The organism is Sphingomonas sp. URJC2, assembly GCF_059803575.1.
Genome location: NZ_JAPFGX010000021.1, coordinates 1 through 53245, shown reverse-complemented (window position 1 = coordinate 53245; position 53245 = coordinate 1). Strand labels below are relative to the sequence as shown.

45 protein-coding genes and 1 tRNA gene are annotated in these 53245 nt (G+C 69.0%); 28 read left to right on the top strand and 18 right to left on the bottom strand.

Annotated elements, in window-relative coordinates:
• Positions 1-29: 29 nt before the first annotated feature.
• Both OPU66_RS09455 and OPU66_RS09450 read right to left on the bottom strand, forming a co-directional pair.
• On the bottom strand, positions 30-2549 hold the full coding sequence (locus tag OPU66_RS09455; RefSeq protein WP_498553376.1) for a TonB-dependent receptor domain-containing protein: 2520 nt from the start codon (positions 2547-2549) through the stop codon (positions 30-32).
• Between the two features lie 531 nt (positions 2550-3080).
• Entirely contained in the window at positions 3081-3839 is a 759-nt protein-coding gene (locus tag OPU66_RS09450; RefSeq protein ID WP_498553375.1) for a hypothetical protein, read from the bottom strand.
• A 104-nt stretch (positions 3840-3943) separates the two neighbouring features.
• On the opposite strand from OPU66_RS09450, the gene OPU66_RS09445 reads away from it, so the two are divergent.
• The 6 genes from OPU66_RS09445 to OPU66_RS09420 all read left to right on the top strand — a co-directional run bounded on the left by OPU66_RS09445 (position 3944) and on the right by OPU66_RS09420 (position 11303).
• Positions 3944-5065, top strand: a complete 1122-nt coding sequence (locus OPU66_RS09445; RefSeq protein WP_498553374.1) for a YeiH family protein — start codon at positions 3944-3946, stop codon at positions 5063-5065.
• Positions 5066-5131: 66 nt separating this feature from the next.
• Complete coding sequence (locus tag OPU66_RS09440; protein WP_498553373.1) at positions 5132-5584, top strand: MaoC family dehydratase; 453 nt, start codon at positions 5132-5134, stop codon at positions 5582-5584.
• Positions 5581-6414: an HpcH/HpaI aldolase/citrate lyase family protein gene (locus OPU66_RS09435; protein WP_498553372.1), complete on the top strand. Its 834-nt coding sequence runs from the start codon at positions 5581-5583 to the stop codon at positions 6412-6414. The genes OPU66_RS09440 and OPU66_RS09435 overlap by 4 nt, the downstream gene beginning before the upstream one ends.
• Entirely contained in the window at positions 6415-7584 is a 1170-nt protein-coding gene (locus tag OPU66_RS09430) for an isovaleryl-CoA dehydrogenase (protein ID WP_498553371.1), read from the top strand.
• Between the two features lie 176 nt (positions 7585-7760).
• Positions 7761-9362, top strand: a complete 1602-nt coding sequence (locus OPU66_RS09425) for a carboxyl transferase domain-containing protein (RefSeq protein WP_498553370.1) — start codon at positions 7761-7763, stop codon at positions 9360-9362.
• Positions 9363-9446: 84 nt separating this feature from the next.
• Complete coding sequence (locus tag OPU66_RS09420; RefSeq protein WP_498553369.1) at positions 9447-11303, top strand: acetyl/propionyl/methylcrotonyl-CoA carboxylase subunit alpha; 1857 nt, start codon at positions 9447-9449, stop codon at positions 11301-11303.
• 51 nt (positions 11304-11354) lie between these two features.
• Here OPU66_RS09420 and OPU66_RS09415 read toward each other — a convergent pair whose 3' ends face one another.
• A complete protein-coding gene (locus OPU66_RS09415) occupies positions 11355-12197 on the bottom strand; it encodes an HpcH/HpaI aldolase/citrate lyase family protein (protein ID WP_498553368.1) in 843 nt (280 codons plus the stop codon).
• Positions 12198-12247: 50 nt separating this feature from the next.
• Between OPU66_RS09415 and OPU66_RS09410 the strand changes: the two genes are divergently transcribed.
• The 3 genes from OPU66_RS09410 to dmeF are packed head-to-tail and all read left to right on the top strand — an operon-like array spanning position 12248 to position 14507.
• Positions 12248-12850: an NADPH-dependent FMN reductase gene (locus tag OPU66_RS09410; protein ID WP_498553367.1), complete on the top strand. Its 603-nt coding sequence runs from the start codon at positions 12248-12250 to the stop codon at positions 12848-12850.
• Positions 12847-13584 (top strand): 3'(2'),5'-bisphosphate nucleotidase CysQ, encoded by a 738-nt coding sequence (locus OPU66_RS09405; protein ID WP_498553366.1) that lies wholly within the window; start codon positions 12847-12849, stop codon positions 13582-13584. The genes OPU66_RS09410 and OPU66_RS09405 overlap by 4 nt, the downstream gene beginning before the upstream one ends.
• Positions 13581-14507, top strand: a complete 927-nt coding sequence (gene dmeF, locus OPU66_RS09400) for a CDF family Co(II)/Ni(II) efflux transporter DmeF (protein WP_498553365.1) — start codon at positions 13581-13583, stop codon at positions 14505-14507. Before OPU66_RS09405 ends, dmeF begins: the two co-directional genes overlap by 4 nt.
• On the opposite strand, the gene OPU66_RS09395 is transcribed toward dmeF, so the two are convergent.
• From OPU66_RS09395 to folK, 3 genes are all read right to left on the bottom strand, one after another.
• Positions 14493-15773: an oxidoreductase gene (locus tag OPU66_RS09395; protein ID WP_498553364.1), complete on the bottom strand. Its 1281-nt coding sequence runs from the start codon at positions 15771-15773 to the stop codon at positions 14493-14495. The genes dmeF and OPU66_RS09395 overlap by 15 nt on opposite strands.
• Before the next feature lie 184 nt (positions 15774-15957).
• Positions 15958-16033, bottom strand: a tRNA-Lys gene (locus OPU66_RS09390).
• Between the two features lie 46 nt (positions 16034-16079).
• Entirely contained in the window at positions 16080-16631 is a 552-nt protein-coding gene (gene folK / locus OPU66_RS09385; protein ID WP_498553363.1) for a 2-amino-4-hydroxy-6-hydroxymethyldihydropteridine diphosphokinase, read from the bottom strand.
• 29 nt (positions 16632-16660) lie between these two features.
• On the opposite strand from folK, the gene OPU66_RS09380 reads away from it, so the two are divergent.
• The gene (locus tag OPU66_RS09380) at positions 16661-17362 is read left to right on the top strand and encodes a uracil-DNA glycosylase (RefSeq protein ID WP_498553362.1); all 702 of its coding nucleotides are present in this window, start codon (positions 16661-16663) and stop codon (positions 17360-17362) included.
• Between the two features lie 37 nt (positions 17363-17399).
• Here OPU66_RS09380 and OPU66_RS09375 read toward each other — a convergent pair whose 3' ends face one another.
• From OPU66_RS09375 to OPU66_RS09345, 7 genes are read right to left on the bottom strand one after another with little or no spacing between them, the layout of a single operon-like run.
• Positions 17400-18152, bottom strand: a complete 753-nt coding sequence (locus OPU66_RS09375; RefSeq protein ID WP_498553361.1) for a phosphoadenylyl-sulfate reductase — start codon at positions 18150-18152, stop codon at positions 17400-17402.
• Positions 18145-18573, bottom strand: a complete 429-nt coding sequence (locus OPU66_RS09370; protein WP_498553360.1) for a DUF934 domain-containing protein — start codon at positions 18571-18573, stop codon at positions 18145-18147. Before OPU66_RS09370 ends, OPU66_RS09375 begins: the two co-directional genes overlap by 8 nt.
• Positions 18566-20215: a nitrite/sulfite reductase gene (locus OPU66_RS09365; protein ID WP_498553359.1), complete on the bottom strand. Its 1650-nt coding sequence runs from the start codon at positions 20213-20215 to the stop codon at positions 18566-18568. The genes OPU66_RS09370 and OPU66_RS09365 overlap by 8 nt, the downstream gene beginning before the upstream one ends.
• Before the next feature lie 40 nt (positions 20216-20255).
• Positions 20256-20552: a DUF2849 domain-containing protein gene (locus tag OPU66_RS09360; protein WP_498553358.1), complete on the bottom strand. Its 297-nt coding sequence runs from the start codon at positions 20550-20552 to the stop codon at positions 20256-20258.
• Positions 20549-21349 (bottom strand): uroporphyrinogen-III C-methyltransferase, encoded by an 801-nt coding sequence (gene cobA, locus OPU66_RS09355; protein WP_498553357.1) that lies wholly within the window; start codon positions 21347-21349, stop codon positions 20549-20551. The genes OPU66_RS09360 and cobA overlap by 4 nt, the downstream gene beginning before the upstream one ends.
• A gap of 57 nt (positions 21350-21406) precedes the next feature.
• Positions 21407-22837: a succinylglutamate-semialdehyde dehydrogenase gene (astD, locus tag OPU66_RS09350; RefSeq protein WP_498553356.1), complete on the bottom strand. Its 1431-nt coding sequence runs from the start codon at positions 22835-22837 to the stop codon at positions 21407-21409.
• Between the two features lie 33 nt (positions 22838-22870).
• Positions 22871-24256 carry a protein adenylyltransferase SelO family protein gene (locus tag OPU66_RS09345; RefSeq protein WP_498553355.1) on the bottom strand — a complete coding sequence of 462 codons (1386 nt, stop codon included), beginning with the start codon at positions 24254-24256 and terminating at the stop codon, positions 22871-22873.
• A gap of 37 nt (positions 24257-24293) precedes the next feature.
• Between OPU66_RS09345 and OPU66_RS09340 the strand changes: the two genes are divergently transcribed.
• Together OPU66_RS09340 and OPU66_RS09335 are read left to right on the top strand one after the other, a co-directional pair.
• A complete protein-coding gene (locus OPU66_RS09340) occupies positions 24294-25169 on the top strand; it encodes an alpha/beta fold hydrolase (protein ID WP_498553354.1) in 876 nt (291 codons plus the stop codon).
• Positions 25170-25246: 77 nt separating this feature from the next.
• Complete coding sequence (locus OPU66_RS09335) at positions 25247-26653, top strand: NAD(P)H-dependent flavin oxidoreductase (protein WP_498553378.1); 1407 nt, start codon at positions 25247-25249, stop codon at positions 26651-26653.
• A gap of 72 nt (positions 26654-26725) precedes the next feature.
• On the opposite strand, the gene OPU66_RS09330 is transcribed toward OPU66_RS09335, so the two are convergent.
• Complete coding sequence (locus OPU66_RS09330) at positions 26726-27715, bottom strand: 2-hydroxyacid dehydrogenase (protein WP_498553353.1); 990 nt, start codon at positions 27713-27715, stop codon at positions 26726-26728.
• A gap of 86 nt (positions 27716-27801) precedes the next feature.
• Here OPU66_RS09330 and OPU66_RS09325 point away from each other — a divergent pair, with 86 nt between their 5' ends.
• On the top strand, positions 27802-28293 hold the full coding sequence (locus tag OPU66_RS09325) for an SH3 domain-containing protein (protein WP_498553352.1): 492 nt from the start codon (positions 27802-27804) through the stop codon (positions 28291-28293).
• 14 nt (positions 28294-28307) lie between these two features.
• Here OPU66_RS09325 and OPU66_RS09320 read toward each other — a convergent pair whose 3' ends face one another.
• Positions 28308-29069: a hypothetical protein gene (locus tag OPU66_RS09320; protein WP_498553351.1), complete on the bottom strand. Its 762-nt coding sequence runs from the start codon at positions 29067-29069 to the stop codon at positions 28308-28310.
• A 212-nt stretch (positions 29070-29281) separates the two neighbouring features.
• Between OPU66_RS09320 and OPU66_RS09315 the strand changes: the two genes are divergently transcribed.
• The 5 genes from OPU66_RS09315 (at position 29282) to OPU66_RS09295 (ending at position 34898) form a co-directional block, all read left to right on the top strand.
• Positions 29282-29761, top strand: a complete 480-nt coding sequence (locus OPU66_RS09315; RefSeq protein ID WP_498553350.1) for a hypothetical protein — start codon at positions 29282-29284, stop codon at positions 29759-29761.
• Positions 29762-29794: 33 nt separating this feature from the next.
• Positions 29795-31117 (top strand): terminase large subunit domain-containing protein, encoded by a 1323-nt coding sequence (locus OPU66_RS09310; RefSeq protein ID WP_498553349.1) that lies wholly within the window; start codon positions 29795-29797, stop codon positions 31115-31117.
• 59 nt (positions 31118-31176) lie between these two features.
• The gene (locus OPU66_RS09305; protein ID WP_498553348.1) at positions 31177-33354 is read left to right on the top strand and encodes a TonB-dependent hemoglobin/transferrin/lactoferrin family receptor; all 2178 of its coding nucleotides are present in this window, start codon (positions 31177-31179) and stop codon (positions 33352-33354) included.
• Between the two features lie 49 nt (positions 33355-33403).
• Positions 33404-34411 carry a DUF6607 family protein gene (locus OPU66_RS09300; protein WP_498553347.1) on the top strand — a complete coding sequence of 336 codons (1008 nt, stop codon included), beginning with the start codon at positions 33404-33406 and terminating at the stop codon, positions 34409-34411.
• Between the two features lie 172 nt (positions 34412-34583).
• Entirely contained in the window at positions 34584-34898 is a 315-nt protein-coding gene (locus tag OPU66_RS09295) for a hypothetical protein (protein ID WP_498553346.1), read from the top strand.
• Positions 34899-34929: 31 nt separating this feature from the next.
• Here OPU66_RS09295 and OPU66_RS09290 read toward each other — a convergent pair whose 3' ends face one another.
• Positions 34930-35895 (bottom strand): DMT family transporter, encoded by a 966-nt coding sequence (locus OPU66_RS09290; protein WP_498553345.1) that lies wholly within the window; start codon positions 35893-35895, stop codon positions 34930-34932.
• Positions 35896-36089: 194 nt separating this feature from the next.
• Between OPU66_RS09290 and OPU66_RS09285 the strand changes: the two genes are divergently transcribed.
• From OPU66_RS09285 to proS, 6 genes are all read left to right on the top strand, one after another.
• Entirely contained in the window at positions 36090-37583 is a 1494-nt protein-coding gene (locus tag OPU66_RS09285) for a CoA-acylating methylmalonate-semialdehyde dehydrogenase (protein ID WP_498553344.1), read from the top strand.
• Positions 37584-37587: 4 nt separating this feature from the next.
• On the top strand, positions 37588-38733 hold the full coding sequence (locus OPU66_RS09280; RefSeq protein WP_498553343.1) for an acyl-CoA dehydrogenase family protein: 1146 nt from the start codon (positions 37588-37590) through the stop codon (positions 38731-38733).
• Positions 38730-39794, top strand: a complete 1065-nt coding sequence (locus OPU66_RS09275; protein ID WP_498553342.1) for an enoyl-CoA hydratase/isomerase family protein — start codon at positions 38730-38732, stop codon at positions 39792-39794. The genes OPU66_RS09280 and OPU66_RS09275 overlap by 4 nt, the downstream gene beginning before the upstream one ends.
• Positions 39795-39818: 24 nt before the next feature.
• Positions 39819-40592, top strand: a complete 774-nt coding sequence (locus OPU66_RS09270) for an enoyl-CoA hydratase (protein WP_498553377.1) — start codon at positions 39819-39821, stop codon at positions 40590-40592.
• A gap of 57 nt (positions 40593-40649) precedes the next feature.
• Positions 40650-41525, top strand: coding sequence for a 3-hydroxyisobutyrate dehydrogenase (mmsB, locus tag OPU66_RS09265; protein ID WP_498553341.1), 876 nt, complete (start codon positions 40650-40652; stop codon positions 41523-41525).
• A 202-nt stretch (positions 41526-41727) separates the two neighbouring features.
• Positions 41728-43263: a proline--tRNA ligase gene (gene proS, locus OPU66_RS09260; RefSeq protein WP_498553340.1), complete on the top strand. Its 1536-nt coding sequence runs from the start codon at positions 41728-41730 to the stop codon at positions 43261-43263.
• A 49-nt stretch (positions 43264-43312) separates the two neighbouring features.
• Here the strand turns inward: proS and glpD are convergent, their stop codons facing one another.
• Entirely contained in the window at positions 43313-44770 is a 1458-nt protein-coding gene (gene glpD / locus OPU66_RS09255) for a glycerol-3-phosphate dehydrogenase (protein ID WP_498553339.1), read from the bottom strand.
• A gap of 205 nt (positions 44771-44975) precedes the next feature.
• Between glpD and rnr the strand changes: the two genes are divergently transcribed.
• The 3 genes from rnr to OPU66_RS09240 all read left to right on the top strand — a co-directional run bounded on the left by rnr (position 44976) and on the right by OPU66_RS09240 (position 49472).
• Positions 44976-47270 carry a ribonuclease R gene (rnr, locus tag OPU66_RS09250; RefSeq protein ID WP_498553338.1) on the top strand — a complete coding sequence of 765 codons (2295 nt, stop codon included), beginning with the start codon at positions 44976-44978 and terminating at the stop codon, positions 47268-47270.
• Between the two features lie 85 nt (positions 47271-47355).
• Positions 47356-47754, top strand: coding sequence for a tetratricopeptide repeat protein (locus OPU66_RS09245; protein WP_498553337.1), 399 nt, complete (start codon positions 47356-47358; stop codon positions 47752-47754).
• Between the two features lie 293 nt (positions 47755-48047).
• The gene (locus OPU66_RS09240) at positions 48048-49472 is read left to right on the top strand and encodes an aldehyde dehydrogenase family protein (RefSeq protein WP_498553336.1); all 1425 of its coding nucleotides are present in this window, start codon (positions 48048-48050) and stop codon (positions 49470-49472) included.
• 476 nt (positions 49473-49948) lie between these two features.
• Here OPU66_RS09240 and OPU66_RS09235 read toward each other — a convergent pair whose 3' ends face one another.
• Complete coding sequence (locus OPU66_RS09235; RefSeq protein ID WP_498553335.1) at positions 49949-50878, bottom strand: DUF481 domain-containing protein; 930 nt, start codon at positions 50876-50878, stop codon at positions 49949-49951.
• A 111-nt stretch (positions 50879-50989) separates the two neighbouring features.
• Between OPU66_RS09235 and topA the strand changes: the two genes are divergently transcribed.
• A partial coding sequence (gene topA, locus OPU66_RS09230; RefSeq protein WP_498553334.1) for a type I DNA topoisomerase occupies positions 50990-53245 on the top strand: 2256 nt, incomplete at its 3' end.

The following is a 53245-nucleotide window of genomic DNA, read 5'->3' as shown; positions in this document are numbered from 1 at the left end:
GCGGGGTGCCCCGGCCGGAACGGCGTTCCTCAGAAGTTGAAGCGGACCGCCGCCGAGACGGTGCGCGGGTTGATCGTCCGCCCGGTCACGACGCCGTTGGCCGGCAGCGCGCCCTGCGAGATTTCGACGATGCCCATGGTGTCGAACACATTGTTGACGTTGAGCATCACCGTCACCCGGTCGGTCGGGCGGACCTGCAGGAACGGGCTGACTATGGTGAAGCCCGGCAGACGCAGCTGGTTCTGGTCCTGCGTGTAGCTGTCGGTATGGCCCACCACATTGACGCCGACCGTGAACAGATCGGTGCTATACTGCGGCGTCGCCTGGAAGATCAGGTTCGGCTGACGGCGCGGGGTGTTGCCGACAAACTGCGGCTGGGTGGCGTCGGCGGTAATTTCCGCCTTGGTGTAGGTCGCCCCGGCCGACAGGCTGAAGTTGCCGAACGTCACCGCGCCCTCCAACTCGACGCCATAGGCGCGATAGTCGCGCTCGATCAGGAAGGCGACGGTTTCGCCGGCCGCGTTCGACGTCACCTGGCGGTTGACTTCGCCGGTGTTGGCAAGGAAGCCGGTCACGTTCAGGGTGACGTTGGACTGACGGAACTTCAGGCCCAGTTCGGTCTGGGTGACGACGTCATAGCCCCGGAAGCCCGGCGCGAGCCGGCCGGTGACCGGATCGATGCTCGGGGTGAGCAGGATACGGTCGGCCGCGGCACGGCCGCCCCGGCTGTAGCGGGCAAAGGCTGCCAGCGAGTCCGACGCGCGGTAGTTCACGCTGCCCGAATAGCTGACATAGTTGTAGTTATAATCAACCAGCGCCGGGGCGTTGAAATCGAACACCGCGGTGCGCGTTTCGGCCGGCGAGATGGTGCCGTCGCGATTGATGTCGACCGGGCGGGTCGGGTAGTTGGTCGCGCCGATGGTGTAACCAAAGGCCTGGCCCTCGACATTGCCGCGATCGAAGCGGATGCTGCCACCGAACGAGAATTTGCCGATCTTGTAGTTGACCGAGCCATAGGGCGCGAGGACCTGATAGTCCGCGTCCAGGCTGGCCGCGACCGACCCGTTGAAGTTGAAGAAGCCGCCCTGGGTCTGGGCAACGCCGGCGGTGTTGAGCACGTCGACAAACGCCGTGTTGCCGCCGCTGCGCACGTCGGTGATGATGCTCGAACCAAGGAAGTCGTTGAACACCGACTGACGCGAGGCATAGAGACCGACGGTGGTCGTCAGCTCACCGGCACCTGCCTTCCATACGCGGCTGGCGCGCAGGTCGTTGGTGATGTTGTCCATGTTCTTCATCTGCGGATTGTAGAACAGGCCGTTCGCCAGCAGGCCGTTGCCGTTGAGCGTCGCGGTCGCAGCGTTGCCCACCAGCTGGCCGGCACGGTCGCCATTGACGTAGCGCAGCGAGCCGCCCGGGGCGCCGACGGCGCCAAGGATCGTGGCCGCCGGCGCGATGCGCAGCGGCAGGATCAGCTGCACGCTGCCGCCGATGTCGGAATAGCGGAAGCGCTCGGTGATGGTCCAGTCGCCGACATCGAACTGCGCCTCAAGGCCGATCGACTTGACGGTCGGGTTGATGCCCTGGCGCGCGTCGAAGCGGGTCAGGTTGTTCTGGCCGTTGGGGATCACATAGTTGCTGATGTTGCGGCCCTGCAGCACGTCGCGCGACGCATCAAAGCCCGGCACGTTCGAATAATTCGGATTCTCGTTGGTGCCGGTCACCGCGATCGGCACGCCCTGATAGAGCGGGGTGCGGTCGCTCAGATACTTGCCGTAGAGGCGGATATAGCCGGTCGGCAGATCCTTGGTGATGTTGAACTTGATCTGGCCGCCGCGATAGGCGGTGAAGCCATTGTCACGCGGGCCTTCGCCCTCGCGGTAATAGCCGCCGACATGGAAGCGGACGGTTTCGCTCAGACGCGCGCCATAGGAGAAGTCGACGCGGTAATCCTGATAGTCGATGCCGGTCGAGGCCTGAAGCGCGCCGCCTTCGACATCGCCGGTCTTGGAGATCAGGTTGATCACCCCGCCCGGCGAGTTGGACGCGAAGGTCGAGGCCGAGCCGCCACGGATGGTTTCGATCTGGCCGACATTGAGGTCGAAGCGCATCAGCGAGTCGGGCGTCAGATAGTTGATGTCGCCAAACTCGACGACGGGCAGGCCGTCTTCCTGGAAGTTCAGCCACTTCGAGCCGTTGGCCGCGAGCGGCAGGCCGCGGATGGTGTAGCTGCCAAGGCCTTCACCGATCGCTTCGGCGCGGATGCCGGGGATGTTGCGGAACACTTCGGCGAGCGAGCGGGCGCCGAATTTCTCGATCTCGGTCGCGCGCAGCGAGCTGGTCGAGGTGGCGCTGTCCAGACGGTCGCGGCCCTTGGCCACGCCGGTCGAAAACACTTCGGCCGGCGGCGCGGCCTTGCCCGCCTGCGGCTCCGCAGCTTCGGAGGCTTCAACGGCATCGGCGATCGCGCCGGCCATGGTGGTTTCCGCCAGCGCGGGCGTCGCAATCGCGAACGGCGCGACGGTGAGGAGAAGGAAGGTCTTGGTCATCTAGTCCGCTTTCTTCTGTGATGCCGGGTGTGAAAACGCAGAAAAACAACTCAATAAATGGTTAAACCTGACGATATTCGACGTTCTGGGTTAACTAAAAGCGTGGAATTCGATTTCATCAGGTCATTGGGTGGCGCTATATGACAGCGATTTCAGAGTGGTTTCGGCCTGAGTAAGTAGAAATGCTGATAGGGTTTGCTAGAATTTAACAAACAGGGTTGCCGGCGAAATCCGCGCTCCTGCCTTTGCTCATGCCCAACCGTTTTTCTCCGCAATGCTGTGGGTTCAGCTATCGCAGTCATTATAGACGGGGGTGGGCGATCCGGGTGCGAACCGGACAGAATCTGGCCATGACCGGACAGAAACGGCAGCAATCCGCAGCCCCGGCGGGGCGCGCATGGTCATGCTGCGCCTGCGAAGGAGAAGGCCGGATGCCGTAACGTCACCCGTGCGGCCGGAACCGTCGGGCCGGTCGTCGCGCCGCCTCAGTCCGGTGGGTGTTCAGCTATGTTTGCGGTGTCAGTCTGCGGATCAGCCCGTGGCGTCTGCGACGCCATAACGCTGGCTGCAGGCATCGAGCACGGCGGTCACCGGTCCGGCCTCCAGCGCGCGGGCAAGGCCGCGCTTGACGTCCTGCAGCAACAGCTCCGGCGCGGTCGTGCCGGCTGCCCGCGCATCGGCGGCGACCCGTTCGTCCAGCGCCGCCGTCATCTTCAGATACCCGGTCAGCCGGGCGTCGCGCGCCACATCGGGCGAGTTGCCGGCAATCTGGGCGATGGCAAAGCCGAGGCCATAGCATTGCTGCCGCGCGCCCGGCGTGTCGGCGGGCAGGGCGACGAACGCGCCGGGGCGGGTGGCGGCAAAGGCCTGCTGGCACTGGCGCAGCAGGCTGTCCGCCTGGCCGCTGGCGCGGATGCGGTCGACCAGCGCCAGCCCTTCGTCGCGCAGCGCGTTGGCCCGGTTCGGCTCGGTGATGCCGGCTTCGGTCGCGCCGAGCAGCAGATATTGCGCGGCCTCGCTGACCTCCTCGACGGTCAGCTGCTTGCCGCCCGTGGCATCGGTGCGCGCCAGCCGCGCCGCATAACAGGCCGCCGACTGCGCCGCCCGGTTGGACGGGAAAACGATCGGCCGGGCCGCAGCCGCGCTGTCATTGCCGTCACCAGAGGTGCCGCAGCCGGCGGCGGCGAGCGCAGCGCACAGCGCCAGCGCGGTTCGCGCCCGGCGGGCAGCGGCGGCGCGGAACGCGGGGGACGGAAGACGGGGGGCGGCAGCGGCCGGCAGGATCGACATGGCGCCATCCTGTCCGTCCCGGGGGCCAAGAGCAAGCGCCGCCGCGCGCCACCCGGGACAAGCCCCGATGCGCGAGCCCCTTTTCCGGCGGACGGCTTTGCGCCATGAGCAGCGCCATGGCGCATGATCCCGACCCCCAGCCCCTGCATCGCCCCGGCTCGACCGCGCGGCCCATGCCCGCTGCCGCCGATCTGTTCGGCGATCTGCTGGAGGTCGAGGCGCGCCCGGCAGGCGGCGCCGCCCGGTTGCGCCCGGCGCTGTTCGTGCTGTTGCCGGGCCTGGGTGTGACAGCGCTGGCAGGGGCTGCGGCGGCCTGGCTTGCCGACCATTATGCTGCGCCGCTGATGCTGATGGGGCTGCTGATCGGCCTCGCCTTCAACTTTCTGAACGCCGACCAGCGGCTGCACGAAGGGCTGGGCTTTGCCTCCAAGACGCTGCTGCGCTGGGGCATCGTGCTCGTCGGCTTTCAGGTGACCTTGTGGGAAATCGCCGATCTCGGCTGGCCGAGCTTTGTCGCCATCGCGCTGATCATCCTGCTGGTGATGGCGGCGGGCACGCTGGTCGCCCGCGCGCTTGGCCTCGGTCTCGCCTTTGGGTTGCTGGCCGGCGGGTCGGTGGCGATCTGCGGGGCATCGGCGGCGCTGGCGCTCGCCACGGCGCTGGGGGAAAAGCGGGTCAATCAGGCGCAGTTGACTTTGGTGCTCGTCACCGTCTCGGCGGCGAGCGCGCTCGCCATGTCGCTTTACCCGATCCTTGCCACCAGCCTCGGGCTTGGCCGCGAGGCGGCGGGGTTTCTGATCGGCGCGTCGATCCATGACGTCGCCCAGGCGCTCGGTGCCGGCTATTCGCTGGGCGAGGTCGAGGGGCAGACGGCGGCGATCGTCAAGCTGACCCGGGTGGCGCTGCTCGCGCCCACGCTGCTGCTTGTCACGCTCGCCGTGCCGCGGGAGCCGGGCGGGGCGGGCGGGGCGGCCCCGGTGCCGTGGTTCATCGCTGCGTTTCTGGGGCTGACCGCGCTCAACTCGGCCATCGCCCTGCCGCCCGAAGTGGCGATCATCGCCAAGCGCGCGACGACCATCCTGCTGCTGCTGGCGGTGGTCGCAACCGGCATCCGCTCGCCGATGCACCTGCTGCTGCAACAGGGCTGGCGCGCGTCGATGCCGGTGGTGGCGGCGACGGCGGTGAGTTTCCTGCTCGCGCTCGCGGCAGCCCAAATGCTGTTTTGAGGGCTGCCGCGCGATTTTACCCGGCCGGAAAATGCTCTAGAGGCGCGCGGGCAGGAGAGATTCACGATGCCCGGACGTTATTTCGACGAATGGACGGTGGGCGACACCATCGCCCATGACATTCGCCGCACCGTCACCGAGACGGACAATCTGATGATTTCGGCGCTCACCCACAATCCGCAGCCGCTGCACCTCGATGCCGAGGCGGCGCGGGCGAGCGAGTTCGGCCAGATCCTCGTCAACGGCACCTTCACCTTCGCGCTGATGGTGGGCGTGTCGGTGGGCGACACCACGCTTGGCACGCTGATCGCCAATCTGGGCTATGACAAGGTGGTGATGCCCGCCCCGGTGTTCATCGGCGACACGCTGCGCGCCGAAACCGCGGTTGCCGAGCTGCGCGCCAGCGGATCGCGCCCCGATGCCGGGATCGTGACCTTCGAACACCGGATGTTCAACCAGCGCGACCAGCTGGTCTGCCGCTGCCTGCGGATGGCGCTGGTCCGGCGGCGGCCCGCATGAGGAGCTGGCTGTTCGTGCCGGGCGACCGGCCGGAGCGGATGGACAAGGCGCTGGGCCTTGGCGCGGATGCGCTGATCCTCGACCTTGAGGATTCGGTCGCCCCCGATGCGCGGCCGGAGGCGCGGGCGGCGATTGCCGGTTTCCTTGGCCGTGCGGGCCGGGACGGGCCGCGCCTGTTCGTGCGCGTCAATCCGCTCGGCACCGCCGATCATGCGGCCGATCTTGCCGCCGTGCTGCCGGCGCGGCCCGACGGGCTGGTGCTGCCCAAGGCGGAAGGGGCGGCGAGCATCGCCGCGCTGGCCGCCGCCGCGCCCGGCCTGCCGATCCTGCCGATCGCGACCGAAACGCCGCGCGCGCTGTTCCGGCTGGGCGAATATGAACAGGTGGCGGGCGATCTGGCCGGCGTCACCTGGGGTGCCGAAGATCTGCCCGCCGCCATCGGCGCGGTGTCGGCGCGCGAGGCCGATGGCAGCTATACGCCGCCTTATGAGGTTGCGCGCGCGCTGACCCTGTTCGCCGCCGCCGCCGCCGGGGTCGCGCCGGTCGAGACCGTCTATCCCGACATCCGCGATCTGGAGGGGCTGGCCGCCTATGCCGGCCGTGCCGCGCGCGACGGGTTTCAGGGCATGATGGCGATCCATCCCGCCCAGATCGCGGTGATCAACGCCGCCTTCACCCCGAGTGCCGAGGCCATCGCCCATGCGCGGGCGGTGATCGAGGCCTTTGCCGCCAATCCCGGTGCCGGCGTCCTCAAGGTCGGCGGCAAGATGGTTGACGCGCCGCACGTGAAACAGGCACGGCGGCTGCTGGAGAGAGCAGGAACACGATAAATGACTGTCGCAACGCCCGAGTTTGATTTCGCGCTTGGCGAAAATGCCGAGATGATCCGTGAGACGACGCGCCGGTTCGCCGACGAACGCATCGCGCCGCTTGCTGCCCGCATCGATGCCGAGGACTGGTTCCCCCGCGACGAGCTGTGGCCGGCGATGGGCGCGCTCGGCCTGCACGGCATCACCGTGGCCGAGGCCGATGGCGGGCTGGGGCTGGGCTATCTGGAGCATGTGATCGCCTGTGAGGAAATCGCGCGCGCTTCGGGTTCGATCGGCCTGTCCTATGGCGCCCATTCCAATCTGTGCGTCAACCAGATCGCCCGCTGGGGCAATGCCGAGCAGAAGGCGAAATATCTGCCCAGGCTGATTTCGGGCGAGCATGTCGGCAGCCTTGCCATGTCCGAGGCGGGGGCCGGGTCCGACGTCGTGTCGATGAAGCTCCGTGCCGAGCGGGTGCAGGGTGGCTGGGTGCTCAACGGCACCAAATTCTGGATCACCAACTCGGCCTATGCCGACACGCTGGTCGTCTATGCCAAGACCGCGCCCGAAGCCGGGTCGCGCGGCATCACCACCTTCCTCATCGAAAAGGACATGCCCGGTTTCAGCATCGGGCAGAAGATCGACAAGATGGGGATGCGCGGCTCGCCGACCGCAGAGCTGGTGTTCACCGACTGCGAGGTGCCCGAGGAAAATGTGATGGGCCCGGAAAATGGCGGCGTCGGCGTGCTGATGTCGGGGCTGGATTATGAGCGCGCGGTGCTTGCCGGCATCCAGCTGGGCATCATGCAGGCCTGTCTCGACACGGTCATCCCCTATGTCCGCGAACGCCAGCAATTCGGCAAGCCGATCGGCGCGTTCCAGCTCATCCAGGCCAAGGTTGCCGACATGTATGTCGCGCTCAACTCGGCGCGCGCCTATGTCTATGCGGTCGCGCGCGCCTGCGATGCCGGGCGCACGACGCGCTTCGATGCGGCCGGGGCGATCTTGCTGGCGTCCGAAAACGCCTTCCGCGTCGCCGGCGAGGCGGTGCAGGCGCTGGGCGGGGCGGGCTATACGCGCGACTGGCCGGTCGAACGCTTCCTGCGCGATGCCAAGCTGCTCGATATCGGCGCGGGCACCAACGAGATCCGGCGGATGCTGATCGGGCGCGAGCTGATCGGCGCAGCCTGAGGCGCCACAGGCGGCAGATATTCAGGTGGCAGATATTCAGGTGGCGGGGCGGGGCGTGGTCCGGCCCGGCCGCCACGACACAGGGCGATGGTGATGATGGCAGCAGGCGGCCCCTTCCGGGTGGGCAAGATTGGCATTGCGGGCGGGACGGCCGCGACGGCAGGGGCGGAACGGCGATGAGCGCGCCCGTTCTGCAGACCGCCATCCAGCCCGACAGCCCGGCCGTGCAGGCGCGGGCGGCGCACAACCGCGCTTTGGCCGAGGCGCTGGCCGCGCGCGTTGGCGAGGCCGCGCTGGGCGGGCCGGCGCAGGCGCGCGACCGCCATGTCGCGCGCGGCAAGCTGCTGCCGCGCGAACGGGTCGAACGGCTGCTCGATCCGGGATCGCCGTTTCTGGAAATCGGCCAGCTGGCCGCCGATGGCGTTTATGGCGAGGATGTGCCGGGTGCCGGGCTGATCGCGGGCATTGGCCGCGTGTCCGACCGGCAGGTGATGATCGTGTGCAACGACGCCACCGTCAAAGGCGGCACCTATTATCCGCTCACCGTCAAAAAGCATCTGCGCGCGCAGGAAATCGCCCGGCAGAACCGGCTGCCCTGCATCTATCTGGTCGATTCAGGCGGGGCCAATCTGCCGCATCAGGCCGAGGTGTTTCCCGACCGCGATCATTTCGGCCGCATCTTCTTCAATCAGGCCAATATGTCGGCCGAGGGGATTGCGCAGATCGCCTGTGTGATGGGCAGTTGCACGGCGGGCGGTGCCTATGTTCCCGCCATGTCGGACGAGACGGTGATCGTCCGCAATCAGGGCACGATCTTTCTGGGCGGCCCGCCGCTGGTCAAGGCGGCGACCGGCGAGGTGATTTCGGCCGAGGATCTGGGCGGCGGCGACCTGCATGGCCGCCGGTCGGGCGTGGTCGATCATGTCGCGGAAAATGACGATCATGCGCTCACCATCGTGCGCGACATCGTGGCGACGCTGCCGCCGCCCGCCGAGGCGGTGGTCAATCGCCGCGCGCCGCGCCCGCCGGTGCATGATCCGGCCGGGCTTTACGGCGTCATCCCCGAAGATGTGCGCGCGCCTTATGACGTGCATGAGGTGATCGCCCGCATCGTCGACGGGTCCGAGTTTCACGCATTCAAGCCGCTTTACGGCACCACTCTGGTGTGCGGGTTCGCGCATATCTGGGGGATGCCGGTGGCGATCCTCGCCAATAACGGGATCCTGTTCTCCGAAAGCGCGGTCAAGGGCGCGCATTTCATCGAACTGGCGTGCCAGCGCCGGGTGCCGCTGCTGTTCCTGCAGAACATTTCCGGCTTCATGGTCGGCGGCAAATATGAGGCCGAAGGCATTGCCAAACATGGCGCAAAGCTCGTCACCGCCGTCGCCACCGCGAATGTGCCCAAGCTGACCGTGCTGATCGGCGGCAGCTTCGGGGCGGGCAATTACGGCATGTGCGGCCGCGCCTATTCACCGCGTTTCCTGTTCAGCTGGCCCAATGCGCGGATCAGCGTGATGGGCGGCGAACAGGCGGCAAGCGTGCTGGCGACCGTTCACCGCGATGCCGAACGCTGGAAGCCCGAAGAGGCCGAGGCGTTCAAGGCCCCGATCCGGCAGAAATATGAGGATGAGGGCAATCCCTATTACGCGACCGCGCGGCTGTGGGACGATGGGGTGATCGACCCGGCCCAGACGCGCGACGTGCTGGGGCTGGCACTTGCCGCCAGCCTGAATGCGCCGGTCGACGACACGCCGCGCTTCGGCGTGTTCCGCATGTGACCTGTCCGGGTTTTTGAGTTGCCGCATGTTGCGGGCCGCCGGGCGATGACGCCCGGTACCGGACATGCTCTGAGGACCGACGAGATGATCCCTTCGCTTCTGATCGCCAATCGCGGCGAGATTGCCTGCCGCATCATCCGCACAGCGCGGCAGCTGGGCGTGCGCACCATCGCCGTCTATTCGGACGCCGATGCCGGGGCGCTGCATGTGCGCGAGGCCGATGAGGCCGTGCATATCGGCCCGCCGCCCGCGCGCGAAAGCTATTTGCTGGGCGACCGGATCATCGCCGCCGCGCGCGCGACCGGGGCGGCCGCCATCCATCCGGGCTATGGCTTTTTGTCGGAAAATGCCGATTTCGCGCAGGCGGTGATCGATGCCGGGCTGATCTGGGTGGGGCCGAAGCCGCACGCGATCCGCGCCATGGGGCTGAAGGATGCGGCGAAAAAGCTGATGGCTGAAGCCGGCGTGCCCGTGACCCCCGGCTATCTGGGCGAGGACCAGTCGCCCGACCGGCTGGCGGCGGAGGCGGCGGCGATCGGCTGGCCGGTGCTGATCAAGGCGGTGGCCGGCGGCGGCGGCAAGGGGATGCGCCGCGTCGACAGTGCGGCCGAGTTTGCCGACGCGCTGGCCAGCTGCAAGCGCGAGGCGGCGGCAAGCTTTGGCGACGACCGGGTGCTGATCGAGAAATACATTCTCGCCCCCCGGCATATCGAGGTGCAGGTGTTCGGCGACAGCCATGGCGGCGTCGTCCATCTGTTCGAGCGCGACTGTTCGCTGCAGCGCCGCCACCAGAAGGTAATCGAGGAAGCGCCCGCGCCGGGCATGGACGCGGCCACCCGCGAAGCCGTGTGCGCCGCCGCCGTCCGCGCCGCCCGCGCGGTCGATTACGAAGGCGCAGGGACGATCGAGTTCATCGCCGACGCCTCTGAAGGGCTGCGTGCCGACCGCATCTGGTTCATGGAAATGAACACCAGGCTTCAGGTCGAGCATCCGGTGACCGAGGAGATTACCGGCGTCGATCTGGTCGAATGGCAGCTGCGCGTCGCGGCGGGCGAGCCTTTGCCGCTCGGGCAGGACGAGCTGTCGATCAATGGCTGGGCGATGGAGGCGCGGCTTTATGCCGAGGATCCGGCCAAGGGGTTCCTGCCGTCGATCGGCCGGCTGGAGGCGTTCGAGCTGGGCGACGATGTCCGCATCGACACCGGGGTCGAGGAAGGTGGCGAGGTCACGCCCTTTTACGATCCGATGATCGCCAAGCTGATCGCCTGGGGCGAGGACCGCGAGGCGGCGCGTCTCGCGCTGGCCGAGGCGCTGACCGACACCGTGGTCTGGCCGGTCCGCGCCAATGCCGGGTTTCTGGTCAAGGCGCTCGCCCATCCCGATTTCGTCGCCGGGACGCTCGACACCGGGCTGATCGCGCGCGCGGGCGAGGCGCTGATGCCCGATGCGCTGCCCTCGGGCGCTGCGCTGGCCGAGGCGGCGGCGATGTTCTCCGCCCGGCCGCTCGCGGGCTTCCGGCTCAACCGCGCGCCGGAGCGGCGGGTCGCCCTGTCGGTCGATGGCGCGCTCCAGCTGGTCGAGGCCGAGGGTGCGCCGGGCGGCACCGGCCCGCTTGATGCCGCCGGGCCAGAGCGCGAGGCGCTGGTGCTGAGCGAGGCCGGGCAGAGCTGGGCGGTCGCGCCCTGGCGCGCGGCGGGCGGCGCGGGCGGCGGCGGCGGCGACGGGGCGATCCTGTCACCGATGCCGGGCCGCATTATCGCCGTCGACGTGGCCGAAGGCGCGCGCGTCGCCAAGGGGGACAAGCTCGTCACGCTCGAGGCGATGAAGATGGAGCATACGCTGACCGCGCCGTTCGACGGCCATGTCGCCGAACTGCGCGCCGAGGCGGGGGCGCAGGTGAGCGAGGGGACGCTGCTCGTCCGGGTCGAGGCCAAAGGCTGATTCCGGCCTGCTGATTCCGGTCCGCTGACGCCGGCCTGTTAAAGGCCGCGCTTACCCGGCGGCGGCGACGGCCTCGGCCAGCGCGACCAGCGCCTCGGCCTGGTCGACATGCAGTTGTTCGACCATCTGGCCGTCGATCCGCGCGACGCCCTTGCCGGCGGCGCGCGCCTCGGCCCAGGCGGCGATGATCCGCCGGGCCTGCGCGACCTCGTCCGCATCCGGGCCGAACACCCGGTTGGCAATGGCGATTCCGGCGGGATGGACAAGCGTCTTGCCGTCAAACCCCAGGTCGCGGCCCTGCCGGCAGGCGGCCTCCAGCCCGGCCATGTCGTCCAGCCCCAGATGCACGCCGTCGATCGCGGCAAGGCCATGCGCGCGCGCGGCGAGCAGGATCAGCGACAGCGCGGTCAGGATCGGCGTGCGGTCGGGCACATGGCGTGCGCGCAGATCCTTGACCAGATCGTTGCTGCCGACGACGAACCCGGCCAGCCGGTCGCTCGCCCCGGCAATCTGCGCCGCCCGCAGCACGCCCAGCGGCGTTTCGATCATGCACCAGAGCGGGTGGCGCGTCCGGGCGGCCGCCGCCGCAACCGTCTCGGCATGTTCGACCTTGGGCAGCAGCACGCCGTCCAGCGCCAGCCGCCCGGCGAGGTCGAAATCGGCCGCGCAATCGGCGGCGCTGACGCGCAGGATCAGCTCGCGCCCGCCCCAGTCGGCGGCGAGTGCGGCGGCGATGCCGACGCGCGCCGCCTCCTTCGCTTCGGGCGCGACCGCGTCTTCAAGGTCGAAGATCACGCCATCGACCGGCAGGGTCCGCGCCTTTTCGAGCGCGCGGGGCTTGTCGCCGGGCACATAGAGCATCGACCGGCGGGGGCGGATATGCTTTTGGGTCATCCACGAGTCTGTGCGGGGGCTGGCCCCGCGATGCAAGCGGGAGGGTGCGGGTGAACCGGGAATTGTCGATTGTCGGGATCGGGGGCACCACCCAGCCGGGGTCGTCGACCGAACAGGCGCTGCGCCTCGCGCTCGCGGCAGCAGCCGCCGAAGGTGCGACGGTGACGCTGTTCGACGGCCCGACGCTTGCCGCGCTGCCGCATTACGCGCCCGGCGTGCTGGACCGGTCGGCCGAGGGGCTGAGGCTGGTGGAGGCGGTGCGCGGCGCGCATGGCCTGATCCTGGCCAGCCCCGGCTATCACGGGTCGATTTCGGGCCTCGTCAAGAATGCGATCGATTATATCGAGGAGACGTCGCGCGATGCGCGCGTCTATCTGGACGGGCTGCCCGTCGGGCTGATCGCCACCGCTTATGGCTGGCAGGCGACCGGATCGACGCTCGCCACGCTGCGCGCCATCGTCCATGCGCTGCGCGGCTGGCCGACGCCTTTGGGCGCGGGCATCCGCAGCGTGTCGGGCATGTTCCGCGACGGTGTCTGCCATGACGAGGCGGCGGCCGGGCAGCTCGATCTGGTCGGCAAGCAGGTGGTGGAGTTTGCCCGGCTGCGCCAGCGCATCCCCGATGCGACCAGCACCGGCCCGGTCGAGCAATGACCGATGGCGAGCTGGCCGCGCGGCTGGCCGATGCCGCCGGGCGGCTGGCGCTGACGCTGCGCGATACCGGGCTGGTGACCGGGCGGGCGCTGGGCGATGCCGGCGATCAGGCGGTCAATGTGCTGCTGATGCATGCGCTTGCCGAGGCGCGGCCCGCCGACGCCGTGCTGTCGGAAGAAACGACCGACAGCCTTGACCGGCTGGGCAAGGCGCGGGTGTGGATCATCGATCCGCTCGACGGCACGCGCGAATATGCCGAGGGCCGGGACGATTGGGCCGTGCATGTCGCGCTGGCCGTCGATGGCGTGGCGACGGTCGGTGCGGTGGCGCTGCCGGCGCGCGGGCTGGTGTTCCGTTCGGATGCGCCGCCGCCGCCGGTGACGCGCCCGGCGCGCCCGCGCCTGCTGGTCAGCCGCTCGCGCCCGCCCGAGGCCGCGACCCGGCTGGCCGAGGCGCTGGATGCCGAAATGGTGCCGATGGGATCGGCCGGGGCCAAGGCGATGGCGGTGCTGATGGGCGAGGGGGACATTTATTTCCACACCGGCGGCCAGCATCAATGGGACAATGCCGCGCCGGTCGCGGTCGCCCGGGCGGCGGGCATGGTCACGACCCGCGCCGATGGCAGCCCGTGCATCTATAATGGCGCGGACACGCTGCTGCCCGATCTGCTGATCTGCACGCCCGAACTGGCCCCGCGCGTGCGCGCCGCGCTGGACGGGATCGACCTGTCATGAGCGCGGGGACCGAGCACGGGCCGGTCGCGGCGCTGGGTGCTGGCCATCACGCCCATGAACGCCGCACGCTGTGGGTGGTCGCGCTGACCGCGGTCACGATGCTGGTCGAGGTTGCAGCGGGGCTGGCGACCGGGTCGATGGCGCTGCTGGCCGATGGCATCCATATGGCCACCCATGTCGGCGCACTCGGGCTGGCGGCGTTCGCCTATCGCTATGCGCGCCGCCATGCCGCCGATCCGCGCTTCGTGTTCGGGACCGGCAAGGTGGGCGATCTGGCGGGCTTTGCCAGCGCCCTGCTGCTCGGCGTGTTTGCGGTCGGCATTGCGGTCGAATCGGTCGACCGGCTGCTGTCGCCCGGCGCGATTGCCTATGGCGAGGCGCTGTGGGTGGCGGGGCTGGGGCTGGCCGTCAATCTGGCGAGCGCGCTGCTGCTGGCGCACGACCATCATCACGATCACGACCATGACCATGGCGCGCAGGGCCATCATCATGACCATAATCTGCGTTCGGCCTATTTCCATGTGCTGGCCGATGCGCTGACATCGGTGCTGGCGATCGCGGCGCTGCTCGCCGGCCTGTATCTGGGCTGGCGCTGGCTGGATGCGGCGGCGGGGATCGCCGGGGCGCTGGTCATCGCGCATTGGGCGGTGGGGCTGATGCGCGCAACCGCGCTGGTGCTGGTCGATGCCACTGCGGACGCGGCGCTGGCCGGACGGCTGCGCGCGGCGGTGGCGGACGAGGTGACCGAGGTTGTCGATCTGCGCTGCTGGCGGATCGGGCCGGGGCGGTTTGCCGCCCTCGTCACGCTGCGCAGCGCCCGGCCGCTGCCGGTTGCCGCCTATCGCGCGCGGCTGGCCGGGCGGCACGGCCTCGCCTGGGTCTGGATCAGCGTGTCGGACGATTCGGGATCAGCGGCCGACTAGACCCCGGTCGGTGCGCTGTTCGGCGATCAGCGCGCCCAGCACCGACTGGTCGGGATCGGGCATCTGGCCCGCGCCCATCCGCCTGATCTGCTGATAATACCAGGACATGACGGCAAAGCCGTTGATCGCCTTCACCATCCGCAGCGGCGATGACGGGCCAAGCAGCCCCGGCCCGATGCGCAGCCGGTCTTCGACCCGGGTCAGCATGTCGTCGCTGCCGGCGAGCAGCCGTGCCGGGCCGAGCGGATCGGCGCACATCGGCCGGCCGATGCCGATCAGCGCGATGCCATCGGCCAGTGCCCCGGCCATGGCGGCGGCGGTGCGGAAGCCGCCGGTGACCATCAGCGGCGGGGTGCGGCCGCTGCGCATTGCGCGCGCGAAATCGAGGAAATAGGCCTCGCGTGCACGCGTCGAGCCGGACAGCGGCTCGACCGGCCGTTCCAGCCCGTCAAGCGCCATCATCCGCGGCTGTTCATATGACCCGCCCGAGATTTCGAGCAGATCGACCCCTTCATCGGCGAGCCAGGCGGCGACGCGCAGCGACTCCTCGAACGCAAAGCCATCCTTCTGGAAATCGGCCGAGTTGAGCTTGACCGACAGGGTCTGGCCGCCGGCCAGCACCGCGCGCACCGCGCGGACGACCGCGATCAGCATGCGGGCGCGGTTTTCCAGCGTGCCGCCATATTGGTCGGTGCGCCGGTTGGCGCGCGGCGACAGGAATTGCGACAGCAGATAGCCATGGGCGGCATGAACCTGCACGCCGTCGAACCCGGCATCGGCGGCGGCGCGGGCGGTGGTGGCAAAGCCCGCAATCAGCGCCTCGATCTCCGCCTCGGCGAGCGGCACCGGCGTGCCGAAGCGCTTGCCCGGCAGCGCCACCGGGACGGCGGACGGGGCCTTGGGGCGCGGGTTGACATGCACGGGCGTCTGCCGCCCGGCATGGTTGATTTGCATCCACACCCGGCCGCCGCCGCTTTTCGCTGCTGCCGCCCAGTCGGCCAGCCGCGCGGCCATATCGGCATCGGGCGGGCGGTCGATCACCACATTGCCCGGCCGTTCGAGATGGGCGGCATCGATCTGGACATTGCCGGTGATCTGCAACCCGACCCCGCTTGCCCCCCAGAGCCGGTAAAGCTGGTTGAGCGCCGCGCCGGGACGCCCGCCCTCGGCCAGCCCCTCGGTCATCGCCGCCTTGACCAGCCGGTTGGGCAGCGCCGGGCCGTGCGCGGGCTGGAACGGGGCGGACAGGATCGGCGCATCGGTCATGGGTCGGGGTTCCGCACGGGTCGGGCGGTGCGCAGCCTAAATGTATCCGGAACGGATGCAACCACTCGGTTGCAGACCGCAACCGGGATCGACCAACGTCATGCGCAGTCCGGCCATGGCGAAGGCGGATTGCATACAATCCGGCTGCGGCGGGGTGCCGGCCGCCGATGCGCGCCGGCCGGGATGGTGAGCCCTGCTGGATTCGAACCAGCGACCTACTGATTAAAAGTCAGTTGCTCTACCGACTGAGCTAAGGGCCCCCGCTCGGGCATAGGCCGGCCCCCTTAGAAGGATGACCGGCCCCGGTCAACCGGTGGAACGGCTCGGCGTGAACGCCGTCGCCTCTGGCGGTGGAACGGCTCGGCGTGAACGCGGTCGCCGCTGGCGGTGGCGAAGCTGGCGCACGGTGAGGCCGGACAGCGGATCGCGCCAGCCGGCGGCGATGGCGGCAAGCGGGCGCAGCACGAAATCGCGCACCCTGTAATCAGGATGCGGAATGACCAGCCCCGGCTCTGCCCAGCCGCCGCCCGACCACAGGATGATGTCGAGATCGAGTACGCGCGGTCCCCAGCGCCGCCCGCCGCGCCGGCCAAAGCCGCGTTCGATCCGCTTGAGCGCCGCCAGCAGCGCGGGCGGATCGAGCGGGCTGTCGAGCACCGCCGCGCCATTGGCAAAGCCGCGCCCCGCCGGGCCGAGCGCCGCTGTCGCCACCACTGGCGCGACCGCCCGGACGGTGCCGAGCGCGGCCAGCGCCTGCGCCGCCGCGCGCACCACGCCGGCGGGCGATCCGTGCCGGTGATGGCGGCGGTTGGAGCCGATGGCGACGGCATAGCGTGTCTGCGGGCTTGCCCCTGTCATGCCGCTGCGCCTATCGCGGGGCGACCGCCATGATAAGCCCTGAAAACCCGCGCACGGCCGGATCGCCGGCCACGGCCCCGACGATCAGCCCCTGGCCCGCACTCGAGGCGCCGGCCGATTGCCCGCTCTGCCCGCGTCTGGCGGCGTTCCGGGACGCTCTGAGGGGCGAATATCCGGACTGGTGGAACGCGCCGGTGCCGGCCTTTGGCGATCCCGGCGCGTGGCTGGCGATCATCGGCCTTGCCCCCGGCAAGCATGGCGCCAACCGCACCGGCCGGCCGTTCACCGGCGATTTCGCCGGGGAGCTGCTGTATGACACGCTGCTGCATTTCGGGCTGGCGCGGGGCAGCTATGCCGCGCGGCCCGATGACGGGCTGGCGCTGCACGGCGCGGTGATCCTGAATGCGGTCAAATGCCTGCCGCCCGAAAACAAGCCGACCCCGGCCGAAGCCAATGCCTGCCGGCCGTTTCTGGCCCGCCAGCTCGATGCGCTGCCGGGGGTGCGGGTGATGGTGGCACTCGGCCAGATCGCGCATCAGCAGATCGTCCGCACCCTGGGCGGGCGGCAGGCCGATTACCGGTTCGGCCATCTGGCCGAACACCGGCTGCCGGGCGGGGCGGTGCTGATCGACAGCTATCACTGCTCGCGCTACAACCAGAATACCGGGCGGCTGACGCCGGACATGTTCGCCCAGGTCTTTGCCCGCGCGCTGGAGATTGGCGGGGCCTGACCCCCGGCCCGTAGCCGCCGGTTGGCAATTTTCCCGGTCAGAACACCGGATCGTCGGCGCTGTCCTTGCCATGGATGCCGCATTCGGTCTTGTCCCAGCCGCGCCAGCGCCCGGCGCGCGGGTCTTCGCCCGGGCGGACCTTGCTGGTGCAGGGCGAACAGCCGATCGACGGATAGCCCTGCGCCTCCAGCGGATGGCGGGGCAGATCGTGCGCGGCGAAATAGGCGTCGAGATCGGGCTTGGCCCAATCGGCGAGCGGGTTGATCTTCAGCCGCCCATCCTCGATCTCGAAGCGGGGCAGGGCCGCGCGCGTCCTGGCCTGAAAGCCCTTGCGGCCCGAAATCCATGCGTCGAAGCCGCCGAGCGCGCGGTCGAGCGGCTCGACCTTGCGCAGCGCGCAGCAGCCATCGGGATCATAGGACCAGCGCAGGCTGGTATTGTCCTTGAGCGCCAGCTGATAGGGATCGGGGCGGAACACGCGCAGATCGACAAAGCCCAGCCGCTCCGCCAGCTCGTCGCGATAGGCAAGGGTCTCGCCGAACATCTTCTGGGTGTTGATGAAGATCAGCGGCACCTGCCGGTCGACCGCAGCGACCAGATGCAGCAGCACCGCCGATTCGGCCCCGAACGAGGAAACAAGCGCGACCCGCCCGGCCAGTTCGGGGAGCAAGGCCGCCAGCATGTCGGCGGTCGCCACCCCGGCAAAGCGCGCCTCCAGCCGGGCGGCATCTTCGGGGGTGAAGGCCGGGGCGGTGTCGATCCGGTCGGTCAGGCGCGCGGGATCAGCCATGGCGCAGCGTCCAGATTGGCGCGCGGCCATCGGCCGCCGCCTGATAGACATGGCCATAGCGCGCCACCGCCGCATCCACCGCCGCCCGGTCGATCGGCACGCGCGGGGCAAAGCTGTCGAACCCGGCGCGGCGCATCGGCACGATCTGGTCGATCAGCACATCGCCCTCGGCGCGCAGTTCGCCGGTATAGCCATGTTCGCGCAGGATGCGCGCCGCCGAATAGCCGCGCCCGTCGCGAAAGCCGGGAAAGGCGATTTCGATCAGCCGCAGCCGCCCCAGATGCGGCAGCAGCGCGCGGGCATCGTCGCCCGGCTCGATGCGGACCGCCCCGGCATCGGCCTGGGCCAGAAACGCGTCGAGTGTCACCGCCGGCTCCTCCGCCGGATCGTCGTCGCGCAGCCTGAGCAGCTGATCAGCCATAGATCGCCTCCTTGAACGGCTCCATGCCGACGCGGCGATAGGTGTCGACAAAGCGTTCGCCCGCCGCCCGCAGCGTCAGATAACGGTCGGTGACCCGCTCGATCGCGTCGACGACGCCGTCCTCGTCAAACCCCGGCCCGGTGATGCGGCCGAGGCTGACATCCTCCGCCCCCGAACCGCCGAGCAGCAGCTGGTAATTCTCGGTGCCTTTGCGGTCGACGCCCAGAATGCCGATATGGCCGGCATGGTGGTGGCCGCAGGCATTGATGCAGCCGCTGATCTTGAGCTTGAGCTCGCCCAGATCGCGCTGCCGCGTCGGATCGGCGAAACGCTGCGCGATCTTCTGCGCGACCGGGATCGATCGGGCATTGGCGAGGCTGCAATAATCAAGCCCCGGACAGGCGATGATGTCGGTGATCAGATCGAGATTGGCCTCGGCCAGCCCGGCGGCGCTCAGCGCGTCCCACACCGCTTTCAGATCGGCGCGCGCGACATGCGGCAGCACGATGTTCTGGGCATGGGTGATGCGCAGCTCGTCATGGCTGTAGCGTTCGGCAAGGTCGGCGATCAGGTCGATCTGGTCGGCGCTGGCATCGCCGGGAATGCCGCCGACGGGTTTCAGGCTGATGTTGACGATCGCATGCCCCGGCACCTTGTGCGCCACCACATTGCGCGCGACCCAGGCGGTAAAGGCCGGATCGGCGGGCGTTTTGTCGCCATCTTCGCCGGGGCCATCTTCGCAGGGGCTGAGCGCCGGGCCGGCGAAGAAGCTGGTGATCCGCGCCAGTTCGGCGGCCGGCGGATCGATGCCCAGCGTCAGCACATGGGCGAATTCCTCCTCGACCTCGCGGCGATATTCATCGGCCCCGATCTCGTGCAGCAGGATCTTGATCCGCGCCTTGTAGATGTTGTCGCGCCGGCCATGGCGATTATAGACGCGCAGGCACGCCTCGATATAGCTGATCAGCTGATCGGCGGGCACGAAATCCTTGATCAGATGCGCGATCATCGGCGTGCGGCCCATGCCGCCGCCGGCATAGATGCGCGCGCCAAGGCTGCCGTCCGCGCCGCGCACGATCTGGATGCCGATATCGTGCAGCCGCATCGCCGCGCGGTCGGTGTCGCTGGCGATCACCGCGATCTTGAACTTGCGCGGCAGATAGCTGAACTCGGGGTGGAAGCTGCTCCACTGGCGCAGCAGCTCGGCCCAGGGGCGGGGATCGGTCACCTCGTCGGCGGCGGCCCCGGCATATTGATCCGAACTGATGTTGCGGATGCAATTGCCCGATGTCTGGATCGCATGCATCTCGACCGTCGCCAGCTCGGCCAGGATCTCGGGCGCGTCTTCCAGCCGGATCCAGTTGAACTGGATGTTCTGGCGGGTGGTGAAATGGCCATAGCCCCGGTCATAGCGGCGCGCGATATGGCCGAGCATCCGCATCTGCCGGCTGTCGAGCGTGCCATAGGGAATGGCGACGCGCAGCATATAGGCATGAAGCTGCAGATACAGGCCGTTCATCAGCCGCAGCGGCTTGAACTGGTCCTCGGTCATCTGCCCCGACAGGCGGCGCGCGACCTGATCGCGAAACTCGTCCACCCGCGCGGCGACCATCGCGGTATCATAGCTGTCGTAACGGTACATCAGGCCCCTCCGGTCGGGCGAATGGCAGAAAGATGCGGCATCAGATCACCCAGCTGCCCGCACCCGGATCGGCGGGCTGGAGCGACAGGTCGGGCCGGACGGTCGGGCCGAGCGCGCGGATGCGGTCCTTGATATGGGCCGGGCGCGGACCGTCCGGCCCGGGCACCGCGTCGATCACATAGGGGACGTTGACCCGCCGCGCGCCTTCTTCGCGGTGGGCGATGGCTTCGCCGTCCTGGCCGACATCGACGGCGTCGCCGATATGGCGCGACCAGCCGCTGCCCGCCCACCAGATCACATCGCCCGAGCCGAGATCGTTTCCGGTCAGCAGCTTCATGCCCGTGCCTCCGCCGTCATTGCTGGATGGGCGTCGGCCAGCGCCAGCATGTCCTGCGCGCGGCCGAGCGCCGCGACCTCGCCGACCACGATCAGCGCCGGGCTGGCGACGCGGGCGCGGTCGATCAGCCCGCCCAGATCGGCGAGCAGCGTGCGGAGCGCCCGCGACCCCGGCCGGGTGCCGCGTTCGAGCACGGCGACCGGCATGGCCGGCGACACGCCGTCGGCGATCAGCTTGTCGGCGATATCGGCCCCTGTGGCGACGCCCATATAGATGACGAGCGTGCGGCCCTGACCGGCAAGGCCCGACCAGTCCTGATCGGCCAGCCCCTTGCACTGGCCGGCGACGAAGCTGACCGCGCTCGACCAGTTGCGGTGGGTGAGGGGCAGCATCGCCTCGGCCGCGCAGCCGAGCGCGGCCGACACGCCGGGCACGACCTCGACCGCGATGCCGGCGGCCTCGCACGCCTCGGCCTCTTCGCCGCCGCGACCGAAGATGAACGGATCGCCGCCCTTCAGCCGGACGACGCGGCGGCCCGCGCGCGCCTCTGCCACCAGCAGGGCGTTGATCTCTTCCTGCGGCATCGAATGGCGGCTGCGCGACTTGGCGACCGACACGCGCGGTGCCCGGCTCAGGTCGAGGATGCGGGGATCGACCAGCCCGTCATGGACGATCAGATCGGCCTCGGCGAGCAGCCGGGCGGCCTTCAAGGTCAGCAGATCGGGATCGCCTGGCCCGGCGCCGACCAGCCAGACACGCCCCGCCGGGGCCTGCGCGTGAGAAGAGGCAGCTGTCATGCCCGCCACATGGGGCGGGGCGCGAACAGCGGCAAAGCAGCGATGCTTGGGTGGGCTTTAGCTGAGCTTTTCGGTGGCCGGATCGGCCAGCCCGACGCCGATCGAGGCGCGCGGCTGCTCCGCCTCGGTCGACACGACCGGATAGGCGCAATAATCGGCGGCGTAATAGGCGCTTGGCCGGTGATTGCCCGACCAGCCGATGCCGCCAAAGGGCGCGGCGGACGATGCCCCGTTGGTCGGCCGGTTCCAGTTGACGATCCCGGCCCGGATATTGGCCCAGAACTGGTCGTAATGCGCCGGATTGCCGCCGATCAGCGCGGCGGACAGGCCATAGCGTGTGGCATTGGCCTCGATAATCGCAGCCTCGAAATCGGCGACGCGCACCACCTGAAGCACCGGGCCGAACATTTCGGCATCGGGCCGGTCGGCAATGCCGGTCATGTCGATCAGGCCGGGTTTGAGGAACGGGCGGCGTTCGTCGGGCCGTTCCAGATGCTTGATCACCCGGCCGCCCTTCATCATCAGCGCGAGGAACGCCTCGGTCAGGCTGTCGGCGGCGTCATTGTCGATCACCGGGCCGAGGAACGGGGCCGGCGTCGCATGCGGATGATCGATGATCAGCCGCTCGGTCAGCTTCAGCAGCTCGGCCATCAGCGGCTCATACAGCCCGTCGCGCACGATCAGCCGCCGCGCCGCCGTGCAGCGCTGCCCGGCCGACATGAATGCCGACTGGACGATCAGCGCCGCTGCCGCCCCCAGATCGCCGGTGTCCCAGGCGATGATCGGGTTGTTGCCGCCCATTTCGAGCGCAAGGATCTTCTCCGGCGTCTCCGCGAACTGGCGGTTGAGCGCGAGGCCGGTGCGCGCCGAACCGGTGAACAGCAGCCCGTCAATCCCGTCATGCGCGGCAAGCGCCCGGCCCTGATCCGGCCCGCCGATCACGAGGCGGATCACGCCTTCGGGAATGCCGGCCTCGCGGTAGAGCGCGACCAGCGCCGCGCCGACCGCAGGCGTCTTTTCCGACGGCTTGAACACCACCGCATTGCCGGCGAGCAAGGCGGGGACGATATGGCCATTGGGCAGATGGGCGGGAAAATTGTAAGGCCCAAGCACCGCGAGCACGCCGTGCGGCTTGTGCCTGAGCGCCATTTTCGCGCCCATCGCGCCTTCCAGCCGCTTCTTGCCGGTCCGCTCGCTATAGGCCGAAATCGAGATGTCGACCTTGGCGATCACGCTGTCGACCTCGGTGCGCGCTTCCCACAGCGGCTTGCCGGTTTCGCGCGCGATCAGGTCGGCCAGCTTTTCGGCCTCGGCACGGACATGGTTGGCGAAACGGCGCAGCGTTTCCATGCGGACGGTGAAGGGCCGCGACGCCCAGTCAACCCATGACGCGCGCGCCAGCGCGACCTCATGGTCGACATCGCTGAGCGGGGCGCGCCACAGTTCGGCACCGGTCGCGGGTTCGTGGGACAGCAGCTCGGGCGTCATCTGCCCGCCTTCCAGCACCCGGCCCGTCCCCGGTCAAGCCGCAACTGCCGCCCCCATGCGCCGGATCGCCGTGATCTTGGCCTCGAGCGGCTGCCAGTCATCCCGTTCGGCGATGCGCGCCCAGATCGCCTCGACCTCGTCGATATGCATGCTGCACGGCGCATCGTCGCGCCAATAGGGATGGTCGGTCGCGCGCACCGGCTGCCGCCCGGCGACGGCGGCGATGAACGGCGCAAAGGCCGGCAGCGTGTAAAGCGGGTCGGCGGGCGAGGGGCCGCGCCGCGCGCCGCCCGCCCAGTCGAAAAAGAACCGGTCGATCTCGACCCCGGTTTCGATCAGCCCCTGTTCGATCGCGCGGACGAGCGCGACATCGGCCTCATCGTCGTCGCTGCGCGCCACCCCCAGCCGCCACAGCATCCGGTCGACCAAAGCCGCGCGGTAGAGCGGGGCGAACCGGTCCAGCTCGGCGATCAGCGCGTCGACATCGGCGATGTCGCGCAACGCGCCCGCCAGCTGCACCGCGTTCCACTGGATCGCCTCGGGCTGGTGGCCGAACGCATACAGCCCGGTCTGGTCGAAATAGGCGGCGACAAAGCCGGTGTCGAAGCGCGGCGTGAACCGCCATGGCCCGTAATCAAAGCTTTCGCCGCTGATGTTGATATTGTCGGTGTTGAGTACGCCATGGACGAAGCCGGCGGCGATATAGCTGGCGGCAAGCCGTGCGGTCGCCGCGACGACATGGCGCAGGAGCGCCACCGGATCGCCGCTGGCATCGTCATGATAGGTGGCCAGCGCATGCGCCGTCAGCCGTTCCAGCCCGGCCCGGTCGCCCAGATAGGCGAGGCGCTGGAAACTGCCGATGCGGATATGGCCATGGCTCATCCTGACCAGCACCGCCGAGCGGGTGGGCGAGGGCTCGTCGCCCCGGTGCAGCTGCTCGCCGGTTTCGATCACCGAAAAGGTGCGCGAGGTCGGCACGCCCAGCGCCTCGAGCATTTCGGTCGCCAGAATCTCGCGCACCGCGCCTTTGAGCGTCAGCCGCCCGTCGCCGAACCGGCTGTAGGGCGTCTGCCCCGATCCCTTGGTGCCAAGGTCGCGCCAAAGCCCGTCCCGGTCGCGCAGCTGCGCGAACAGAAAGCCGCGCCCGTCGCCGATTTCGGGATTGTACACGCGGAACTGGTGGCCGTGATAACGCAGCGCCAGCGGCTGCGGCAGATTGCCGGGCAAGGGCGTGAAGCGCCCGAAATGGCGGACCCAGCCGGCATCGTCCAGCTCGTCCAGCCCGATCATCGCCGCCGCGCGGTCGTTGCGGAACCGCAGGATGGTCGCGGGAAAATCGGCCGCCTCCACCGGATCGGCAAGGAAATCGGCAACGGCGGCAATCGGCACGTCTGGCTGGGGTTGCGGGGCATCGGCCATGCCGTGATATGGGGGGCTTGGGCAGTGGGACGCAAGCATGGCCGGGTTCGCGCACGGATATTGGTGGTCGAACGACGGGCTGAGGCTGCATTACCGCGACTATGCGGGCGGGGCCGATGGCCGCCCGCCGATCCTGTGCCTGCCGGGGCTGACCCGCAATGCGCGCGATTTCGAGGCGCTGGCGGAACGGCTCAGCCCGGCATGGCGGGTGATCGCGCCCGAGTTTCGCGGCCGGGGCGAAAGCGCCTATGCCAAGGATCCGATGAGCTATGTCCCGCTCACCTATGTGCAGGACGTCGAGGCGCTGATCCGCCAGCTCGAGCTGGAGGCATTTGTGTCGATCGGCACGTCGCTGGGCGGGCTGGTGACGATGCTGATGGCCGGCGCCGAGCGCGAGCGGCTGAAGGGCGTGGTGCTCAATGATGTCGGCCCGGCGCTCGAACCGGCGGGGCTGGCGCGCATCCGCACCTATGTCGGCAAGGGCGGCAACTGGCCGACCTGGCTGCACGCCGCGCGCGCGCTGGCCGAGACCAACCGCTCCGCCTATCCGGGCTATGGCATCGAAGACTGGCTGGCGATGGCCAAGCGGCTTTACCGGCTGTCGTCGTCGGGCCGCATCGTCATCGATTATGATCCGCGCATCGCCGAACCGATGCGCCTGCCGGGCGGGGAGGCGGGGATCGACCTGTGGCCCGCGCTCGAACCGCTGCGCGGCGTGCCGCTCGTCATCCTGCGCGGGGCGCTGTCCGATCTGCTGGCCGAGGCGACGGTCGCGCGGATGCAGCAGCTGCTGCCGCTGGCCGAGGCGGTGACGGTGCCCGGCGTCGGCCATGCGCCGACCCTGGCTGAGCCGGCGGCGGTGGCGGCAATCGATGCGCTGCTGGCCCGCGTCTGGCCGGTCGCGGGACGATAAGCGGCTTGGCCGGTGAAAAACCGGTTTTGCGCTTCGCATGAAATCCATGCATAGGGCGCAGCATGAACGCAGCGACTATGGGGTTTAAGGGCCTTCGCCCGATCGTTTATGCCGGCCGGGAAGTCTGGCCGCTTGTCGAAGGGGGCAAGGGGGTTTCCGCCACCAACCATGCCAGTTCGGGCGCCTGGGCGGCGGCCGGGGGCATCGGCACGGTGTCGGCCGTCAATGCCGACAGCTATGATGCCGAAGGGCGGGTGATCCCGCAAATCTACCGCGCCCGCACCCGGCGCGACCGGCATGAAGAGCTGATCCAATATGCCATTGACGGCGCGGTCGAGCAGGTGCGCCGCGCTTATGACATGGCTGGCGGTCGCGGTGCGATCAACATCAACGTGCTGTGGGAAATGGGCGGGGCGCAGCGCGTGCTGCACGGCGTGCTGGAGCGGACGCGCGGGCTGGTCGCCGGCGTGACCTGCGGTGCGGGCATGCCCTATAAGCTGTCGGAAATCGCGGCATCCTATGGCGTCAGCTATCTGCCCATCGTCAGCTCGGCGCGCGCGTTCCGCGCGCTGTGGAAGCGCGCTTATTCCAAGGCATCGGAATGGCTGGGCGCAGTCGTTTATGAAGATCCCTGGCTGGCGGGCGGGCATAACGGCCTGTCCAACGCCGAAGATCCGCTGAAGCCCGAGGATCCTTATCCGCGCGTGAAGGCGCTGCGCGAGACGATGCGCGAGGGCGGGATTTCCGACGATGTGCCGATCGTGATGGCCGGCGGCGTCTGGTATCTGCGCGACTGGAACGACTGGATCGACAATCCCGAACTCGGCACCATCGCGTTTCAGTATGGCACGCGCCCGCTGCTGACCAAGGAAAGCCCGATCCCCGATGAATGGAAGGCGCGGCTGATGACGCTGGAGGAGGGCGATGTCCTGCTCCACCGTTTCTCGCCGACCGGTTTCTATTCCTCGGCGGTGCGCAACCCGTTCCTGCGCGACCTTGAGGCGCGGTCGGAACGCCAGATCGCCTTTTCGATGGAGCAGGCGGGCGACCATCAATATCAGCTCGATGTCGGGGTGCGCGGCAAGCATTTCTGGGTGACGCGCGGTGATCTGCTGCGCGCGCGCGAATGGCACGGCCTTGGCTTTACCGAAGCGCTGAAGACGCCGGACAACACTTTGGTGTTTGTCACGCCCGAGGACAAGGTGGTGATCCGCAAGGATCAGGCCGATTGCATGGGGTGCCTCAGCCAGTGTGCGTTTTCGTCCTGGGCGGACAATGAGGAAAACGCGACCGGGCGGCTGGCCGATCCGCGCAGCTTCTGCATCCAGAAGACGCTGCAGGACATTGCCCATGGCGGCGATGTGGACCGCAACCTGATGTTTGCCGGCCACAATGCCTATAACTTCAAGCGCGATCCCTTTTATTCAAACGGGTTCGTGCCGACGGTCAAGCAGCTGGTCGACCGCATCCTGACCGGCGACTGAAACCGCACGGGGCCGGGCGCATCACCGCCCGGCCCCGCCAGATCTCAGGCCCGCCTTCTCAGGTCCGCTCTCTCAGGCCCAGCCTTCCAGCACCTGATCGGGCGGGCGGTGGCCGTCCGCCCAGATGCGGATATTGGCGATCACCTTTTCACCGGTCGCATGCCGCGCCTCGATGGTGGCCGAGGCCATGTGCGGCAGCAGCACGACATTGGACAGGCCGATCAGCCGGGAATCGACCGCCGGTTCATGCGCGAACACATCCAGCCCCGCCCCGGCGATGATGCCCTGTTCAAGCGCATCGATCAGCGCCGGTTCGTCGACGATCTCGCCCCGGGCGATGTTGATCAGATAGCCTTGCCGGCCAAGCAGGGCGAGCCGGCGCGCGTCGATCAGATGATGGGTCGCGGCATTGTGCGGACAGTTGATCGACAGCATGTCGATTTCGGTCAGCATGTCGTCCAGTTCGGCATGATAGGTCGCATCGACCGCCTTTTCGACGACATGGGGCAGGCGGCGGCGGTTGTGATAATGGATCGCGATGCCGAAGCCGCGGGCGCGCAGCGCGATCGCCTGGCCGATACGCCCCATGCCGACAATGCCGAGCTTCTTGCCCGACACGCGCCGCCCGAGCATCGCGGTCGGCCCCCAGCCGGCCCATTCGCCCGACCGCACCAGCCGTTCGCCTTCCGACAGGCGGCGCGGCACCGCCAGGATCAGCGCCATCGCCATGTCGGCGGCATCGTCGGTCAGCACGCCCGGCGTGTTCGTCACCAGAATGTCGCGTGCGCGCGCCGCGCCCAGATCGATATGATCGACGCCATTGCCGTAATTGGCGATCAGCTTCAGCCGCGGCCCGGCGGCGGCGATCAGCGCGGCATCGACCCGGTCGACAATGGTCGGCACCAGCACATCGGCATCGGCGATCAGCGCGGCCAGCCGCTCGGGCGGCAGGGGCCGCTCTTCGGCCAGCGGCACGACATCGAACAGCTCGCGCATCCGCGCTTCGATCGCGTCGGGCAAGCGGCGCGTGACGACGACCCTGGGGCGAGCAAGAACAGCCATGGCAGGAGCTAGGCGGGCCGGGCGGCGCGCGTCAAGCTCGGCCGGCGGGGTTGATGCGCGCCGCCGCCTCGGGCAACACGGGGGCCATGAACTCTGTGACTGTCAAGCGCGCCCTGATCCTGGCTGCCGCGCTGCTGCTGCCGGCGGGCGATGCGCTCGCCCTGCAAAAGACGCCGCCTTACTGGGCCTCCATCGTTCCCGGTCAGGCGCGCACCCGCACCGGGCCGGGGCGCAATTATCCGGCGATGTGGATGTATCAGCGGCGCGGCCTGCCGGTCCGGGTGGTCGCGGTGTTTCCCGCCTGGCGCAAGGTCGAGGATCCAGACGGCGCGCAGGGCTGGATGCAGGCCAATATGCTGAGCGACGACCGCATGGCGATGGTGCGTGGCGGCGAAGCGGCGCTGCGCACCCGGCCGGAGGCGGGGGCGCCGATTGCGTGGCGTGCCGCTGACGGCGTGATCGGCCGGCTGCGCGCCTGCGCCGATGGCTGGTGCGAACTCGACATTGCCGGGCGGCGCGGCTGGGTGGAAACCGGCCGGCTGTGGGGCGTGGCGGCGGACGAGCGCCTGAACCGCTAAGCTAAGATTGCCGCTCAGCCGCCGGGCGGGGCCATGGCCACCCCCGCCGCCCCGGTTCTGGTGTCGATGGCGATGATCCGCACCGCCCGCCCGGCCAGCGCCGCCGCCGGAATCCGTGCCGCGAACAGCCCGGTCTGGCCGGCATAATCGAGCCGGTGGCGCGCCTGTTCACGCCCGGCGGCATCGACCAGCACGGCGCTGACATCGAACCGGGCTGAATCCCACAGCCCGCCCGGTTCGATCGGGCAGCCGCACATCAGCATCACTTGCGCGGCGATGCGCGCCGATCCGTCCGCCTCCGCTGCGGCGGGGGGCGATGGCCGCACGACCAGCCCGGGCAGTTCGAGCACGATCCCGTCGCCAAGCGTCGCCGCCGAGCCGGGGATCAGCCAGCGCGTGACCGCGACGCTGACCGCCGATTGCGGATCGCTGGCCGGGCCATAGGCGCTGATCTGCACCAGCTGCGGCCGGTCGAGGTCGAGCGTCGCGCGAAAGGCGGCGGTGCGCTCATCGGCCAGCGCCGCTCCGCGCGGCTGCGGCCCCATGATCCGCCCGGTGTCACCGGTGCCGCCGCTGGTCGGCCCTTCGGCCAGCAGCCGCCCGGTCGCGGCATCGGTGATCCGCACCATCGCCCCGCCCATCGACGAGCCGACATATTTGCCGCCTTGGCTGAGCACGCGGACCGTGACCGGCGTCGGCTCGGCACTGGCGGGCACTGCCAGCAAAGCCGCCGCAACACCCGGCAGCAGCCGGGACAAAAGGCCGGGAAATGTCATCGGGCGATGGTCCTTTGCCTGTTGGGCCTCATGGTGGAGCCATGTGCCGGCCACCAGTCTAGCAGGGCGGGCGGGGCGGCGGAAATGGTTCGATCATCGGGATAGACGAACCCATATGGCAAGATATCTTGACAAAAACGGCCAGATCGGCTAGTCATGCAAGGCTTGGCGCTGCGTTTTTGCGTCGCGCTCCCCCCTTCAGGAACATCATCATGACCGAACGGCGTGCCCGGCCGTCGCGGCGCTTTGCCGGCGCTGCGCGGACCCGTTTCCTCGATGCGCTGGCGGGGTGCGCGACGGTGCGCGAGGCGGCGCGGGCTGCCGGCGTGTCGCACGACACCGTCTATCGTCACCGGCTGCGCGATGCCGGGTTCCGCGCCGATTGGGCGCGCGCGATCGATCAGGCCTATGCCCGGATCGAGGCCGAACTGATCGGCGAGGCCGCTGCCGCGCTCGCCGATCCGGGCGCGGCCGACGAACAGCCGGACATGGCCGACCCGCCGGGCAGCCGTGCCCCCGCCGACAAGGCGGTGTGGGACCGGGCGCTGCAATTGCTGCGGCTGCACCGGATGGGCACCCGCGCAGATGCCGATGCGGCGGCTGGTACCGGTGCGGCCATGCCGGTTGAAGAGGCGCGGGCGCGGCTGATCGCGCGGCTGGTGGCGATGGGGCTGGTCGGGCGGGCGGACTGATCGGTGGCCGGCAGCAGGGGAGGGATGACAGGCATGACCGGAACCGGGGCCGACGCGCGCGCGGCGCAGGCGTGGCTGGATGCATTGCGCGGGCTGCCGGGCGATGCGGTGCTGGACGCGCTGCGCGCGCTGCCCGATGCGGTGTCGTTCGCGCTCGCCGCCGACTGGCAGAGCTTTGCACTCGCCGGGCAACGGCCGCCGCCCGGCGACTGGCGGATCTGGCTGCTGATGGCCGGGCGCGGCTATGGCAAGACGCGCGCCGGGGCCGAATGGGTGTCGGCGCTGGCGCGCGCCGATGGCGGGCTGCGCATCGCGCTTGTCGGTGCTACGCTCGACGATGTCCGGCAGGTGATGGTGGAGGGCGAAAGCGGCATTCTGGCCGTCGCCCGCGCGCATGAACGGCCGCGCTGGTATCCCAGCCGCAGGCTGCTGCGCTTTTCCTCGGGGGCCGAGGCCCATGCCTATTCGGCCGAACGGCCCGATGGCCTGAGGGGGCCGCAGCACCATCATGGCTGGTGCGACGAACTCGCCAAATGGCGGCACGCCGATGCGGCGTGGGACAATCTGCGGATGGGGATGCGGCTGGGCGCGCATCCGCGCCTGCTGATCACCACCACCCCCCGGCCGACGCCGCTGCTCCAGCGCATTCTCGGCCTGCCCGATGTCGCGGTGGCGCATGGGCGGACGGCCGAAAATCCGCATCTGGCCGCCGCGGTGCGCGCCGATCTGCACGCCAGCTATGGCGGCACACGGCTCGGCCGGCAGGAACTGGACGGCGAGATGCTGGCCGATGTCGAAGGCGCGCTGTGGACGCGTGCGGCGATCGAAGCGGCGCGGCGGCCCCGGCCGGCGGCGCTTGCCCGGGTGGTGATCGGGGTCGATCCGCCGGCCAGCGCCGGGGGCGTGTGCGGGGTGGTCGTCGCCGGGGCCGATGCCGCCGGGCAGCTTTACGTGCTGGGCGATGCCAGCCTGTCCGCCGCGCCGCATGGCTGGGCCGCCGCCGTCGCCGCCGCCGCGCGCGACTGGCAGGCCGATCTGGTGGTGGCGGAGGCCAATCAGGGCGGCGACATGGTGGGGGCGGTGCTGGCCGCCGCCGATGTCGCGCTGCCGCTGCGGCTGGTTCATGCCAGCCGGGGCAAGGCGGCGCGGGCCGAGCCGGTGGCGCTGCTGTTCGAACGCGGCACCGCCTTTCTGGCCGGCTGCTTCCCGGCGCTTGAAGACCAGATGGCCGGGCTGCTCGCCGGGGGCGGCTATGCCGGGCCGGGGCGCAGCCCCGACCGCGCCGATGCGATGGTGTGGGCGATGACCGCGCTGATCGGCGGCGCACGGCCGCGCGCCGCGGTCAGCCGCCTCTGAGGTTGTGCGCGCATCAATTGCTATTGCGAATCGATCTCACTCGCAATAGCAAGCGGGCCATGCTGATTCCCTCGCTCCTCGCCGCGGCTGCCAATGCCGCGCTCGTCGCCGACGCGGCCCCCGCCGAGGCGGGTCCGGTCATCACCGTCACCGCCACCCGTGAACCGCGCAGCGTCGACGAGGTGCCGGCCATCGTCACCGTGATCGATGCCGACCGGATTGCCGATGAACTGGCCAGCGATGTCCGCGATCTCGTCCGCTTCGAACCCGGCATCACCGTGCGCCGCGCGCCCAGCCGGTTCGGCGCGGCGTTCGGGTCCACGGGGCGCGACGGCAATGCCGGGATCAACATTCGCGGCATCGAGGGCAATCGCGTGCTGATCCAGGTCGATGGCGTGCGCGTGCCCGACGGGTTCGAGTTTGGCGCGCAGGCCGCCGGGCGCGGCGATTATGTCGATCTGGGGCTGATCAAATCGGTCGAGATCCTGCGCGGCCCGGCCTCGGCGCTTTATGGCAGTGACGGGCTGGCGGGGGCGATCAGCTTCCAGACCAGCGATCCCGAGGATCTGCTGACCGGCGGGCAGAGTTTTGCCGGCAGCGTGCGTGCGGCCTATGACAGCGCCGATCAGCAATGGTCGAACACCGCGATCCTTGCCGGGCGCTCGGGCGACTGGTCGGCGCTGATTGCTTACACGCGGCGCGACGGGCAGGAACTGGACAATCAGGGCAGCAACGACGCGCCCAATGCCAACCGCACCACCCCCAATCCGCAGGACACGCGCGGCAATGCGGTGCTGGGCAAGCTGGTCTGGTCACCCGATGCCGCCAACCGCATCCGCCTGACCGCCGAATATAATGACAACCGCATCGCCACCAATGTGCTGAGCGGCATCGCCCCGGTGGCGACCGCGCCGACCAGCGTGATCGGGCTTACGGCGCGCGATACCGTCAGCCGCCACCGCGTCGCGCTCGACTGGCGGCGCGAAGGCGATGGCGCGATCCGCTTCATGCAGGCGAGCCTCTGGTATCAGGATGGCGAGAACCGCCAGTTCACCGCCGAGGACCGCAACACCGCCGCCGACCGCACCCGGCTCAACACATTCGACAACCGGGTGATCGGCGCGGCGCTGGAGCTGCGCTCGACACTGGCCACCGGCCCGGTCAGCCACAGCCTTGTCTATGGCGCCGACGGCTCGATCACCCGCCAGAACGGGCTGCGCGACGGCACGGTGCCGCCGGCCGGCGAAACCTTCCCGACACGGGCGTTTCCGACCACCGATTTCACGCTCGCCGGGCTGTTCCTGACCGACGAGATCCGCATCGGCGACGGGGCGGTGACGCTGTTCCCGGCGCTGCGTTTCGACCATTTCTCGCTCGATCCGCGTGCCGATGCGCTGCTGCCGCAATTCCGCGCGGCCGAACAGAGCGGATCGCGCCTGTCGCCCAAGCTTGGCGCGACGGCGCGGCTGGGAGGAGGGCTCAGCCTGTTCGGCCAATATGCGCAAGGGTTCCGCGCCCCGTCGCCGACGCAGGTCAACAACTTCTTCTCTAACCCGCTGCAAAACTACATCTCGATCGCCAATCCCGATCTGCGCCCCGAAACCAGCGCGACCGTCGAGGGCGGGGTGCGGTTCGGCAGCCGCGAGGTGTCGGCCAGCGTCACCGCATTTCAGGCGCGCTACCGGCGCTTCATCGCCCAGCAGCTGGTCGGCGGCACGCTGACGCCGGCCGATCCGGGGGTGTTCCAGTTCGTCAATCTCGACCGGGTGCGGATCAATGGCTGGGAAGGGCGGCTCGACTGGCGCAGCCGCTCGGGCGTCACGACGCGCTTTGCCATCGCCTATGCCAAGGGCGACGTCATCGCCCCCGATGGCGGCCGCAGCCCGCTGGTGACGATCAATCCGGTCAACGTCGTGGTCGGGGCCGGCTATCGCGATCCCGGCGGGCGGTTCGGCGGCGAGCTGATCCTGACATCGAGCGCGCGCAAGGCCGCCGACCGGGCCGAGGGGCTGTGCACCGGCCCGTGCTTCCGCCCCGATGGCTTCACCATCCTCGATCTGACCGCCTTCTGGCGGCTGTCGCCGGCGCTTACCGTGCGCGCGGGCGTGTTCAACCTCACCGACGCCAAATATGCCTGGTGGGCCGATGTGCGCGGCCTGCCGGCCAGCTCGACCGTCACCGACGCCTTCACCCAGCCCGGCCGCAATGTCAGCGCCTCGATCAGCGCGCGCTTCTGACCGGCCCGGCACATTTTCGACAGAACATCCTGATATGGGGAGAAAACAGATGAAGCTCAGGCATTTGCTGCTTGCCGCCGCGATGACCCTCAGCCCGTTTGCGCTTCAGGCGCAGGCTGGTCCGGGCCAGGCTGAACCCGCTCCGGCCATCCAGTCATCGCGGCTGGGCGCGGACGAGGCGGCGGCCTTTGCCGCCGACCGGGCGGCGATCCTCGGCATGGCCGGCGACTATCGCGTCCGCTTCGACATGCAGGAAGCGACCGCATGGGCCGCGGGCTATCAGCCGCTCGACCGCAAGATTTCGGGCGGCCATGAGATCGTCCGGGTGATCGAGGACAGCGGCCGCCACATCAAGCTTCAGCATCTGCTGATCGCCAGCCATGACGGCAAAAGCCATGTCATCAAGCATTGGCGGCAGGACTGGACCTATGAACCCGAAACCGTGCTCACCTATCAGGGCAAGGACCGCTGGGTGCTGACCCCGGTGGGCGCGGCGGAGCGGCGCGGCGCATGGTCGCAGACGGTGTGGCAGACCGATGATTCGCCGCGTTATGGCGGGGTCGGGCGCTGGACGCTCACCGGCGGCGTGCCGCGCTGGCGCTCGGGCTGGACGTGGCGGCCGCTGGCGCGCCGCGATGCGGTGCGCAAGCCCGTTTACGACCGCTATCTGTCGATCAACCGCCATTCGCCGGCCCCGGGGGGCGGCTGGATCCACTGGCAGGACAATCTGAAAATGGGCCCCGACAGCGCCGGCGGCCCGCCCCGGCCGGTGGTGCAGGAATATGTGCTCAACAGCTATACCCGCTTTGGCGATTATGACGTCGCGGCCGGCGATGCCTATTGGGGCAAGACGCAAGCCTATTGGGCGGGCGTGCGCGCGGCATGGGACGCGGCGATTGCGCGCGGGCGCGGCGTGACCATCGCCGAAGAGGCGGAGACCGGCTCGGTCGTCGCCGCCCGGCTGATGGAACTGGCCGACGAGATTGTGGATGGAAAGCGCGAAACCGGCCCGGCCATTGCCGAGGCGCGGGCGCTGATCGCCAAGCATAGCCGGTAAACATCCCCCAAACTGGCCCGCCCCGCTGTCCCGGCTCTGGCTGCCGGGCAGAGCCACGGGGCGGGCATCCTTTTGCCTTTTTGCCCGCCTGCCGGCCTGATTTGCTGGCCGCTTGCGCAACGGCGGCGGGAATGTCACCTTGCCGTCATCGCAGCCGTTCGGGGGGATGAGCATGCACGGGGGACAGGAGTTTTTTCCGGGGCCGGGCGGGTCCGCGCGGGGCAGCTTTGCCGACCGCGTCGACACACCGGCATTTCGCGCCGAACTGGCGCGCGCCCGCGCCCATGTCGCGGCGCTTGAGGCCGAATATCGCACCGCCGTCGCCCGGACGCGCCCCTCGACCGATGCGCGGCACGATGCCGGGACCGGCCATTTGCTCGGCCGCTCGCCCATCGACCGCGCCTGCAATGCCGCGATCTGGGCGGTCATCGCCCTGCCGGTGGTGCTGGGCATCGCCGCGCTGGTGCGGCGGCTGCTGTTCGGCTGAACGCCGCCGGCCGGGTGGCCGGTGCCGTGCGTCAGCCCCGGGCCGGCCCGGTGGCGTCTTCGGCCCCGTCTTCAGCCTCGACCTCGGCGATATCGGCCGGCCCCGCGGCGCTGGTCGCGCGGCGCTTCAGCCGGTGCTCGCGATAGACGATGTACAGCCCGCTGCCGATGATCAGCGGCGCGCCCGCCCATAAGGTCGGCCCCGGCACGGTGCCGAACACCAGCCAGCCGATCAGCGCCGCCCAGATCAGGTTCGAATAGTCGATCGGCAGCACCACCGACACCGGAGCCAGCCGCAGCGAGGCGGTCAGGCCAAGCTGCGCCAGCGCGCCGGTGATGCCAAGGGCGAGCAACAGGCCGAAGGTCGGCGCATCATGCACCTTGGCGGCAACCGGCATGGCAAAGGCGAGCGCGGCCGTGCCCATCACCGTGAACCAGAACACCGTCGTCGTCGCGCTTTCGGTGCGCCCGATCTGGCGCAGCGTGATGCTGACCCCGGCGACGACCAGCGCCGCGGTCAGCCCGACCGCGACGCCAAGCGGCGGCAGCGCGGCGTTGCGCGGATCAACGACCAAAGCGACGCCGACAAAGCCGACCACCACCGCCGACCAGCGGTGCCGCCCGACCTTTTCCTTCAGAATCAGCGCCGACAGGATGGTCGCGAAGATCGGCGTGGTGAACAGGATCACCGTCGCCTCGGCAAGCGGCAGCAGCAGATAGGTGCTGAAGTTGAGCGCCATGCCGGTCAGCCCGATCACCGTGCGCCAGCCATGCGCGCCCAGCCTTTTGGTGCGCACCGAGGCGAAGCCGGGTCCGGCCCAAAGCCAGCCCAGCACCAGCGGCAGTGCCAGCGCCTGACGATAGAAGATGCTTTCGACGAGCGACACGTCATGCGCCTCGACGAGCTTGACGAGCGTAAACATGAGGGTGAGCGCAATCGCCGCGGCAAGCCGGATCAGGATCGCAAGCAACGGGCGTTCGGCGCGCATCGCAGCCATTAATCGGGCCTCCCCCGGTCCGGCCCGGCCATCATCTCCGCTCTCATCTCTCCCTCTTGTGCGGAATCGGCGGACGGCGCTAGGGGCCGGGTGAGAAAAGCACGAAACAAAATTGCGTCCCGCCCCGTCGCCGGTCCCGGCGGCACAGGCTTATCGGCCGCCCCCAAGGCGGCAGCAGGAGAGTTGACCGGCTTATGCGCGAGATTTCCCATGTCATCGTCGGCGATGCCGGCGTTTCGCCCCGCACGGGCGATGTGTTCGATCCCAATAGCGGTCAGGTGCAGGCGCGGGTGGCGCTGGGCGACCGGGCGCTGCTCGACCGCGCGGTGGCGGCGGCCGAGGCCGCGCAGCCGGCCTGGGCGGCGACCAACCCGCAGCGCCGCGCGCGGGTGATGTTCCGGTTCAAGGAACTGGTCGAAGCGAACATGGACGAGCTGGCCCGGCTGCTGTCGTCCGAACATGGCAAGGTGATTGCCGATGCCAAGGGCGACATCCAGCGCGGGCTGGAGGTGATCGAGTTCTGCTGCGGCATCCCCCATGCGCTGAAGGGCGAATATAGCCAGGGTGCAGGCCCCGGCATCGACGTCTATTCGATGCGTCTGCCGCTGGGCATCGGTGCGGGGATCACGCCGTTCAACTTCCCGGCGATGATCCCGATGTGGATGTTCGGCCCGGCGATTGCGTGCGGCAATGCCTTTATCCTGAAACCCTCGGAGCGCGACCCCTCGGTCCCCGTCCGTCTGGCCGAGCTGATGCGCGAGGCGGGGCTGCCCGAAGGCGTGCTGCAGGTCGTGCATGGCGACAAGGAAATGGTCGATGCGATCCTCGACCATCCGGCGATTGCGGCGGTCAGTTTCGTCGGTTCGTCCGACATTGCCCATTATGTCTATCGGCGCGGCGTCGATGCCGGCAAGCGCGTGCAGGCGATGGGCGGGGCCAAGAATCACGGCATCGTCATGCCCGATGCGGACATGGATCAGGTGGTGAAGGACCTGACCGGCGCGGCATTCGGCTCGGCGGGCGAACGCTGCATGGCGCTGCCGGTCGTCGTGCCGGTCGGCGAGAACACCGCCGACCGGCTGCGCGAGGCGCTGCTGCCCGCGATTGCGGCGCTGCGCATCGGCGTGTCGACCGATGACGAGGCGCATTACGGGCCGGTGGTCAATGCCGCGCACAAGGCGCGCGTCGAACAATGGATCCAGACCGGCGTCGATGAAGGCGCGGAGCTGGTTGTCGACGGGCGCGGCTTTACCCTGCAGGGGCATGAGCAGGGCTTTTTCATCGGCCCGAGCCTGTTCGACCATGTCACCCCCGACATGCAGAGCTATCGCGAGGAGATTTTCGGCCCGGTGCTGCAGATCGTCCGCGCGCCCGATTTCGAAACCGCGCTGCGCCTGCCGAGCGCGCATCAATATGGCAATGGCGTCGCCATCTTCACCCGCAACGGCCATGCCGCGCGCGAGTTTGCGGCGCGGGTGAATGTCGGCATGGTCGGCATCAACGTGCCGATCCCGGTGCCGGTCGCCTATCACACCTTTGGCGGCTGGAAGCGTTCGGCGTTTGGCGACACCAACCAGCACGGCATGGAAGGCGTGCGCTTCTGGACGCGGATCAAGACCGTCACCCAGCGCTGGCCCGACGGCTCGCCGGACGGCGGCAACGCCTTTGTCATTCCCACCATGGGCTGAACCGATGACCAACCAGTTCGACCTGACCGACGACCAGCGCGAGATTCAGGAGCTTGCGCGCCGTTTCACCGCCGAGCGGATCACCCCCCATGCCGGCGAGTGGGACGAAAAACACATCTTCCCGCGCGACACGATCCGCGCGGCGGCCGAGCTTGGCTTCGGCGCCATCTATGTGTCCGAGGATTCGGGCGGCATCGGGCTGGGGCGGCTCGAGGCGGCGCTGATCATGGAGGCGATGGCCTATGGCTGTCCGTCGACCAGCGCCTTCATCTCGATCCACAACATGGCCGCGTGGATGATCGACCGGTTCGGGTCGGATGCGCTCAAGGCGCGCTATCTGCCCAGGCTGGTCGGGATGGACTGGATCGCCAGCTATTGCCTGACCGAGCCGTCATCCGGCTCGGATGCGGCGGCGCTCAAGACCCGCGCGGTGCGCGACGGCGATGATTTCATCGTCTCGGGCACCAAGCAGTTCATCTCGGGCGGCGGCGAGAATGAGCTGTATCTGGTCATGGTCCGCACCGGGGCCGAAGGGCCCAAGGGGATCAGCTGCCTCGCGATCGAAAAGGACATGCCCGGCGTGTCGTTCGGCGCCAATGAGCGCAAGCTTGGCTGGCATTCGCAGCCGACCGCGCAGGTGATCCTCGACAATGTCCGCGTGCCCGCCGCCAATCTGGTCGGCGGCGAGGGCGAGGGGTTCCGCATCGCGATGATGGGGCTGGACGGCGGGCGGCTGAACATCGGTGCCTGCTCGCTGGGCGGGGCGCAGCGCGGGCTGGACGAGGCGGTCGCCTATGTGAAGGACCGCCAGCAATTCGGCCAGCCGATCGCCGAGTTCCAGAACACCCAGTTCATGCTGGCCGACATGGCGACCGAGCTGGAAGCGGCGCGGGCGCTGCTCTATCTCGCCGCTGCCAAGGTGACCGCCGATGCGCCCGACAAAACGCGCTTTGCCGCGATGGCGAAGCGGCTGGCGACCGACACCGGCTCGTCGGTGGTCGACCGCGCGCTCCAGCTGCATGGCGGCTATGGCTATCTGATGGATTATCCGATCGAACGGTTCTGGCGCGACCTGCGCGTCCATTCGATCCTTGAGGGGACGAATCAGGTGATGCGGATGATCGTCGGCCGGGACCTGCTGCGCCAATGAGCGGCGCGGCACCCGAAGCGGCCGGCATCATCGCCGCAACCGAAGGCGGCGTCGGCCGCATCCGGCTCGACCGGCCATCGGCGATCCATGCGCTGACCCGGCCGATGTGCGCGGCGGTGCTCGCCGCGCTCGACGGCTGGAGCCGCGACGATGCGGTGCGCGCGATCCTGATCGACCATGCCGCCGGGCGCGGTTTCTGCGCCGGCGGCGACATCCGCATGCTGGCGGACTCTGGCGCGGGCGACGGGGCGGAGGCGCGCGCTTTCTTCCACACCGAATACCGGATGAACCACCGGCTGTTCACCTACGCCAAGCCGCTGGTCGCGTTCATGGACGGGATCACCATGGGCGGCGGCGTTGGCCTCGCCATGCCCTGCCGGTTCCGCGTGGCGACCGAAAACACCCGCTTTGCGATGCCCGAAACCGGGATCGGCCTGTTCCCCGATGTCGGCGGCGGCTGGTATCTGTCGCGGCTGCCGGGGCGGGTGGGGCAGTTTCTGGCCCTGACCGGGGCGCGGCTCGACGGGGCGGAATGCCTGCTGCTCGGCCTTGCCACCCATTACATCCCGTCCGCCGCGCTGGATGAGGTGAAGGCGCGCATCGCCGCCGATCCGGGCGCGCTCGAAGCGATCCTCGAGGCTTATGACACTGATCCGCCCCCGGCGCGGATCGAGGACAATCTGCCGCTGATCGACCGGCTGTTCGCGTCTGATCGGCTGGAGGAGATTTTCGCCGATCTCGCCGCCGATCCGTCCGACTGGGCGGCGCGGGAGCTGAAGACGCTCACCACCAAATCGCCGCAGACGATGAAGGTCGCGCTGCGCCAGCTGGCCGAGGGCGCGGAGATGGCCGATTTCGCCGCCGAAATGGCGCAGGAATATGCCATTGCCGCCCGTGTCGTGCAGATGCCCGACTTTCTCGAGGGCGTGCGCGCGGTGATTATCGACAAGGACAATGCCCCGCGCTGGACGGCGGCGCGGCCGGAAGACGTGCCCGATGCGCTGATCGACGGCATTTTTGCGCCGCTGCCGGCCGACCAGGCCTGGACCCCCGCTGACTGATCTTCGCTGCCAAGGACCCGAATGATGCGCCATGAGACCATCCTGATCGAACGCCATGATGCGGTGACGCTGGTGCGGCTGAACCGGCCGCAGGCGCTCAACGCGCTCAACAGCCAGGTGCTGGCCGAGCTGATCGACGTGTTCGCCGCCTATGACGCCGATCCGGCGCAGCGCTGCCTGGTGCTGACCGGCAGCGAAAAGGCCTTTGCCGCCGGGGCCGACATCAAGGAAATGTCGTCCCAGGGCTTTGCCGACATGTATGGCTCCAACTTCTTTGCCGGCTGGGAACGGGTGACGGCGACGCGCAAGCCGTGGATCGCGGCGGTCGCCGGCTATGCGCTGGGCGGCGGCTGCGAAGTGGCGATGATGGCCGATTTCATCATCGCCGCCGACACCGCGAAGTTCGGCCAGCCGGAAATCAAGCTGGGCGTGTCGCCGGGCATGGGCGGGTCGCAGCGGCTGACCCGCGCGATTGGCAAGGCCAAGGCGATGGAAATGTGCCTGACCGGGCGGATGATGGACGCCGCCGAGGCCGAGCGCGCCGGGCTGGTCGCCCGCATCGTCGCCGCCGATGCGCTGATCGACGAAGCGCTCAAGACCGCGGCCGTCATCGCCGGGATGCCGCCGCTTGCCGCCATCGCCAACAAGGAAATGGTCAACGCCGCGTTCGAGACCCAGCTTGGTCAGGGGATCCTGTTCGAGCGTCGGCTGTTCCACGGACTGTTCGGCACCGAGGATCAGAAGGAAGGCATGGCCGCGTTCGTCGAAAAGCGGCCGGGCGTCTGGACCGGGCGCTGATTGCCCCCGGCTGCCCCTCCGATATTGGCTGAGTTACTGCGGAAAAAGGATCGCTTCATGGCGCGCATCGGGTTCATCGGGCTGGGCAATATGGGCGGCGGCATGGCCGCCAATCTGGCGCGCGGCGGGCATGATGTCCGCGCGTTCGACCTGTCGGCCGAGGCGCTGGCGCGGGCCGGGGCGGCGGGCTGCCTTGCCGCCGCCACCGCCGCCGAGGCCGCATCGGGGGCAGAGGCGGTGATCACGATGCTGCCGGCCGGAACCCATGTCGCGCAGGTGTATGAGGAAGCGGTGTTCGCCGCCGCCCCGGCGGGTGCGCTGCTGATCGACTGTTCGACGATCGACGTCGCCACCGCCCGGCGCGTGGCCGAGGCGGCGGTCGCGCGCGGGCTGGCGGCGGTCGATGCGCCGGTGTCGGGCGGGATCGCGGCGGCGGCGGGCGGCACGCTGACCTTCATGGTCGGCGGCCCGGCCGAGGCGTTCCGCCGCGCCGAACCGATTCTGGCGCTGATGGGCAAGGCGGTGATCCATGCCGGCCCGGCCGGGGCAGGGCAGGCGGCCAAGATCTGCAACAACATGCTGCTTGGCGCGTCGATGGTGGCGACCGCCGAGACGTTCCTGCTCGCGCGCAAGCTCGGCCTTGATCCGCAGACCTTTTACGACATCGCGTCCAAGGCGTCGGGCCAGTGCTGGTCGATGACCAGCTATTGCCCGCTGCCCGGCGTCGGGCCGGACAGCCCGGCCGACCGCGATTATCAGGGTGGGTTCGCCGCCGCGCTGATGCTCAAGGATCTGAAGCTGGCGGTGAAGGCCGCCGCCGATGCCGATGCCAGCGTGCCGATGGGCGCGGAGGCGATGGCGCTGTATCAGGCCTTTGCCAATCAGGGGCAGGGCGGGCTCGATTTCTCCGGCATCATCAGGATGCTCGACTGAGCTGCGGCGCAGGCCGGGCTGCCCCGCATTTTCCGGGCCGCCGGGTGATTCCACCCGGCTCGAAAATGCGCGCTCTTGTCTGCCGCATTTTCCGGGTCACCGGGTGATTCCACCCGGTTCGAAAATGCGCGCTCTTGTCTGCCGCATTTTCCGGGCCACCGGGTGATTCCACCCGGTTCGAAAATGCTCTAGGGGCGGGGCCATGTCGATCAAGCACGCCCTTTCCGTCACGCGCGCGGCCGATTTTGCCGCCTGGTATCAGACCGTCATCGCCGAAGCCGACATGGCCGAGGATTCGGGCGTGCGCGGCTGCATGGTCATCCGGCCATGGGGCTATGGCATCTGGGAACGCATCCAGCGCCTGCTCGATGACCGGATCAAGGCGACCGGCCATGAGAATTGCTATTTCCCGCTGTTCATCCCGCTGTCCTATTTCGAAAAGGAAGCGGAGCATGTCGACGGCTTTGCCAAGGAAATGGCGGTCGTCACCCATCACCGCCTCGTCCAGAAGGACGGCCGGCTGGTGCCCGATCCTGAGGCGAAGCTGGAAGAGCCTTTGGTCGTCCGCCCGACCTCGGAAACGGTGATTGGTGCGGCGATGTCGCGCTGGGTGCAGAGCTGGCGCGACCTGCCGGTGCTGATCAACCAATGGGCCAATGTCGTGCGCTGGGAAATGCGCACCCGCATGTTCCTGCGCACCGCCGAGTTTCTGTGGCAGGAGGGCCATACCGCCCATGCCACGGTCGACGAGGCGCGCGACGAGACGATGAAGATGCTCGAGGTCTATCGCAGCTTTGCCGAGGATTGCCTGGCGATGCCGGTGGTCGCCGGCGAGAAGCCGGAAAATGAACGTTTCCCCGGCGCGGTCTCGACCTATTCGATCGAGGCGATGATGCAGGACGGCAAGGCGTTGCAGGCCGGCACCTCGCATTTCCTCGGCACCACTTTTTCTTCGGCGCAGGACATCAGGTTCCAGAATTCGGAAGGCCAGTTCGAGCTGGCGCAGACCACCAGCTGGGGCGTCTCGACCCGGATGATCGGCGGGCTGATCATGGTGCATGGCGATGATGACGGGCTGCGCGTGCCGCCGATGGTCGCGCCCTGGCAGATCGTGATCGTGCCGATGCTGCGCGACCAGCCCGAGGACGCGGCGGTGGTCGATTATTGCAAGGCGCTCCAGGCCGAACTGGCAAAGCTCAGCGCGCTGGGCGAGCCGGTGCGCGCGCTGCTCGACCTCAAGGCTGCCAAGGCGCAGACCAAGCGCTGGGGCTGGGTGAAGAAGGGCGCGCCGCTGGTGATCGAGGTCGGCGGGCGCGACGTTGCCGGGGGCAATGTCTCGGTCATTCGCCGCGATCGGCTCTACCGCGAGGACGGCAAGCTCGATGCGCAGATCCTGCCGCGTGGCGACTTCGTTGCCGGGGCGGCGGCGATGCTGGAGGATATTCAGCAGGCGCTCTACCAGCAGGCGCGGGCGCGGCTGGACAGCAATATCCGCCGCGACATCACCGATTTCGACGCGCTGGCGGCGATGTTTGCCGAAAAGGCGACGGTTCCGGGCTGGGCCGAGGTCAACTGGGCCAGGCCGACCGGTGCCGAGCTGGACGCGGTGGTCGAGCGGCTGAAGGCGCTGAAGCTCACCTTCCGCAACGTCGCCAGCGACGCCGCGCCGGCCGAGGGCGATTGCATCTTCACCGGCAAGCCGGCGGTCGAGCGGATTCTGGTCGCGCGCGCCTATTGATGCGGGAGCGGTGATTGGTGAGCGGGGCGGGCGGCCTTAGCCCGCCCGCCTACCTGTTGCCTGTTTCCGCCAGATAGGCGGCCAGCCGTTCCGGATCGACTGCGCCGGTCAGGCCGATCTTGGTGCGCCGCCACAAAATGTCCTCGGGCGTCTTCGCCCATTCGCGCGCGACCAGCCAGTCGACCTCGCGCGCCGTCAGCCCGGCGCCGAAATCCGTGCCCAGATCGGCCTCGGTCGTGACACCGGCCAGCATCTCGTCGAGCAGCCCGCCATAGGCCCGCGCCATTCTGAGGCTGCGCGCTTCGCCCAGAAACGGCCAGAGCTGCCGCACCCGCGCGAGGAACGCCGCGAAATCGCCGATCTCGCCGCCCGGCAGCGGCCTGTCGCGCGTCATCGGCCGCGTGGTCAGGCCGAGCGGCCCGGCCAGCCGCTCCACCGCCACTTCGCCCAGATGCCGGGCGGTGGTGATCTTGCCGCCGAACACCGACAGGAGCGGCGGGCCGCTCTCGTCCAGTTCGAGCACATAGTCGCGCGTCACCTGCTGCGCCTCGCTCGCCCCGTCGTCATAGAGCGAGCGGATGCCGGCATAGGTGGCGATGATGTCGGCGCTGGTCAGCTGGCGCGGGAAATAGCGGTTGACGGCGGCGAGCAGATAATCGGTTTCCGCCGCGCTGATCCGCGCGTCGCGCGGGTCGTCAACGGCGACATCGGTGGTGCCGACAAGCGTGGTGCCGTTTTCATAGGGAATGGCGAACACGATCCGCCGGTCCGGCTGTTGCAGGATATAGGCATGATCGCCGGCAAACAGGCCGGGGACGATGATGTGGCTGCCGCGGATCAGCCGCGCCCCGGCCCGGGCGTTGACGCCCAGCCGCCCGCCGGCTTCCGCCACCCATGGCCCGGCGGCGTTGACGATGGCACGCGCGCTGATTTCACGCCCGCCCGCCAGATAGGCCTGCCACTGCCCGCCCTGACGCCGGGCCGACAGCAGCTCGGTCCGGGTCAGGATTTCGGTGCCGTGCCGCGCCGCGTCGACCGCGTTCAGCACCACCAGCCGGGCATCGTCGACCCAGGCATCCGAATAGGAAAAGCCCGGCAGCGCGCGCCTGAGCGGGGCGAGCAGCGGCGATCCGCGCCGCAGCCCGCGCGAGCGCGGCAGCGACATGCGGCCGCCCAGATGATCGTAGAGAAACAGCCCCGCGCGCACCATCCACCAGGGGCGCAGCGCATGATCGTGCGGCAGCACGAACTGCATCGGATAGATGATGTGCGGGGCCATGCGCACCAGCCGCTCGCGCTCGATCAGCGCCTCGCGCACCAGCTTGAACTCGAAAAACTCCAGATAGCGCAGCCCGCCATGGATCAGCTTGGTCGAGGCCGAGGAGGTCGCCCCGGCAAGGTCGCCCTTGTCGACCAGGATGACGCGCAGCCTGTTGAGCGCCGCCTCACGCGCAATCGCGGTGCCGTTGATCCCGCCGCCGATGATGAGAAGATCGCAGTCGGTCACGTTCGCCCTTCTGACAACGCTATCTTGTTGCACGTCCCATAGCGCGGCGGCATCCCTTCCGTCGATAGGGCCTTCCGTCGATAGGGCCTTCCGTCGATAGGCACTCCATCGATACGCCCTCCGCCGGATCGGCGAAAGCCGGGGCGTGCCGCCGCACCCGCCCGGCGGGGCTGGCATCGCACCGGGGCGGGGTCTAGACCGGGCCATGGCCCGATCCCCCGAACGCTCCGCATCCGCCCGCTCCGACACCAGCCGCGCTGCGCCCAGGCGCGGCCGCAAGCCCGTGCCCGGCCTGCCGACGCGCGAACAGATCCTTGATTTCATCACCCGGTCCGACACGCCGGCGGGCAAGCGCGAAATCGCCCGCGCCTTTGGCCTGTCGGGCGCGGACAAGATCGCGCTCAAGGCGCTGCTCAAGGACATGGCCGATGAAGGGCTGATCGACAGCGCCCCCGGCCGCGCGTTTCACAAGATGGGCGGCGTGCCCAAGGTGACGGTGCTGCGCGTCGTCGATGTCGATGAGGACGGCCAGGCCTGGGCGGTGCCCGAACGCTGGGAAGCGGCCACCCCGCCGCCGCGCCTGCGCCTGCGCGAACGCCGGCGGCAATCGGCGGTGGCGCCCGGCGACCGGGTGCTGGCACGCACCGAGGAGGCCGGGCGCGGCTGGATCGCCCATCCGATGAAGACGCTGGCGCGCGGCTCCGAACAATTGCTCGGCGTGCTGCACCGCGAGGGCGAGCGCTTGTGGCTGCGGGGCGTGGAAAAGCGTGAACGGCGCGAGCTGCCCGTGTCCGATGCCGGCAATGCCGAGCCGGGCGATCTGGTGCTGGCTGAAAAGACCGGCCGGCCGCCGCGCATCACCGCGCGCGTCGTCGAACGGCTGGGCGATCCGTTCCAGCCGCGCAGCTTCTCGCTGGTCGCCATCCACCGCCACGGCATTCCCGACCGCTTTGCCGACGAGGCGCTGGCGGAGGCGGAGCGGGTGGCGCGGATGGATCTGGGCGAACGCGAGGATCTGCGCCATTTGCCGATCGTCGCCATCGATCCGGCCGATGCCCGCGACCATGACGATGCGGTGTGGGCCGAGGAAATCGAGAGCGGCTGGCGCGCGATCGTCGCCATCGCCGATGTCAGCTTCTATGTCCGCCCCGGCTCTGCGCTCGACCGCGAGGCGCGGCGGCGCGGCAACAGCGTCTATTTCCCCGACCGGGTGGTGCCGATGCTGCCCGAAAGCCTGTCGGCCGATATCTGTTCGCTCAAGGCCGGGGCAGACCGCGCGGCGCTGGCCTGCCACCTGACCTTCGACCGCGCCGGGCGGATGACCGGCTGGCGCTTTGCCCGCGCGGTCGTGCGGATCGCCGCCAATATCGCCTATGAGGATGCGCAGGCGGCGATCGACGGCGTCGAGCGCGGGGAGGGGGCGGGGCCGGTGCCGCCCGCGCTGGTCGATCAGGCGCTGCGCCCGCTCTGGGGCTGCTGGGCGGCGCTTGCCAAGGCGCGCGACGCGCGCGAGCCGCTCGACCTTGATCTGCCCGAGCGGCGGGTGGTGCTCGATGAAACCGGGCGCATCCTGTCGGTCGCGCCGCGCGACCGGCTCGACGCGCACCGGCTGATCGAGGATTTCATGATCGCCGCCAATGTCGCAGCGGCGCGCGCGCTCGAAGACCGCAAGGCCCCGGTCATGTACCGCGTCCACGAACCGCCCTCGCGCGAGAAACTGGTCGCGCTCAAGGAATATCTCAAAAGCTTCGAGCTGGAGTTCGCGCTGGGCCAGGTGGTCAGGCCCGCGACCTTCAACCGGCTGATCGCGCGGGTGGGCGATGCCGATCACCGGCCGCAGGTGATGGAACAGATTCTGCGCACCCAGACCCAGGCCTATTACGCGCCGGTCAATGCCGGCCATTTCGGCCTGTCGCTCGCCTCCTATGCGCATTTCACCAGCCCCATTCGCCGCTATGCCGATCTGATCGTCCATCGCGCGCTGGTCGGCGCGCACGGCCTGACCCCGGCGACCGACCAGACGCGGCTGAGCGCCGCCGATGCCGACGCGATGGAGCGGATCGGCGAGACGATCAGCCAGCTCGAACGGCGGGCGATGGAGGCGGAGCGCGAGACCATCGACCGCTATGTCGCCGCCTATCTGGCCGATCATGTCGGCGAACTGGTCGCCGCCCGCATCACCGGTGTGCAGTCGTTCGGCTTTTTCGCGACGGTCGAAGGGCTGGGCGGCGACGGGCTGGTGCCCGTATCCACGCTGGGGGCGGAATATTTCCACCATGACGAGGGCCGGCAGACGCTGACCGGGGAGCACAGCGGCACCGTCTATGCCCCCGGCCAGCGGCTGCAACTGCGGCTGGCCGAGGCGAACCCGGTCAGCGGCGCATTGCGCTTCGCTCTGCCCGATGCGGTCGACGACGGGCCGTTCCCGGTGCGCGGCGGCCGGCCCCGTGTCATTCACCGGCGCGGACGACCGAAAAACATACGCCATAAATCAAGATGATAGGCGTCAGTCCGAAAATTCCTTTTGACATGTGTCACAAGACTGTCATCGTCCTTTCAACAAAGAGTCATGTTGAGAGGAGTCGATGATGCGCGGATCATTCCTTGTCCCCGTCACGGTCGCGCTGGCCGGCGCGGCGCTGTCGGCCACCGCCGCATCCGCCCAGTTGCAGATGCAGGTGCCGCCGCCCCAGCCGACGCAGGAGCAGCGTTATGGCTTCAACGCCATCCAGCGCGAGGATCTGACCGCGGCCGAGGCGCGGCTGGTGGCGCAGCGCGTCGCCGAGCCGAACGAGCCGGCGGTGCTGCTCAACCTCGCCCATGTCTACACCCGCACCGGCCGCGCAGATCAGGCCGAGGCATTGTACCGGCAGGTGCTGGGGGCCGAAAACGCGCTGATGGCGACGGCGTCCAGCCGCCCGGTCTGGTCGCATGATCTGGCGCAGCGCGGGCTTGACCGCACCCGGTCCATCGCCGCGCGCTAGAGCATTTTCAAGCCGGGTTGAAACACCCGGCGACCCAAAAAATACGGTAAATTAAAGGCCTGGAGCGGCTAATCCGATGCGATCGGATCTGCCGCTCTAAGCCGCGCTGATCGTCTTCACGCCGCAGGCCGAACGGCCCGGGTGCCCTGCGCCCGGGCCTTTTTCGTGTCGCCCGATCTCCGCCAAGCGCGGCGGGGCTGATCTGCCGCCGCGACATGCGGCTTGCCAGTTGCGAACAAAAACGCACACTGGGGCTGCACAAGAACAGCCAGGCAGAATCAGGAGAGCGCGCGATGATGAACTACCCCCACCATTATATCGATGGCGCCTGGGTGGAGAGCGAGGGCGGCCGCCCGCATCAGGTGATCAACCCGGCGACCGAGGAGCCGTGCACCGCGATCACGCTGGGCAGCGCGGCCGATGTCGACCGCGCCGTCGCCGCCGCGCGCCGCGCCTTTGACGATTTTTCGCGCACCAGCGTCGATGAGCGTGCGGCGCTGCTCGAACGCATCATTGCGGTCTACAAGACGCGCATGGCCGATATCGCCCGCGCGATCGCGGTCGAAATGGGCGCGCCGATGGGGCTGGCCTCGTCCGCTCAGGCCCCGGCCGGGCTTGGCCATTTCATGTATACGCTGCGCGCGCTCAGGGAGTTTCCGTTCGAGGAGATGATCGGCCGCACCCGCGTCGTCCACGAACCGATCGGCGTCGTCGCGATGATCACGCCGTGGAACTGGCCGATCAACCAGATCGTCGCCAAGGTCGCCCCGGCGCTGGCCGCGGGCAACACCATGGTGCTCAAGCCGTCGGAGGAAACCCCGGCCTCGGCCGCGATCCTCGCCGAGGTGCTGCACGAAGCGGGGGTGCCCAAGGGCGTGTTCAATCTGGTGCAGGGCGACGGGCCGACCGTGGGGGCGGCGCTGTCGGCGCACCGTGATGTCGATATGGTCAGCTTCACCGGATCGACCCGCGCCGGCACCGCGATTGCCGCCGCCGCCGCACCGACCGTCAAGCGCGTGCATCAGGAACTGGGCGGCAAGGCCCCCAATCTGGTGCTTGAAGGGGCCAAGCTTGCCGAAGTGCTGCCGCCGACGGTGATCGGCGTGCTCGCCAATAGCGGGCAGAGCTGCATCGCGCCGACCCGCATCCTCGTCCATCAGAGCCAGGTCGATGAAGCCACCGCGTTCATCAAGGCGATGATGGAGGCAACGCCGGTCGGCGATCCGCTGGCCGAGGGCAATCATATCGGCCCGGTCGTCAACCGCAGCCAGTGGGAAAAGATTCAGGGCCTGATCCAGAGCGCCATTGACGAGGGCGCGACCCTGATCACCGGCGGCACCGGCCTGCCCGAAGGCGTCAATCGCGGCTATTATGTCCGCCCGACGCTGTTCCGCGACGTGACGCCCGACATGCGCATCGCGCAGGAAGAGGTGTTCGGCCCGGTCGCCACGATCATGAGCTATGGCGACGAGGAAGAGGGCATCCGCATCGCCAACGACACGGTTTACGGCCTGTCGGCGACGATTTCGGGCGATCCAGAGCGGGCGGCGGGCGTTGCCCGGCGGCTGCGGGCCGGGCTGGTGACGATCAATGGCTGGTCGCCCGATCCGGGCGCGCCGTTCGGGGGTTACAAGCAGTCGGGCAATGGCCGCGAAAATGGCCGCTACGGGCTTGTTGATTTCATGGAGGTGAAGTCGGTGGTCGGCCTGCCGGCCTGATCCAACCCCGATGAGCGTCCCTTCGTGCCGGTCGCTGTCCCGCACCGGCACAGGGGGCGTCAAATCCCTGTCATCGGCGCTGTTTCCGTTTGGTGACAACGCTGTTAGTTGTGACGCATCGGGATGGACACTCCCGATCTTCGGTCTGGGCCGCTCTCCGCCACACGGGGGGCGGCCTCTTTCTTTGGCGGAGCCGGCCCCTCGCACGGAGGCGCTTCGGCGGCGCGGCCAGGGAGGGGAAGCCGCGCCGCCCGTCTGCGTCCCGGCAGGCGGCGGATGATCGCGCCCGGGCGCGGTCGCAGGCGTTTCGAAGCTGATCTGAGATAGGCGGAATGCCGCCCGGTTCAAGGCGACGGGCGGGGCCGCCCCGCAGTTAGAGCGGTTTCCGATCCGATTGCATCGGATCGGCCGCTCTAGCCCTTTGATTTGCCGCATTTTCCGAGTCGCCGGGTGATTCAACCCGGCTTGAAAATGCTCTATTGCAGCCGGTAGACGATGCTGGCGCGGCTGACCGTGCCCGAGGCGCTGATCGCACGTTCCCGATCTTCCTCGATCCGGTATTCATAGGACAGACGCAGGTTCAGCCGTTCCGACACCTTGCTGTTGAGCGCCGAGGTCAGCACCCCGCTCGACGTGCCCTGTTCGTAATAGATCGACGCCCGTTGCGAGAAATCGAGCCGGGGATTGATCGTCCAGTCGAGATCGAGCGAGCCGCGCCCGGCCAGACGTTCGCGGACCGCCGTGCCGGTGTCGGTCACGCGCAGCGCCGGCCCGCCTTCGAGCGCGACCTTCAGCCGGTCACCGCGATTGAGCGCCCAGCCCGCGCCGGCCCCGGTGGTCACGCGCTGTTCATAGCCAAGGCCCGGATCGCGTTCGTACAGCCCAAGCCCGAACAGATAGCCGCGCTTGTCGATGGTTCGGCGCGGCTGCCAGGAGGCGACGATCCGTTCGACCGCATTCACCCCTTCGGCATCCTGCACTTCGGCACGCGCGCTCAGCCTGTGGGTCCAGTTCACCCCCGCGCGCTCGGCATCGATCGAGGCGACAAGGCCAAGGCTCGACACCGGGCCGGTCGCGCGGCTGGCGCCGAACTCGATCTTGCCGGTCCAGTTGTCGAGCGGGCCGGCGGCCGCGCGGCGCTGCTGGTCGGCCTGTGCCGCCGCCAGCCGCACCGCCTCGCGCTGCGCGGCATGGGCGGCCTGCAGCGCATCGAGCGCGGCGGCGGCATCGGGCCGCGCCGTCCGCGCATAGCCGAACAGCCGGTCGATCACCGCCTCGTCGCCCGCCGCGATCGCCGCGTCGATCACCGCTTTCAGGTCCGGCGGCACAGCGTTCTGGCCGGGTTCGGCAGCCGCGGGCGCGGGGGCGGACAGTGCCGGCGGCACCGGAGGCGCTTGATCGAACATGGCGATGGTGTAGCGAGGCGCGGCGTCGTGTGCCAGCAGCTTGCGGCTTGACGCATGCGCCCCTCGCTCTCCACCCTCGCGCGTGCGTGGGAAAGGCCTGAACGGACCAATATGCAGCTTGTCATCGTCGAATCGCCCGCCAAGGCGAAGACCATCGAGAAATATCTGGGCCGCGATTTCCGGGTGCTCGCTTCCTATGGCCATATCCGCGACCTGCCGCCCAAGGACGGATCGGTCGATCCCGATGACGGCTTTGCGATGGAATGGGAGGTCTATGGCGACAAGGCCCGCCAGCTCAAGGCAATCGCCGACGAGGCACGCGGGGCCGACCGCCTGATCCTCGCGACCGACCCTGATCGCGAGGGGGAGGCGATCAGCTGGCATGTGCAGGAAGTGCTGCGCCAGAAAAAGGCGCTGCCCGCGCAGGTCGAGCGCGTGACCTTCAACGCGATCACCAAGGCTGCGGTCACCGAGGCGATGGCGCGGCCGCGCGCGCTCGACGAGGATCTGATCGATGCCTATCGGGCGCGCCGCGCGCTCGACTATCTGGTCGGCTTCACCCTGTCGCCGATCCTGTGGCGCAAGCTTCCGGGCGCGAAATCGGCCGGGCGCGTCCAGTCGGTCGCGCTCCGGCTGGTCGTCGACCGCGAACGCGAGATCGAGGCGTTCCGCGCCCAGGAATATTGGTCGATCACCGCCCAGATGGAGCAGGATGGCACGCCGTTCATCGCCCGGCTGGTCCGGCTGAAAGGGGAAAAGCTCGACCGGCTGTCGATCGCGACCGAAGCGGCGGCCGAAGAGGCGCGCCGCACGGTCGAGGCCGGGCGTTTCGCCGTGGCAAGCGTCGAGACCAAGCCGCTGACCCGCAATCCGCCGCCGCCCTTCACCACCTCGACCCTCCAGCAGGAAGCGGCGCGCAAGCTCGGCTTTTCGGCCAGCCACACGATGCGCATCGCCCAGGCGCTCTATGAGGACGGGGCGATCACCTATATGCGTACCGACGGCGTGCAGATGGATGCCAGCGCCATCTCCGCCGCGCGTGCCGCCATCGCCAATCGCTATGACGGCGCGTTCGTGCCCGACAAGCCGCGCCAGTATCAGACCAAGGCCAAGAATGCGCAGGAAGCCCATGAGGCGATCCGGCCGACCGATTTTTCCCGCGACCGTGCCGGATCGGGCGATCATGCGCGGCTCTATGAGCTGATCTTCAAGCGTGCGCTGGCCAGCCAGATGGCCTCGGCCCGGCTGGAACGCACGACCGTCGAGCTGGAGGATGGCACCGGCCGCACCGCGCTGCGCGCGACCGGGCAGGTGGTGCTGTTCCCCGGCTATCTCGCCCTTTACGAGGAAGGGCGCGACGACCAGAGTATCGCCACGCCCGGCGATGGCGATGACGAGGATGGCCGCCTGCCGCGCATGGCGCAGGGCGACGCGCCGGCGCGCAAGGTCGTGCATGCCGAACGCCATTCCACCCAGCCGCCGCCGCGCTTTTCCGAAGCGAGCCTCGTCAAGCGGCTGGAGGAACTGGGCATTGGCCGCCCGTCCACCTATGCGTCGATCCTGCAGGTGCTGAAGGACCGCGCCTATGTGCGGGTGGAAAAGAACCGGTTTTTCCCTGAGGAAAGCGGGCGGCTGCTGACCGCGTTTCTGGAACGCTTTTTCGACCGCTATGTCAGCTATGACTTCACCGCCGGGCTGGAGGACGAGCTGGACGACATCTCCGGCGGCCGTGCCCAGTGGCAGGCGGTGCTCGAGGCGTTCTGGCGCGATTTCAAGCCCAAGACCGCGCAGGTGATGGAGCAGAAACCCTCCGACATCACCGCCGCGCTCGATGCGTTTCTGGGCGATTATCTGTTCCCGGCGCGCGACGATGGTCAGGATGCGCGGCTGTGCCCGCAATGCCAGCAGGGCCGGCTGAGCCTGAGGGGCGGGCGGTTCGGCGCGTTCATCGCCTGCTCCAATTACCCGGACTGCAAATATACCCGCCGCTTCGGCCAGGGTGAGGGCGAGGGCGGCGAGAGCGGCGGCGACGCCGTGCTCGGCCAGGACCCCGCAACCGGGCTGGATGTGGCGCGCAAGACCGGCCGGTTCGGCCCCTATATCCAGCTGGGTGACGGCAAGGATGCCAAGCGCGCCTCGATCCCCAAGGATATCGGGGCGATCGACCTTGACTGGGCGCTCAAGCTGCTGAGCCTGCCGCGTGAGATCGGCCCGCATCCGGAGACCGGCCAGCCGATCACCGCGTCGATCGGTCGCTATGGCCCCTATCTGGCGCATGACGGCAAATATGCGCGCCTCGCCTCGACCGCCGAGGTGTTCGAGACCGGCATGAACGCCGCCGTGGTCAAGCTGGCCGAGGCGGCGAGC

Bases quoted from the DNA above. Each gene is read 5' to 3' on its own strand.
- OPU66_RS09290 (WP_498553345.1), bottom strand. From the start codon at position 35,895: ATGGCTGCGATGCGCGCCGAACGCCCGTTGCTTGCGATCCTGATCCGG.
- OPU66_RS09295 (WP_498553346.1), top strand. From the start codon at position 34,584: ATGCACGGGGGACAGGAGTTTTTTCCGGGGCCGGGCGGGTCCGCGCGG.
- cobA (WP_498553357.1), bottom strand. From the start codon at position 21,349: ATGACAGCTGCCTCTTCTCACGCGCAGGCCCCGGCGGGGCGTGTCTGG.
- OPU66_RS09455 (WP_498553376.1), bottom strand. From the start codon at position 2,549: ATGACCAAGACCTTCCTTCTCCTCACCGTCGCGCCGTTCGCGATTGCG.
- OPU66_RS09315 (WP_498553350.1), top strand. From the start codon at position 29,282: ATGACCGAACGGCGTGCCCGGCCGTCGCGGCGCTTTGCCGGCGCTGCG.
- rnr (WP_498553338.1), top strand. From the start codon at position 44,976: ATGGCCCGATCCCCCGAACGCTCCGCATCCGCCCGCTCCGACACCAGC.
- OPU66_RS09245 (WP_498553337.1), top strand. From the start codon at position 47,356: ATGATGCGCGGATCATTCCTTGTCCCCGTCACGGTCGCGCTGGCCGGC.
- OPU66_RS09235 (WP_498553335.1), bottom strand. From the start codon at position 50,878: ATGTTCGATCAAGCGCCTCCGGTGCCGCCGGCACTGTCCGCCCCCGCG.
- OPU66_RS09360 (WP_498553358.1), bottom strand. From the start codon at position 20,552: ATGAAGCTGCTGACCGGAAACGATCTCGGCTCGGGCGATGTGATCTGG.
- OPU66_RS09445 (WP_498553374.1), top strand. From the start codon at position 3,944: ATGAGCAGCGCCATGGCGCATGATCCCGACCCCCAGCCCCTGCATCGC.
- OPU66_RS09435 (WP_498553372.1), top strand. From the start codon at position 5,581: ATGAGGAGCTGGCTGTTCGTGCCGGGCGACCGGCCGGAGCGGATGGAC.
- OPU66_RS09440 (WP_498553373.1), top strand. From the start codon at position 5,132: ATGCCCGGACGTTATTTCGACGAATGGACGGTGGGCGACACCATCGCC.
- OPU66_RS09365 (WP_498553359.1), bottom strand. From the start codon at position 20,215: ATGTACCGTTACGACAGCTATGATACCGCGATGGTCGCCGCGCGGGTG.
- OPU66_RS09345 (WP_498553355.1), bottom strand. From the start codon at position 24,256: ATGGCCGATGCCCCGCAACCCCAGCCAGACGTGCCGATTGCCGCCGTT.
- mmsB (WP_498553341.1), top strand. From the start codon at position 40,650: ATGGCGCGCATCGGGTTCATCGGGCTGGGCAATATGGGCGGCGGCATG.
- OPU66_RS09270 (WP_498553377.1), top strand. From the start codon at position 39,819: ATGCGCCATGAGACCATCCTGATCGAACGCCATGATGCGGTGACGCTG.
- proS (WP_498553340.1), top strand. From the start codon at position 41,728: ATGTCGATCAAGCACGCCCTTTCCGTCACGCGCGCGGCCGATTTTGCC.
- OPU66_RS09325 (WP_498553352.1), top strand. From the start codon at position 27,802: ATGAACTCTGTGACTGTCAAGCGCGCCCTGATCCTGGCTGCCGCGCTG.
- OPU66_RS09430 (WP_498553371.1), top strand. From the start codon at position 6,415: ATGACTGTCGCAACGCCCGAGTTTGATTTCGCGCTTGGCGAAAATGCC.
- OPU66_RS09320 (WP_498553351.1), bottom strand. From the start codon at position 29,069: ATGACATTTCCCGGCCTTTTGTCCCGGCTGCTGCCGGGTGTTGCGGCG.
- OPU66_RS09420 (WP_498553369.1), top strand. From the start codon at position 9,447: ATGATCCCTTCGCTTCTGATCGCCAATCGCGGCGAGATTGCCTGCCGC.
- OPU66_RS09405 (WP_498553366.1), top strand. From the start codon at position 12,847: ATGACCGATGGCGAGCTGGCCGCGCGGCTGGCCGATGCCGCCGGGCGG.
- astD (WP_498553356.1), bottom strand. From the start codon at position 22,837: ATGACGCCCGAGCTGCTGTCCCACGAACCCGCGACCGGTGCCGAACTG.
- folK (WP_498553363.1), bottom strand. From the start codon at position 16,631: ATGACAGGGGCAAGCCCGCAGACACGCTATGCCGTCGCCATCGGCTCC.
- dmeF (WP_498553365.1), top strand. From the start codon at position 13,581: ATGAGCGCGGGGACCGAGCACGGGCCGGTCGCGGCGCTGGGTGCTGGC.
- OPU66_RS09335 (WP_498553378.1), top strand. From the start codon at position 25,247: ATGGGGTTTAAGGGCCTTCGCCCGATCGTTTATGCCGGCCGGGAAGTC.
- OPU66_RS09300 (WP_498553347.1), top strand. From the start codon at position 33,404: ATGAAGCTCAGGCATTTGCTGCTTGCCGCCGCGATGACCCTCAGCCCG.
- OPU66_RS09380 (WP_498553362.1), top strand. From the start codon at position 16,661: ATGATAAGCCCTGAAAACCCGCGCACGGCCGGATCGCCGGCCACGGCC.
- OPU66_RS09450 (WP_498553375.1), bottom strand. From the start codon at position 3,839: ATGTCGATCCTGCCGGCCGCTGCCGCCCCCCGTCTTCCGTCCCCCGCG.
- OPU66_RS09310 (WP_498553349.1), top strand. From the start codon at position 29,795: ATGACCGGAACCGGGGCCGACGCGCGCGCGGCGCAGGCGTGGCTGGAT.
- OPU66_RS09425 (WP_498553370.1), top strand. From the start codon at position 7,761: ATGAGCGCGCCCGTTCTGCAGACCGCCATCCAGCCCGACAGCCCGGCC.
- OPU66_RS09330 (WP_498553353.1), bottom strand. From the start codon at position 27,715: ATGGCTGTTCTTGCTCGCCCCAGGGTCGTCGTCACGCGCCGCTTGCCC.
- OPU66_RS09415 (WP_498553368.1), bottom strand. From the start codon at position 12,197: ATGACCCAAAAGCATATCCGCCCCCGCCGGTCGATGCTCTATGTGCCC.
- OPU66_RS09305 (WP_498553348.1), top strand. From the start codon at position 31,177: ATGCTGATTCCCTCGCTCCTCGCCGCGGCTGCCAATGCCGCGCTCGTC.
- OPU66_RS09280 (WP_498553343.1), top strand. From the start codon at position 37,588: ATGACCAACCAGTTCGACCTGACCGACGACCAGCGCGAGATTCAGGAG.
- OPU66_RS09240 (WP_498553336.1), top strand. From the start codon at position 48,048: ATGATGAACTACCCCCACCATTATATCGATGGCGCCTGGGTGGAGAGC.
- OPU66_RS09375 (WP_498553361.1), bottom strand. From the start codon at position 18,152: ATGGCTGATCCCGCGCGCCTGACCGACCGGATCGACACCGCCCCGGCC.
- OPU66_RS09370 (WP_498553360.1), bottom strand. From the start codon at position 18,573: ATGGCTGATCAGCTGCTCAGGCTGCGCGACGACGATCCGGCGGAGGAG.
- OPU66_RS09395 (WP_498553364.1), bottom strand. From the start codon at position 15,773: ATGACCGATGCGCCGATCCTGTCCGCCCCGTTCCAGCCCGCGCACGGC.
- OPU66_RS09275 (WP_498553342.1), top strand. From the start codon at position 38,730: ATGAGCGGCGCGGCACCCGAAGCGGCCGGCATCATCGCCGCAACCGAA.
- OPU66_RS09340 (WP_498553354.1), top strand. From the start codon at position 24,294: ATGGCCGGGTTCGCGCACGGATATTGGTGGTCGAACGACGGGCTGAGG.
- OPU66_RS09285 (WP_498553344.1), top strand. From the start codon at position 36,090: ATGCGCGAGATTTCCCATGTCATCGTCGGCGATGCCGGCGTTTCGCCC.